The following is a 45332-nucleotide window of genomic DNA, read 5'->3' on the forward strand; positions in this document are numbered from 1 at the left end:
TATTCTTGCCGATGGGCGGAAAATATCAGGGAATGCACAATTTTCGACAAGGGGCAGGATGTTCAGCCATGGCACGCTGATGTTGAATTCAGAAATTGAGAATGTGGTATCCGCGTTAAGGGTCAAGAAGGACAAAATTGAATCCAAGGGCATTAAATCAATCCGCAGCCGGGTCGCGAACATTTCTGAGTTCCTGAAACAACCTTTGACAATTGAGCAATTTCGCACCTTGCTGCTGCAACACATTTTTGAAGGCAGCAAAGAAATTCCGGAATATGTGCTCAGTGAGCAGGATTGGGAAAATATTTATAAGCTATCGGAAGAAAGGTACCAAAATTGGGATTGGAACTATGGAAAATCGCCGAAGTTCAACTTGCAACATTCACATCGGTTTCCTGCGGGTTCCATTGACATCCGCTTGGAAGTGAACAAAGGAATCATAGAAAATTGTAAAATTTACGGCGATTTCTTTGGTGTCGGGGATGTTACTGACATTGAGGAAAAACTGGTGGGCTTGCATTATGAGAAGGAAACAATTGAAGCAGCCATTGCCGCTGTCGATGTGAAGCACTATTTTGGCAATGTAACACAAAAAGAGATTATCGGACTGATTTATTAAAAGGGGAAAAATGCCTCCTGTTGTCACATTTTAATGACAGGCGGTATTTTTTTTGCCTAAATATGAGTTTTTTCTACATAATCTACATAAAGAGTTGCTAGTACTATTTTCTTTTAATATAATATATTTTGAATATTGTAACATAAAAATGAATGACTATTCATTCATTCAACGACAAGGGGGAGGCAGAATTTTTATGAATTTAACTCAACAGCTTCATGAAACAGCTGCTAAGATGGCTGGAAAACCTGCTTATTACTTCATGGATCAGGAAACAACTTACGGAGAATTGGACGGAGCCGTCACTAAGTTTGCAGATGGGTTACATAAGCTGGGCATTTCAAAAGGGGATAATGTTGCCTTGCTTTTGGGCAATTCACCGCATTTTATCATTGGGATGTACGGCGCTTTGAGGGCTGGAGCTACGGTAATACCGGTCAACCCGATTTATACTCCGGATGAAATTGGCTTTATTTTAAATAATGGCGACGTAAAAGCAGTAGTTGCTCTGGACTTGTTGGTTCCACTCTTGGAAAAAATGAATCCGGCTTTGCCAAACGTCGAACATTTAATCATTTGTGAAACGCAGGAGGATCATGGCGGAATTGATATTAGCAAGCTTTCTATCTTCCCAAAAATGAAATCGTTTACAGACTTGGTGGCGACAGGTGACCTGTCCTTTGCCGGCCCAATCGTGGACGATGAGGATACGGCAGTAATCTTATACACGTCAGGAACGACAGGGAAACCAAAGGGAGCGATGCTGACACATAAAAATCTTTATTCCAATGCCAAAGATGTAAGCGATTACCTTAAAATCACCGGCGATGACCGTGTTATCACCGCTCTGCCTATGTTCCATGTATTCTGTTTGACTGTTGTACTCAATGCCCCACTCATGAATGGCGGCACCCTTCTCATCGTACCTAAGTTCAGCCCAAAAGAAGTCTTCAGGCTTGTGGAGAAATATGAAGCGACCGTATTCGCAGGCGTTCCGACCATGTATAATTTCCTTTACCAATATCCGGACGGAAACCCAGAAGACCTTAAATCACTCCGGCTAAGCATTTCAGGCGGGGCAGCATTGCCTGTGGCGCTATTGAAGGATTTTGAGAAAAAGTTCAATGTACGTGTTTCAGAAGGATACGGGTTATCGGAAGCTTCGCCTGTAACATGCTTCAACCCTCTTGACCGTCCGCGCAAGCCCGGTTCAATCGGGACAAGCATCCAGAATGTCGAAAATAAAGTCGTGAATGAAATAGGAGAAGAGGTCCCTGCCGGTGAGGTTGGCGAATTGATTGTCCGTGGCCCGAATGTTATGAAGGGGTACTACAAGCTGCCTGAAGAAACGGCGGCAGTCCTAAAGGATGGCTGGCTTTATACCGGGGATTTAGCTAGGATGGATGATGAAGGTTATTTTTACATTGTCGATCGCAAGAAGGAAATGATCATTGTAGGCGGGTACAATGTATATCCGCGCGAAGTGGAAGAAGTATTATTTGCCCACCCGGATGTAGTGGAAGCCGCTGTAATCGGGGTGCCTGATCCAAACCAGGGTGAAGTGGTACAATGCTTTGTCGTGAAGAAGAACGATGAACTTACGGAAAAAGCATTACTTACCTATTGCGCTGAGCATCTTGCGAAATATAAGGTGCCAAAGTCTGTTGAATTTTTGGAAGAACTGCCTAAGAATACTACAGGAAAAATCTTAAGGCGTTCATTGAAGACCCAGGTTCTGCAAAAATAAAAAAAGGAAGGCGGGAATATCACTCTCTCGCCTTTCCTTCCCTTACTAAATCTATGTCTTTTTGGTTGCTCCAGGTTCTTACCCCATCATCCTCATCAAATTCAATGGTTACTTCGGTAACACCCTTCTCAGCCATGATTCTCTGCTCGAGCCTGTCCTTTATATCATCCGCTTCTGCAATCGTCAGTGCAGGGTCAATTTCAATTTCCAGCTCTACATGAAGGTCCTCCCCTTCTTTTATGACTGTGACCTCTTGTATATCTTTCACTCCGGGATCCGCGATGGCCATTTCCCCGATTTTTTGTTCCATATATTCATCCGCTTCCCCTAACACGCCAGCCGCGTTATCCAGAAATACTTTCCCTACCACAAAAAACATCATGATGCCGATTATAATGGAGGCAATTCCTTCCGCTTGGTGAAAAGGGGTATATCGGGATATTATGACGGCTATCAGTGCTAAAAGCCCGCCCAATGTTGCTACAGTATCCTCCATGAATACCAATCTTGTTGCGGGTTTTCCGCTTTTGAAATTAGCAAGGCTTTTAGGGATGATGGCAAATCCTTTCGCCTCTATTCCGGCCTCGTGAACAAGTTCCTTCATCGCTTTATAAAGGACAAAAGCTTCCAGGACCACCGCTGCCCCTAAAACCATAATAACAAGAAGAAAGCCTTCTGATTTTACAGGGTCAATGATATGATGATAGCCTTCAATGATTGTTTCATAGGACATGATTCCGACAATCAGAACGGCACCGAGAAGAACTAAATGCACCAATCGGCCAAATCCTGAGGGGAAACGGTCAGTCGGCGATTTTTTGCTTAGGGCCGAGCCGATAAAAACGAAAAACTGGTTGGCTGCATCACCCAGGCTATGCATGGTTTCTGCAAACATTGCTACATTTCCTGTAAATAAATACGCCACACCCTTGATGATTGCAATAACCGTGTTTACGACTGCCGCCAAAAGTGCCGACTTATTTCCCTTTTTCAATAAGACTAATGTTTGGCTCAAGTAGAATCCCTCGCTTATCCTTGGATTTTCTGTATTATTCCCCTGATTCAACTAAAGGAAACCCTTATATATGGAAAAGATGTCATGGTTAGTGAGTGGCAAAAAATGATGTCAAAAAATTGGGGAAAGAATTGGAATTGATAATAACATTGTTGATTTTATTATCAATTGCATAAGCCGAGGAGAAATCGTGCTTTCTCTACTGCGTATCAGCAGCACCAACCTTTCAGCATAGCTAAAAGGGCATGGCCCTTGTTTCGAATGTGACAAAAATAAAACGTCAGGCAGCTTTACATTTATAAATTCAACTTATATAAAACGATAATTAGAAAAAAAATGTAGAAAATTTTAATCAGTACCTTGCAATATTCAGTAGATTTTTGTTGTTGGACCCGCTGCAGGAGTATTTAGTGCTTTTGCTGGATTATCCGCCGGGGCCCTGTCGCTTGCGCTAACACCGCTTGCTTTGATTGCTTCAGTCGCAATTTACGGGTTTGAAGGATTCTTTTTCCAATTTTCCGCTGTTTTGATGCTTTCCAGCCTGGGCATTCTATGGGGAATCGGCCTGATGCGTTTGGGGAAATTTTTATGGAATCTGTCAGGAAAATATATAAGATATAATATTTCAGTAGCGAGAGGCGGAAGGAATGTATGAAGAAAGCTGTAAATCTATTATTTGTGCTGTTCCTCGTAGGTTTTTTCGGTGTTCTGCTGACTGTGAAATCAGCAGGGGGAGCGTTTTCTTTTAAAAATGCCCCGGTTTTTGAGAAGAAGGTTATCGAGAATCCGGATATTAAAAGAATTTCTGCGAACGATATGGCCTTTGGGGATGTTAAACTTGTGCCGGATGATACAGATAAAATAACTGTTGTGCTTAAAGGGGAAGTCAGCGAGAGGTTAAAAGATGAAGTGCATATCCGTGTGAAGGAATCTAATGACGAACTACTTATAACGATGGAAGAGCTGGACCCAAAATTTTGGTTCGGATTTACAAATTTGGATGTAACAACCGAGATTATGATTCCCCAAAAATCATATGACCTTATATTTTTAGAAACAAGCTCCGGAGATATCGAGGCAAATGATTTTAATGCAAAACAGATAACGCTGAATGCGAGCTCTGGTGATATTAAGGCTCAAAATAGCAAGGCGAAGGAGTCCTATGAAGCGATAACTTCCAGCGGAGAAATCAACGTAAAAAGCATTGTTGCAGACGAAATTGTTTTTAATGCGAAAAGCGGTGATATCAATGGTGCAGGATTACATGCGAAAAATTCAACTATCGAGGCTTCATCAGGTGAAATTATCATCAAAGATGCCACCGGGGAAATTACAGCGGATGTTTCTTCAGGCAATATTACCATTGATAATGATAAAATTTCAGGAAACTTGACAGCAACTGCTTCAAGCGGAGACGTAATAGTCAACTATAAAGAGAACCCAGCTTCCCTCGCTGTCGATTACAGGGGAAGCTCCGGAGAAGGGAATGTCAATATAAAGGGATTCCTGTTCGAAGAGAAAACGGAAGACCGCATCCTGGGCAAGATCGGCGGCGGAACATACGAAGTAAAGGTTAGAACGTCATCGGGTGACTTTGAATTGAACTAAACGAAGAAAATCATCCTATGCAAGATAGTTTTCCTGGTCAAACTGAGGCCGGGATTTTTTTTGTACTATAAGAAAGTTCATCTTCGTTAACGGATTAATGAAAATGAATAAGAAAAGACATTAACTTTCGCTATTAAGGGAGAAAAGTTCTTGTTTTTCTAATCCGAAAAGTATGTACAAATCAAAGACACGGGCAGGAATTGATCATTTTTTTGCTTACATTTTACTGAAATTGGGAATAGGAACGAATAAAAAGACAACATGAAAAACGGAAGGAAGTGTTGCAAATGCCCTCGATTTTGTATGAAGTACGCGGCGAAATTGCGCATGTCACGCTGAATGGTGGGGAGGCATTAAACTTACTGAATACGGCCGTCATCCAAAGGTTGTTAAAAGTCGTCAATGATATTTCCGATAATCCTCAGGTTCGTGTGGTCATCATAAGCGGGGCTGGGAATAGGGCCTTTTGTGCAGGAGCCGATGTAAAGGAGGCCGCTTATCAGTCCCCGACAGAAATCGTACGGTTTAAAAATATGCTTGGTGAACTTTGTTATGGCATTGAAGCACTGCCCCAGCCGACCATAGCTGCAATTAATGGATTTGCCTTTGGTGCCGGTCTTGAATTGGCTTTGGCCTGTGACCTGAGGATCGCTGTCGACCAAACGCTGCTTGGCCTGCCTGAAACTAAGCTTGGATTGATCCCTGGCGCAGGCGGTACACAGAGGTTGCCTCGATTGATTGGTGAATCTAAGGCAATGGAATTGATACTGACAGCGAAAAGAATCACCTCGTTAGAGGCCTACCAATACGGCCTCGTTTCAAAGGTTGTATCTAATAACAAGCTTGAAGAAGAGGCGATTGATATCGCAAATGAAATATTGGGCAATGCCCCGACGGCTGTCTGCCAGGCGAAGTTTGCAGTAAAGAATGGACTTAAGACCGATCTCGAATCAGGGCTGAAGCTTGAAAAAATCGCGCTTTTAAAGACAGTGAATACGCATGACAGGGAAATCGGCCTACAGGCATTTTTAGAAAAAAAGCGCCCCCGCTTTACAGGTAAATAATCCGGGGTTTTCACTGGTACAATAGTGCGGATACATGAATATCTTGAGTAAAAGGACTCCGATGGCGGAGTCTTTTTGTTGAATTACGGTTGCAATATTGTTAGTATAGTTGTTAAAAAATTTTATGAAAGGGATGATATGATGAGAGATGTTAGCCTTTTGGATATTTTCAATCACCACATCACCCAAAAATATTTGAACCGTTCCGGTATGGCCCATGCCCTGGCAGTTTCTTATCATGCGTTCAACCTTGCGAAGGAGCAAAGCGAAGATACAGATATCGCCGCTAAAGCTGGCCTGCTTCATGATATGGGCCATTTCACCTGGTACCGGAACGGTAAATGGGATTACGAGCTGTATAAACAGAATGATATTCATGCAATCAAAGGAGCCGAAAGAGCCCACAAGCTGTTAATCCGCCTTGGCGAAAATCCAATCAAGGCAAAAGCGATTGCGCTGGCGATTTTGTTCCACACCGATTCTTTCCTTCCCACGAATGATATTATCCGCACACCGCTTCAGCAAATTGTCAAATTAGCCGATGAAAAGGACGAAGAAGCTGGCGGTATGCACCACTACCGCAAGATCGATTTTGAAAGGGCGAGAGACAGCATCATTCGCCTCGACAATATGATTGATGAACAATGCGAAAATAATCCGGCAACATAGCCAGGTTATTTTCCTATCCCCTTAAACTATTTCCTCATTAGTCTTTCGATTTCCGAAAAACAGGGACTTGAAAAACTGTCAGTATTTTAAGAGAATAAAAGGAGTGATGCGTAAAAAAGGGGGAAAGAGCATTGGCGGTTACAGCAGTTGAAGGGGAGGCTCCCCAATTCAAACAGGGGCTGCAGGCTGGAGTGAGCATAGCCATCGGATATGCGCCTATCGCTTTGACCTATGGGCTCCTGGCGAAGACGACAGGCCTGACAATGGCAGAAACCGTGATGATGAGCCTTGTGGTCTTTGCGGGGGCTTCCCAATACATAGCGTTGAATTTATTGGCTCTTGGAACGAGCACGTTTGAAATCATTCTTACAACATTCATCGTGAATATCCGCCATTTTCTAATGTCCACCGCCTTGAATGAAAAGAGCGATGAGGCTGACGGGTTGTTTAAAAAGTCGGCGTATGCATTCGGGATAACGGATGAAACGTTTTCTGTTGCGGCCACGAAGCCAGGGGTCGTGACTGCCGGTTATATGATAGGCCTAAATTTGATGGCCTACGCAAGCTGGGTGGTCTGTTCTGGGCTTGGGCACCTGTTCGGGGCAAGTTTGCCTGAGACCTTGCAGGAAAGCATGTCCGTTGCCTTGTACGCCATGTTTATCGGATTGCTCGTCCCTTCCATGAAGGGAGCAAAAAAAGTGATATACCTTGCGGTTGTCGCTGCATGCTTCAATAGTATATTTACCATTACGGAAGCATTGAGCAGCGGTTGGTCAATTGTGCTGTCTACCTTGATTTCATCATTTTTAATCGAATTTATCGAGTATGTGAAACTCGGAAAAAAAGGCGGCGGGAGCAATGAATAGCGAAGTATTCTGGATGATCATCGGCATGGGCATCGCAACGTATATTCCACGGCTGCTTCCATTTGTCTTGTTTAAAGGGAAGGAAATGCCCTCATTCTTGCAGGGAGTCTTAAAAAATATCCCTTTTGCAACTTTGGGTGCATTGATTTTCCCCGGTATATTATTCATTCAGGATGATATATCTTTTGGATTATTGGGAGCGGCTGCCGCTTTCCTGATTGCGTATCTCGGGGCGAATGTCATTGTTGTCGTCCTGGGCGCCATCGCTGTGTTAAGCGTTTATTCCGTGTTTATCTAGTTCCATAAGAGCAAAAAAAGCGTCCATGGCATGCATGGGCGCCTTTTGCCGGTTTATCATCTGATTTTATCCTATTCTACTTCATTCATGATCTTCTTATAAATTTTATCCTGGTCAAAGTTATCCCCACCCATTCCCATTACCTCGATCACCCTATTATCCCCATTAATCAGATAGGTTGCGTTTGTATGGACGAATTGCCCGGTACCCGGATCGCGGTACTGGAAATTGAACTGGTCGGCTAGCTTTTTCGTATCTTCCTTGCTGCCCCTAAGTAAATGCCACCCGCCTGACTTGTTCATTTCAAAGGTCTTCGCGTAATGGTCGAGCACTTTTTTCGTATCGGTTTCCGGATCGAAAGTGACGGTCAGAAACTCAACTTTACTTCCAAATACATTTTCTTTCTCCAATTGATCACGCAGTTTTTGCATTTTGAAAGTGGTGCTTGGGCAAACATCGGGACATTTTGTATACATGAACTCCAATAACCTGATTTTGGGTTCCATCTCATTAAAGCTGTAAGTATCGCCATTTTGGTTGACCATCGCCACATCCTTTGGGAAATCCATTTTTGATTCACGATATTCTGTAAAATACCAAATGCCTGTACTGATCCCCGCGATTAGCAGCAGGGAAAAAATAATATACATTTTTTTCATGGAGATTAGTCACCTCGAGATTTATTAAAAAACTTATGCAAATTGATTAGTTACATAGAACAGTTGTAAATATATCTAAACTATACAGCATGAAACGAATGAAAAAAAAAGTGAATTGGGAACAATCGTTGAAAGTTATTTGAACGTTTTTTAACAATTTGCAAATTTGCTTTTACACAGGTATTTCTGTTCTAACTTGTCTTTTTTTTACTAAAATAATAAGGAGGGTTGTCTAAGGAGGTTAGAATATGGCCAGAAAATGGGCAAGTACCGCCGTTATGTTGTATCTGTTAATTGTCGCTTTTATGTATTGGTATATATTCAGTTGGGCCGATCCTGCTATTCCCGCGGTATTCAAGGGGACAGCCGCTGATCCGTCAACTTTTTTAAATGCTAGGGAGCTGATGTTGAGCGAAGAGTATTCAGAAATAAGGAATTTTTTATTCTTTGCCTCCACTCCGTATGAATGGCTATTTTATTTTCTGATTTTATTACTCGGGCTGTCGAGGGCCTTTGAAAAATGGGCGGTGTCTGTATCAAAGTGGAGGGTTCTCCAAACGGCCATCTATCTATTTTGGCTGTCCGTGCTTTCTTTCGCTGCCGTTTTTCCGTTCAACTATGTAAGCTACAGTCTCGGGAAAAAATATAATATCAACACACAGGATTTTGCTTCTTGGATGGAGGATGAAGTGATTGATTTTTGGATCAGCTTCGGGGAGATGATTCTGATTGTCTCAGTGCTGTACTGGCTGATAAGAAAAAGGCCGAAAAAATGGTGGCTCCATGCATGGCTTCTTTCCGTGCCATTTTCACTGTTTATGATGTTCGTGCAGCCGGTATTGATAGATCCTTTGTATAATGATTTCTATCCGCTTAAAAACAAGGAATTGGAGCATAAAATACTCGAACTTGCCTCCAAGGCAGATATACCTGCCGACCATGTATATGAAGTGAACATGGCTCGAAAGACGAATGCTTTAAATGCCTATGTGACAGGGATCGGTTCCAATTCCCGGATCGTGCTATGGGATACCACCCTTAGAAAGCTTGCGGATAATGAAATCCTGTTCATCATGGCCCATGAAATGGCGCATTATGTGGAGAAGCATATTTATATAGGAATAGCCACCTACCTGCTGCTGACTTTGGCCGGCCTCCGGATCACGGCATGGATGATGGGTTATATCATCCGGAGATGGGGAAAGGTATTGAAGATTCCTGCTGTTGAAAGCATTAGCTCGCTTCCGCTTTTCCTGCTCATTTCTGCTGTGCTGCTTTTTGCATCAGAGCCGCTGTCGAACTATATTTCACGGTATGAGGAAACACGCGCCGACCGCTATGCGGTTGAAATGACAAAAGACAGCGGGGCCGCTGTAAGAACATTCCAGGAATTAACGAGGGCTGGCTTGAGTGAAGTCAATCCTCCGGCGTTAGTGAAATGGTTCAGGTATTCACATCCGACCATGCTGGAACGCATTTCGAGGCTTGAGAACTATAATTCTGAATCCCGCAATGATTGAGTGAGATTTTGTGCAACAATATTATTGGATATGGAATGATAAACGCTTGGCGGAACAGGGATCCAAGCGTTTTTTCGATTTTCCTGCGGTTATTATCTGAATAAACTTTTAAATACTCTGTCCCCGGATTCTTTACTATAATAAATTCAACCTATATAGTTCCGGCAAGGAGTTGGCCAAATGAACAGATTGCTAACAATTATTATCGGCTCTGTCATCGTGGGTGCGGCATACAATTTATTTCTTATCCCCCATCAGATTTTGAGCAGCGGGCTAAGCGGGATAGCCATCATGTTAGGGATCATTACTCCATTCAATACAGGCGTGTTGAATTTCGTCCTTAATCTCCCGCTTTTGATCGTTGGGGTATACAAGCTTGGGAAAAGGTTCATCAGCTATACGATTTTGTCTGTGCTTGTACTGTCGGCCAGCTTATATGTCATACCGGTACATGCCATTAGTTCGGAACCGATTTTGTCTTCCTTATTCGGCGGCGTTATTACCGGCATTGGAATCGGCTTTATCTTCCGGGCATCCGGTTCTTCAGGCGGATTTGATATCATTGCCATGCTGTTGACAAAGAAAAAGGATTTTCCATTGGGTGCCCTTATTTCGGCCATGAATGCGGTTGTCGTGATATTATCCGGCTTTGTGTTCAATTGGGATGCAGCATTAAATACGCTTGTTGCCATATATGCAACCGGAAAGGTGATAGATACCATCCATACGAACCATATTAAGCTGACTTTGATGATCGTCACGAAAAATGGAGAAGAAATGAAGTCTAAGCTGCTAGCCAATTTATACAGAGGAATTACCGTGATGGACGGGGAAGGGGCTTATTCAGGCGAAAGCCGGAAAATACTAATGACTGTAATCACCCGGTATCAGTTGACCGATGTCAAAACGATGATCAATGAAGTCGATCCGAATGCTTTTGTGAATATAACGGAAACGACGGAGGTAATGGGCTCCTTCCATAAGTCGTAATTGCCATACTCAGTCGAATATCCCGGTTGCAAGTGTTTGACGTTACGTGCGTGATGACTTGGGCGGTTGGCGGCAGATCCGTCCCATTTAAGAAAAAAACCTGCTACTTCAATAGTCAGCAGGTTTTTTTTAATCAAAAAGAAATACGTTGCTTTTATTTTGTCTAAGCGCAGAAAACAGTGATTCTAACCGGAACTTAAATTTACGTGCCAAACATTTTGTTGATTTCATTCCATTCATTGGATAAAAGGGCAAACAGCTTCCTGTCTTTTGTGTCCAGCGCCTCGTCAATCCTTTCAGCGAGCTTCTTCTTTTTGTAAGTTAGGATAGACTCGTGGATAATCATGTCAATCATCAGTTCCTTCATGTGGGCATCTTTCTTTTTCTTGTTCATCGCGTATGACTTGGCCATCTCCGAATACGATTTTCCATTGTTCACGAAGAACCACCCCTGACACCTTTTTAATAGTATATGGAATGTACCTGTATAAAATCAACAGAAAATTTAAAATATTCAATATTTAATTTACGACAGTTATTGCATATTCGGTTCAAAACCAACACATTAATTATAAATCTTACTATTTTGTGAATAGTGTATGTAATTATCATGGGTTATGGTAATATGAGGAAGAAATTTTTGGATTGTTAATTTGGATATTTTGAGAGGAGCCCTGCTTATGAAGGATGTGAAACCAGGATTAATAGAAGAATACGAAATCACCCCCTATACATTAATGGTCATGCCCACTACGTACGGCAGCAAAATATATTCGCATATTATCGAACTGGATGATGAATATATTTCCCCCTTCAGGCCAATCGACATCATAAAAAAGAGCTGCCACTACTTCGGAACGAGCTATGAAGGCAGGAAAGAAGGAACAAGACAGCTAATCGGCATTACACATAAAGCACCTATTGCAATCAACCCTACAAGCTCCATGTTTTTCTTTCCGACTACATCTCCTATGCGCCCTCAATGCATATGGGTTTCACTTGAGCATATTGATTCATACAGCCGAATAGACTTATCCCATACTTCGGTCACATTTAAAAATAACCAGCAAGCGGAATTGCCCATTTCAACCAGCTCATTTGAAAACCAATATATGAGAACGGTTTTCCTCAAAGATAAGCTCATCCAAAGAATAGAAGAAACAGATCGCAAGTATTTTTATTTGCATTCTGGTTCACATCATCTAAAAGCGTCAGAAATGGGATTAAAGTACACCAAATACAAAAAAATACATTGGGAAGAGGAATGATCCTTCCTCGAACAAAGATACTTTTTAGATGGATAGGAAAAGCCCAGCTCGGTAACGAGTGTGGGCTTATTTCTGTTCAAACACGCGATTCATCGGGAAGGAGCCTCTTAAATAAAAAATAGGCCAACAGCTCTTCCACCTTGTTCCTCAAGCGCGGATTGAAATAATTGTGATGTTCCTCATAGCCCCTGTAAATGAAACTATACATGGTAAATGCTTCATCACGCTTTAACTTGCTTACTTTAATATTCTCCTTCCTGAGATATTTCCTTACCCCTGCCAATTCCTTTTGGACTGTCTTAAGGGCTTCCTCGACCAAGTCGAGATAGGGCTTCGGCAATTTGAACGGACTTGCTTCGATGATCATCCTGTCCCGGTTTAATACGGTAATGACCATGGGAAGGTAAATTGCTTGCTCGATCATGTCTCGGTCATGTTCGGGAATGCGGGTCATGCTTATTGCTCCCTTCACAAAAAGTCAGGCGGCAGTGCAGCCATAGTGCGGAGTTGAACTTGCCTGTTCAGGCATCGCCTGTTTCAGTTTTCTTATATATCTTATGTATGTTTGGAGGAGAAAAATCAGAACACTTGTTCTCGTTTTATCGTAATCAAAAAAAAATTCTAATGCAAGCCTGTTTTAATGGAAAAGAGTTTTCGCGCTAAAATAGATTATGAATTCATATATGAGGGAAAGGTTTTACTATACTATCTTTTTTTAGAAGTATCGCCGACTGGCAGCTTTTTAAAGGCGAAGACAGAGCCATAGTTAGGCCCATAGGTTGTGGGTCACACAGGCGAAGACATAAGGCGGTGGCGCACTCAGTCTGTATTGTGCCTTATGCAGATAAGAAAGTTTAACACTTTCTTATTGTCAAAAAAGAATAATACTTGCATTTTCAAGATAACGTGATATATCTAAAGTTAGCAGTTGGGACAGGACTTGAACATTTAACATTTAAAGCCGCCATCGTTTAAGGCGGCGCGCCCAAGGAGATTCAATATGGATTTTGATGTTTTGCGAGAATGGTTCACTCTTGAGAATATATTGGATATTATCCAAAAATATAGATCTTTCGGCCCCATCCCGGGTCTGCTTCTGCCCTTGCTTGAAGCGTTTTTGCCTTTTTTGCCGCTTGTCGTCTTTGTTTTGGCGAATGCCAGCGCGTTCGGCCTCTGGCTTGGATTTTTGTTTTCCTGGCTGGGTTCTGTCACCGGTGCAATGCTCGTGTTTTTTATTTTCCGAAAGTATGGACAAAAACGGTTGCTAAGATTTTTACTAAAAAACAGACAGGTCCAGAGATTGATGAATTGGGTTGACCGCCATGGTTTTGGACCGTTGTTCCTATTGCTTTGCTTTCCTTTCACTCCGTCAGCGGTCATCAATGTTGTGGCGGGGCTTTCGAAAATAAGCCCGTTTCAATATGCTTTGGCGGTATTGGCCGGGAAAATGGTGATGATCTTTACAATCAGTTTTGTAGGCTACGATATTGTTTCGCTTATCCATAAGCCGGCGAGAACTGTAATTGTACTGTTGATTATCGTGATTCTCTGGTATGCCGGGAAACGAATGGAGATAAGATTAAATAAGGGCATCAAAAGTGAGAATGGAGGATAATTTCTATACATCAGGCTTTTAGTAATTGGGGGCCACATGAAATGTCAGCAAAGTGTAAAAAGTTTTTTCGCGAATGGGTTACAGCCGGTGTGATCGCTTTCGTTTTGTTCCTTCTAATCAGGGCCTTTTTCTTTTCCAGCTATGTAGTGGAAGGAGAGTCCATGCAGCCCACCTTGCAGGATGGAAATAAGCTTGTCGTAAGTAAAATCGGTTATCAAATTGAGGATATCCACCGCTTTGATGTCATTGTTTTTCATGCCAATGATAAAGAAGACTATGTGAAAAGAGTTATTGGCCTTCCAGGCGATACAATAACTTATAAGGATGATCATTTATACGTGGATGGCGTTAACTATCGCGAACCTTATCTTAAGCATTTCCCCCCACCGATCCCCGGCCGGAATCTTACCGGTGATTTTACCCTTGGCGAATTGACGGGCTCACGGAAGGTACCGAGCGGAAAGCTGTTCGTCCTCGGGGATAACCGGCTCGGAAGTATGGACAGCAGGCATTTCGGCTATGTTTCCATAGACCAGGTCGTGGGCAAGGTAAATATGCGGTATTGGCCTTTGGACAAATTAAATGTGGAGTTTTAAGTTGAATAGTATTCAAGGTTTGCTTATTTTAGGGGCTGACTCAGCAAAGGGGTCAGCCTTGTTCGTATCTAAAAAAGCGAACGTATGATTGTACTTTTTGCCGGGGAGTCGGTAAAATGGAGAAAAAGGTGCCAGTAATTTACACAGGTCTGCACGGAAAATTGACAGGCTTTTCTGGTATGATTGTACTAAAGAGATTGGTCCACCTATACCTGTGCAAACCGCCACGATGATAGTTGGCGGTTTTTGGACAGTGAAAAGGGGATGGAGGAGGAAATAGGATGTCTCTCCGTTTTATACTTGGAAGAACCGGGACGGGAAAAACGACAAATATACTTGATGAAATCCGCGGCAAGCTCCATGGAAATCCGTCAGGAAGCCCCATCATTTATCTGGTTCCCGATCAAATGACGTTTTTATCTGAATATAAATTGGCTACGACCCCCGGCCTTACGGGAATGATTCGCTCCCAGGTATACAGTTTTACCCGGCTTGCCTGGCGCGTGCTCCAGGAAACCGGCGGGATGACGAGGATCCATCTGGACAGTGTTGGAGCCAATATGCTCATCCGCAAGATCATTGAAGATAAAAAAGATGATTTGAAAATGTTCCGCCGCTCTGCCGACAAACAGGGATTCATCGCGCAGCTCGAGGACATGCTGACGGAATTCAAGCGGTACTGCATAAACCCTGAAGACATTAAGGAATTCGCTGAGAAAAAGGGGAGCAGCGGGGGGCTTGATGCAAAGCTTCATGATTTGGAAATGATCTACAGAGCTTTTGAGGATGAATTGGCCGGCAAGTATTTGGGCTCGGAGGATTATTTTAAATTGCTGGTGGAAAAGATGGCGTCTTCACCATATATCGCATCAGCGGAGATTTATATCGACGGCTTTTACAGCATGACACCCCAGGAGCTTCTTATTGTCAAAGAACTGATAAAGCTTAGCAAGGGCGTCACCATATCTTTGACACTTGACCAGCCCTACAAGCAAAATCCGCCCGGAGACCTGGATTTATTCAGGCAGACAGGTACACTTTACCATAGTATCTGCACAGAGGCCGCAAATCTCGGGATCATTCCTGAACCTGATATTGTTTTGTCCCGGGCGGAACGGTTTGCCGGCAGTCCAACACTTGCGCATCTTGAAGCCAATTTTAATGTCAGGCCGGCACGCACATTCTTGAACGGGCCGGATATCGCTGTGGCACAAGCGGTCAACCGCCGGTCAGAGGTTGAGGGAACTGCGCGGACAATTTTAAAGCTCGTCCGTGAAGAAAATTACCGCTGGAAGGATATTGCGATTTTACTTCGCAATGGCGATTCCTACCATGATCTGATCCACACGGTTTTCCGTGATTATCATATCCCCGTTTTCGTCGATGCCAAGCGTTCCATGCTAAATCACCCCTTGATCGAATTGATACGGTCAACCCTTGAAATCCTGCTTACGAATTGGAGGTATGAACCGGTTTTCCGCTCCATTAAAACCGAACTGCTGTACCCGATTGCCCGAAACCAGAATCGCATGAGGGAAAGGGTGGACAGTCTGGAAAATTTTGTGCTTTCCCATGGGGTCAAGGGCAATAAGTGGACTTCTAAGGAACGTTGGAAATACGTGCGGTTCCGCGGACTGGAACTTGAAGAACGCGCCCAGACTGAAAGCGAAAAGCGGATAGAGGATGATTTGAACGAGCTGAAACAGATGTTCACCGAGCCGATTCTCCGCTTGTCCCGCCGCTTCAAACGCGCAAAAAATGGACGTGAATTTTGTGAAGCCCTTTATTTATATCTTGAGGACTTGCATATCCCGGAAAAACTGGATAATTGGAAATTCGAAGCAGAAGATGAAGGGGATTTGCTTGCTGCACGCGAGCATGAGCAAGTATGGAACGCTGTCATGGAACTGCTTGATCAATTTGTGGAAATGCTCGGAAATGAAATGACTAGCTTAAAGCATTTTTCTGCCATTATAGAGACAGGCTTTGAAACAATGAAGTTCTCTCTCGTTCCTCCCGCCATTGATCAGGTCCTTGTCGCCAATCTGGATTTATCGCGTTTGGATGATGTGAAGGCGGCATTTGTTATTGGCCTTACAGAAGGTGTGCTGCCTGGTAAAGCGGGTGAAGAAGGTGTGTTTTCCGATAGCGACAGGGAGACGTTATCCGCCGAAGGGCTACCGATTGCCCCAGGTTCAAAAATCCGGCTGCTGGATGAGGAATTTACAGCCTATAAAGCATTTATGACTCCGTCGCAGAAGCTCTATCTGTCTTATCCTTTCGCAGATGAAGAAGGAAAAACGCTGTTGCCGTCTTCTTATATTAAGAGAGTAAGAGATGTGCTGCCTGACCTTGATGAAACACTTTATATGAATGACCCGTCAGACCTGCCTGCTTCTGCGCAAGCGGAATATGCGGCTAATTTCGATGTGGCTATATCATACTTAACCGCACAGCTGCAGCTGAAAATAAGAAATTATCCAATTGATCCGCTCTGGTGGGATGTGTACAATGCCTATATTGATGACAAAATCATGAAACCTGGAGCGGTCCGTGTCCTGTCCAGCCTGTTTTATGAGAACAGGGCAAAGCAATTATCAGCTGGTACGAGCAAGAAATTATATGGGGATACGATTACGGCGAGTGTTTCTCGGATGGAAATGTTCAACAGCTGCCCGTTTTCCCATTATGCGGCCCATGGGTTGAAACTGCGCGAACGAAAGATTTTCCGGCTGGATGCCCCTGATATAGGTGAAATGTTCCATGGTGCACTCAAGCTGATATCGGATTATTTGAGGGACCATGATATTTCGTGGGCATCCCTGACAAAGGAACAATGTCTAAGGCTGGCAAAAGAAGCGGTAGACCGGCTAGCCCCAAAGCTTCAAAACGAAATCCTTCTTAGCACGAACCGCCATCATTATTTGAAGAAAAAGCTCGAAAATGTAATTGGCCGTGCGTCGATGATCTTAAGCGAGCATGCAAAAGTCAGCGGATTTTCACCCATAGGCCTTGAACTCGGGTTCGGCAAGAACGGAGAATTGCCTCCGCTATCTTTTACTTTGAACAATGGGACAAAAATGGAACTGATCGGAAGAATAGACCGGGTGGATAAAGCGGAAGAAAACGAGGGCGTGTATTTGCGGGTCCTGGATTATAAGTCGAGCGAAAAGGATTTAAACATCAGCGAGGTCTACTATGGGCTTGCTTTACAAATGCTCACTTACCTGGATATCGTTATTACCCACTCGCAGTCCCTGATCGGGAAAGAAGCATTTCCTGCAGGCGTGCTTTACTTCCATGTCCACAATCCGGTGTTGAACACAAGCGGCATGGTCGGGATGGATGAAATAGAAAAAGGGATTTATAAGAGCTTCAAAATGAAGGGGCTGCTGCTCGGAGAACAAAATATCATCCGGCTGATGGACCGGTCGCTTGAAACGGACGGCCCAAAGTCTTCAGACGTGATTCCTGCCGGTTTTAAAAAAGATGGTTCTTTACAATCAGCATCAAGGATTGCAAGTACAGAAGAATTTTCGATCCTGAAAAAACACGTCCGCAAAGTCTATGAGGATGCAGGCAACTCCATCGTAGAAGGAAAGGTCGATATAACACCTTACAAATTGAAGGATCGGACTCCCTGCACGTTTTGTTCTTTTAAATCCGTCTGCCAATTCGACCAGTCGCTTGCGGAAAACCAGTTTAGGAATTTACTGCCCAAAAAGCAGGCCGATGTATTGGAAATGCTGAGGAAGGAGGCGGAAGATAATGAATAAAACTAAAATCCCGGTTAAGCCGGCTGAGGTTACCTGGACAGATGACCAGTGGAAAGCGATCTGGGCCAAGGACCAGGATATCCTGGTAGCGGCAGCGGCAGGCTCAGGCAAGACAGCTGTTTTGGTAAACCGCATAATCCAAAAAGTTCTCGCAGAAGAGAATCCCATAGATGTGGACGAACTGCTTGTTGTGACCTTTACCAATGCATCAGCGGCGGAAATGAGGCACCGGATCGGGGAAGCGCTTGAGAAGGCAATTGATGAAAACCCCCGTTCACAGCACCTTCGAAAGCAGCTGAGCCTGATTAACCGGGCCTCGATTTCTACGCTTCACTCCTTTTGCCTCGAGGTAATCAGGAAGTATTATTATCTTACTGAAATCGATCCCGGCTTCCGGATAGCAGATTCTACCGAAGCGGAACTGCTCCGTGATGAAGTCATGGAAGAACTGTTCGAGGAACAGTATGGCCAAAGCGATAATGACCGCTTTTTTAAGCTGGTTGATGCGTTTACCAGCGACAGGAATGATTCAGCCTTGCAAAACATGGTCCGCTCGCTGCATGACTTTTCAAGGTCGCATCCAGACCCGAATCTCTGGCTGGATCATCTTATCAAAATGTATGAAGTCGACGAAAATGCGCTTATCGAGGATCTCTACTTTATCGATGCTTTGAAATTCGATATCGGCTTACAGCTGCAAACGGCACATGATTTTCTGGAACAAGCGATGGAACTGGCTAAAGTTCCGGGTGGGCCTGCGCCGCGTGCTGAAAACTTTATCGATGATCTCAGGATTGTCGATCAATTATCCAGGGCCCACGAGGAGTCATGGAACCAGCTTTACGAGTCGATGCAGACCTGGAAATTCTCGACTGCAAAACGCTGCTCCGGTGATGAATATAATAAAGAACTGGTTGATTTAGCGACAAAGCACCGCAACAAAGCGAAAAAAATCCTTGAGAATTTGAAAAGCGAGTTGTTCTCGCGCAGGCCAGAGAGCTATATTCATGACATCCGTGAGCTGAAAGGTTATGCGGAAACGCTTGTCATGCTTGTCAAAGAGTTTGATACGCGTTTTTTTGCAGCAAAGGCGGATAAGAATCTGGTCGATTTCGCTGACCTGGAGCATTACTGTCTGGATATCCTCACCGAATCGTCTGCAGATTCCAACAGATTGCCCTCGCAGGCTGCATTGGAATACCGCAGCAAGTTTAAAGAGGTGCTTGTTGACGAATATCAGGATACGAATCTTGTCCAGGAATCCATCATCAAGCTTGTGACAGCTGATGGGGAGGAAAACGGCAATCTGTTTATGGTTGGAGACGTCAAGCAAAGCATTTACCGATTCCGCCTTGCTGAACCGAACCTTTTTCTTGGCAAGTACACACGTTTTACGCACGACGGTACCGAAACAGGCTTGAGAATTGACTTGAACCGAAACTTCCGCAGCCGCAAGGAAGTGCTGGATGGCACGAACTTTTTGTTTAAGCAGTTGATGGGTATCACTGTAGGAGAGATCGATTACGACCAGGACGCCGAGCTTAAAAAAGGCGCTGCTTATCCGGAAGATAAAAATTATCCGGTTGAAATGTATTTAATAGACGGCAGCAACAAGGATGAGGCAGAAATAACTTTCTCCAATCCGGAATCGGAGAGCGATTCGCAGGACGCGGTTTTCGATGCGGAAGAATTGGAAAATGCCCAGCTGGAAGCAAGGATGATGGCGAAACTCATTAGAAAGGCGATTGGTGAAAAACAGCAAATTTTTGATGCCAAAACGCAGAACTACCGCTCCATTACTTACCGGGACATTGTGATTCTGCTCCGTTCGATGCCATGGGCACCGCAAATCATGGAGGAATTTAAGAATCAAGGAATACCGGTTTATGCGAATTTGTCGACCGGCTATTTCGAAGCAACTGAAGTGGCAATCATGATTTCTTTGTTAAAAGTAATTGATAATCCACAGCAGGATATCCCGCTCGTTTCTGTTCTTCGTTCCCCGATTGTCGGCTTGGATGAAGAGGAATTGGCCAGGATCCGTTTATTCAATCCAGGAACATATTATGAGGCTATATCCGATTTTTTCAGGAAAGCAGATCCCGAAGAATTCGGCTTTCTCTATGAAAAGGTGTCATGGTTTACAGGGAAACTTGTCAAATGGAGAAAACTGGCGGCCCAGGAAGCTCTCTCCGATTTAATCTGGCTTTTGTACCGCGAAACGGGATTTTATGATTTTGCCGGCGGGATGCCAGGAGGAAAGCAACGGCAGGCCAACCTCCGTGCCTTGTATGACCGGGCACGGCAGTATGAGTCGAGTTCTTTTCGCGGATTGTTCCGTTTTTTGCGCTTCATTGAAAGAATGCAGGAGCGTGGAGACGATCTCGGGGCTGCAAGGGCCTTGGGTGAACAGGAGGATGTGGTCCGGCTGATGACCATCCATTCATCTAAAGGGCTGGAGTTTCCTGTTGTGTTCATCGCCGGGCTCTCCAAGCAATTCAATATGATGGATATCCGGAAGTCGTACTTGCTTGATAAAGATTATGGTTTTGCTTCAAAATACGTAAATCCGGAGCTGCGGATCACATATCCGTCCCTGCCGCAAATCGCCTTCAAAAAGAAAAAACAGCTGGAAATGATTGCAGAGGAAATGCGGGTTCTTTATGTCGCATTAACGAGGGCAAAGGAAAAGTTATACTTGATCGGAACAGTAAAAGATGCGGAAAAAAGCGTACGTGAATGGACAGCGGGCCGGGCGGATTCCGGCTGGCTACTGAAGGATTATGTAAGGGCAGGCGCTAAAACCTATATGGATTGGATTGGCCCTGCGATTATCCGGCATTGCGACAGCGATGCCTTACTGGCTGGAACAGGAATCAGCGCAACCCGCAATGAAGACATCTACCGCCATCCATCAAGCTGGAAGATCGAAATCGTTCCGGGCATGGATTTGCAAATATTTAATGAGGAAGAAGCAATCGAACAGGAAAAGCTTCTTGAATCTGTGAAAAACTTTGAACAAGCTGATGCACAGTCAGAATACAAGGAAAAGATTGATCGCCAATTGAATTGGAGTTATCCTTTTGCTGATGCATCCATCCATCGCTCTAAACAGTCAGTATCTGAGTTAAAGAGACAGGCTGAGCTGCGCGATGACGAAAGCTCGATGGAATTGCTCAGGAAATTTAAGCGGCCGATCCTAACACGCCCTTCCTTCATGCAGGAAAAGTCGCTGACCCCTGCTGAAAAAGGGACGGTTATGCATTTGATTATGCAGCATATTGATATGGGCAAACCGGTTACAGAACAAACCATAAATCAATTGGCCGAAGATTTGATCAACCGTGAGCTCATGACAGAGGAACAAAAAGCTGCTGTAGATCCTGCCGTTATAGTAAGCTTCTTTGACAGCGAAATCGGGGGGCGTTTAAAGCGCGCTGCCATCGTCCGCAGGGAAGTGCCGTTTACCATGGCACTGCCTGCCCGTGAGGCTTACAGCCATTGGGAAAACGGGGATGAACAAATCTTAGTCCAAGGAGTCATTGATTGTATTTTCGAGGATAAAAACGGGATCGTGCTCCTCGATTATAAAACAGATGCGATAACCGGGAAATTCGCAAGCGGATTCGAAGGGGCCAGGAACATTTTGGCTGATCGATACCGGGTTCAACTGAAACTCTATATCCGCGCGGTTGAAACCATCCTAACCAGGAAAGTGAACGAAAGTTATTTATTCTTTTTTGATGGCGCCCATTTACTAAACATGAAAGACGGGTAAGATAGGGAAAGCTGGTCAATCACCAAGAAACGGCAGCATTTTCGCTGCCGTTTCTTGCTTTTTTGATCCCTTCCTAATTATTTCCGGATACAGGCTGGTCAACGCCGCTTGCATTTATTACGTTGGTTCCGCTTATTCCGTTGGCTGTAAGAATGATTGCCCCTGTATTGGTCGCCCCGCTGCCTAAATGGGTTTTTGATGCGCTTTTAGGGGAAGTAGACAGGGAATCACCGAATTGGAGCGCTCCTCCGCTTACGTTAATAACTTGAACCGGTCCGACTATTGCTGGCATGGTATGCACCCCCTTTTCAGATGGATATAAGCATTTTTGGATAAGTTCATTTAGGAAGGCTGGCTTCCATTTGTTTGAATGCTTGTTGAATCTGGGCCATTTTTGATCGCACGCCTTCCATTTAAAAGTTGACGGATATGCTTTACCCTTGACTGCATGTATGCATGGCCTGTATTTCCCGCCGACACAACCGATGAAGCGGATACACCGATGATGTTGATACTCCTTACATCTATAAATGGTTGACTATTGATAAAGAATGTGGTGACTGGCTCGACAATCGGCAGAAAGACGGCAGGGGAGGAAAAAATCCGGTATGGTAAGACTTCAGCTTCTTTCCCCAAGTAAACGGGTACCTGCCGCTGAACGGCAAATACATCTGCATAGCTTTCGATGCAGGAGCTGTCCCCGATTTGAAGGGTTGAACTGAATATTAACGTTTTGATTGACAGGTTTTCTATTTTTGAAATTCTCGAAAACATATTATCCCTGTGGCACGAAAGGTACCAGAGCTCCGATGATCAAGGATTCAGGCGGGGTATCAAAAGCAGACGAAAGCTGTATCGTATCTGCGTCCCCAATCAGAAACAAAGCAGCGCTTGAAATACCGATAACATCTATACTGCCAACATTCAGGCCACAGTTCGTAACATTAAACACCATTTTCTTCATAGCCTCCTGGCTGCTTATTTGAATAAGCGGTAAAATTTTCAATGGCAAGGTGGATATCGTTTAGTATATTTTGGATAATTTTTTCTTTCATGTTATCGTGGTGTCCTGTTGTTCTTTCAGCAAGTGGAGTTTTGTTCAGGTACATTTCAATCCTTTGAGGAAGCTGCCTGAATACATCGCTTTTGATAAATTCACGATAAGAAGGATCAATTGGAATTGCTGTCTTTTTTTCGGTTTCAGCAATGATTTCATCCATTTGTGAGGATAGTGTTTGGGTTATTTGCTGGATCATGGCATCCCTCTCCGGAAAAAGGTATGGCATTCCCGCTGAGACTCCATTTACTGCGAATTCGTCAAGTCCGGCAAGATCGTTTGGATTCAGCCCGATATTTAATGTGCCTTCCAAAGATTCCACCTTCAGTTGGTCAAATTTATATTCAATTCTTCCTACATTTACAGGGGGCTTTTTCTTTAGTTCTTCTATTTCATCCCTTAATATCTGCAGGTGATTTTCCAATTGGGCAATCCGTTTTTCCTGGGCAGCCAAATATCTTTGCATCTGGATCGTGTAGGAATAAAATTCATGTTGCATAAGAACAATCACCTCACCTTTTACAAAAATACAGGCGCGCCTAGCCCATAATCCTGAAAACAGTATATGCAGCCTGCTTTATTTAGGTGAGGGTCTATATACTTAATCTCCGCCAGGATCCCGAAACTGCGCAAGTGTCCCAGTTTCAGGCGGGGTTGCCTCGGGTGCAGGCCCTGTAAATCCTCCAGTATTAGCCAGTGTTGAGAGGGGTTTTATCACTCCTGCACTGCCAATCTGAAAAACAGAGGAATTCGCGATGCTGTTTATTTTGATCATATTTATATGGATGGACTGCTGTATATGGAAAATCATCAGCGGGTCTCTCCTTTTCATCAAATTTGCATAACAAATTCTATACATTGAATGCCACTGGCTGGTCCACTCCGTCGCCGTCATACGTATTGGTCGCGCTTTGGTTATTATAAAGTGAAAGATTTCTCCCGGTGTTAAAGGATCCTGCGCCGGCAAAGGTTTTTGTGGTCGATGCAGGAGAGATTTTATAAACATCCCCAATATGGAAGACACCGCTGCTTCCGACGCTGACTACTTGAACTACTCCCACTATTGCTGGCATATCATCCCTCCATTTGTGTTTTTGGTTTGCTATATCCTATGTGTTTTTACAATTGATGTGATATTTGCCCTGTGAAAATTATGGCGAGCCGCAGGTGAATTTTCTAGAACGTTATGACAAAATGCTATATAACAGCAATAAAGGGTACTGTTCTTAGCAAAAAGATATGTTAATATTAAATTAATTTAGAATATTATAGTTATTTCTGGAGGGGTTAAGATGAATGTGCCATTAGTGCTGCCGCAATTCCTGGACAGAGCAGTTTCTTTATACGGAGAAAAAGAGGCGGTCTATTGCGATGAAAGAGTTTTTACATACGATGAATTAAATGGAAGAGTCAATCAGCTTTCTCATGGATTAAGGAATCTGGGAATAGCAAAAGGGGACCGGGTTGCCTATTTGGCGCCGAATACCGCTGAAATGCTGGAAGGGTTCTACGGGGTATTCCAGCTCGGGGCCGTTATGGTGCCGCTAAACACCAGGTTGACTCCTGACGATTATGTGTTTATTTTAAACCATAGCGAATCCAGGGTCCTTTTTGTTGACCAGAATTTATACCACTTGATACAGCCCGTTAAGGAACAGCTGAAAACAGTTGAACATATCATCGTCCACTATAAAGAACCGGACGTGAATGAAACCGGTTACAATGAATGGCTGGCCAGTTACTCATCAGAGCGTTTTAGCCGTGCCGAACTCCATGAAGACGATGTCTGCAGCCTGCTTTATACAAGCGGCACGACGGGAAATCCTAAAGGGGTCATGCTGACACACCGCAATAACTATCTTCATGCTTTAAGCACCATGCATCATTTACGGGTAAGCGATCGTGACGTTTACCTTCATGTACTGCCAATGTTCCATGTGAATGGCTGGGGCTCCCCTTTTTATTATACAGCAAACGGAGCGACCCACATTTGCCTGAAGAAAGCTACTCCACAGGCCATATTTCAAGCAATGAAGGACCATAAGGTGTCTGTCCTGCATATGGCTCCAACGGTTTTGAATTCTCTTTTGCAATATAATGAAGAACATGCACCAGCATTGGACCAGGAGGTTCGGGTGGTGATTGCAGGTTCTGCACCGCCGCCGGCTTTTGTGACAAGGGTGGAAAAAGAACTCGGCTGGGAATTCATCCAGGTATACGGAATGACTGAGTCCACGCCGTTGAGCCTGATTTCCACCATTCGGCCCCAGCTGGCCAATTTGCCGCTCAAGGAACAGTACAGAATCAAAGCGAAAGCAGGCTATTCAATGATTGGCTCCGATGTCAGGGTAATCAATGACAATGGGGAAGAAGTGGCCCACGATGGCAAAGAAATAGGAGAAGTGGTTACAAGAAGCCATGGCGTCATGAAAGGCTATTGGAAAAATGAAGAAGCGACTATGGAAGCAATCAGGAATGGCTGGCTCCATACCGGCGATATGGGGACAGTCGATGAATATGGGCATATCGATATTGTGGACCGGAAGAAGGATATCATTATCAGCGGCGGGGAAAATATTTCTTCCATTGAGGTGGAAGGGGTGTTATATGAGCATCCGGGAATCCTGGAAGCCGCCGTTATTGCTGTTCCCCATGAAAAATGGGGAGAAACGCCGCATGCCTATGTTGTTTTAAGAGAAAACCAGAATATCAGCGAACAGGATATCATTGCCTTTTCAAGAGAAAAGCTGGCGCATTTTAAAGCGGTGACAGGTGTAACGTTTGTCGGAGAGCTGCCGAAAACGGCTTCAGGAAAAATCCAGAAAGTGCATCTCCGCAATGAATACTGGGAATCCTTTGGAAAATCGGGACGATTTGTGAACTAATCCATCCCAAACAAAACTGCCTTTTTTGTATAAGGCAGTTTTTTTGGTTTATGCCGAATTTGTCGAAAGAACCAAAGTATGATAAAGATAAAGATATACCGCGTTGGAAATGAATGGAGTGATTCTGCGAATGCAAGAACCTGATAGAATTGTCAGCATAGATATCCTAAGGGGATTTTCAATCCTGGGTATCCTCCTTGTAAACATGCCATCCTTCCATGCGCCGCTGTTATATATCGATCCATTGGCGTGGTGGGAGGATAAGCACGATCAGTTTTGGTATATCATGACTGATATCTTTGCCCAGGCAAGCTTCTACCCGTTATTTGCGTTTTTATTCGGGTTCGGCGCCTTTCTATCTGCACGAAAGGCCGAACGTAAAGGCAAATCGTTTCCTCTTCTTTTTTCAAGAAGGTTATTTGTCTTGCTTTTAATAGGCTGCATTCATGCTTTCTTTATCTGGCACGGTGATATTTTAATTAATTATGCCTTGTTCGGTTTTGTTTTTATCCTATTTTATAGAATGAGCGGGACATCGCTGCTGATCATAGGTTCAGGCATTTATGTGATCCCTTTCCTGCTGTTGGCGTTTCTTATGTGGAAATCAGGATTGGGGGAAATTGGCATTCCGAACGATCTTGAAGGCGCCCGTCAATCTATGGAAGCATACAGGGCGGGTTCTTTTATGGAAATCGTGCAGCAGAGGTTCCAGGACTGGTATTTAGTGAATAACGCGGCTGCATCCATTTTTTTATTTTTATCTATTTTTCCATTGTTTTTGGTTGGCGCAGGTTTTGCGAAAATAGGCATTCTTGAAAAGCCGCTCCATTATAAAAAAATATTGATGATCATCCTTGCTGCATCCTTGGCGGCAGGGCTCTCATTAAAGCTGTTTCCTTATTACAGCTCACGCAATCCACTGGCTTCATTTATTCAGGACCAGTTCGGGGGGCCCATATTGTCGTTGTTTTATCTGTCTTCCATCACATTGTTGATTGAGAAGAAACGTTTTTATATGCTTTTAAAGCCATTTTCCTCTGTAGGAAGGCTCTCGATGAGCAATTACCTGCTTCAATCTGTTTTAGGAACTTTCCTATTTTACTCGTACGGATTAGGGTATTATGGGAATATTTCTTTTAGCACGGGAATGATGCTGGCAGTGGTTATTTTTATGATTCAAATGGCAGCCAGCAGGGTATGGCTACAATATTTCAGGATGGGACCAGTTGAGTATTTGTGGAGGCTTTTTACATATTTAGAGAAACCTGCTTTGGGAAGAATTCAGGGACAGCCAAGGGGGAAATCGTGAAAAGAATACTGGTTGTAGGATGCTCGGGTGCGGGAAAGTCGACATTGGCAAGACAATTATCACAGTTAGTGGGAATACCTGCTATCCAATTAGATGCACATTATTGGCAGGAATGCCGGTGGAAACACCAAGGGAAAGCACAGAAGCAGGTAAATAATCTTAAGGCTTGAGAGACTTGGTGTTCATGAGGTTTATACCAAACATTTGGAATTACAGTTCGCGAGGGTGGATACAATCATCTATCTGGATGCTCCTGCAACAGTTGCCTATACACATCAGGAGATTCCAATAGAGGGGGAAAACACGGCCTGATATGGCAGAGGGCTGTATTGAAAAGATAGACTGGGAGTTTTTCCGATATATAAGTCCTTTCACCCCAAAAAAGCCATGCGATTATAGGGCGCTCCAACACCTCACAGATAAAAAGGGTATACTAAAAAATAAGCGCAATATAGAAAATTAGCCTGAAACAAATCGGGCACGAAAAGGGGAGAAGTTTTAATGAAATTCTCAACAGCCAGGATCAAAGGTGAAAGCAAAATCCTCATGTCTAAAGAAAACGATCAGAATTATTTACTGCTCGGGGAAGCTGCGGCAAAAATGAATGACAGTGCCGTTTCCCTTCCAGCGACACTCCTGGAATGCATCCAGGAAGGAGAGGTTTTTGCGGAAAAGGCAAACAGGATTTATGAATGGAGCTATGCGGCGGACGATGCTTCTCTTTTTGCCGCCAATGAAGATTTGGAATGGGAGGCACCAATACCGCGTCCTGCCAAAAATATTTTTTGTGTAGGGAAAAACTATGCCGAGCATGCGATCGAGCTTGGCAGCGAAGCGGATATACCCGAGCATCTTATGCTTTTTTCGAAAACGCCTACCACAGTGATCGGTCATAAATCGGTCGTTCCGAATCACAATGGCGTGACAGCCCAATTGGATTATGAAGGAGAGCTTGCGATTATCATAGGCAAAAAAGGGCGTTCGATTACGCGCGAAGAAGCGTTGGATTATGTTTTTGGATATACGGTCATCAACGACGTTACAGCCCGGGACCTGCAGAGCAGGCACAAACAATTCCTGCTGGGTAAAAGCCTTGACGGAACATGTCCAATGGGTCCTTATATCGTTCATAAATCAATGATCAAGAACCCGAATCATCTTCACATCCAGACGAAGGTGAATGGGGAAGTACGGCAGGACGCCAATACGGAGCAATTCATTTTTCCGGTAGAGGAAATCATTTCGGTGGTTTCAAGGGGGATGACTCTGGAGCCTGGCGACATTATCGCTACCGGCACACCGGCAGGAGTCGGTAAAGGATTCAAGCCGCCAAGATTCCTTCAATCCGGTGATATTATTGAGATTACTGTCGAAAAAATTGGAACTCTCATAAACAAAATCGAATAGTGCTAGGTTAAACTTTGTGATTACGCATTTTTCTATGATATGATGAAGGTGATTATTTCTTAGGAGGATTTTTTAATATGACGCACATGCATATTACAACCTGGGTGGTCGCCCTAATTCTATTCTTTGTAGCAGTGTCCATGAACAAGGGTGATAATGCGAAAAGTTTTAAAATTGTACATATGATCCTGCGCCTTTTTTACGTGCTGATTATCCTTACTGGATTCGGCTTGATAGGTAGTGCTTTTGGCGTATACGCCCTGAAAGCCATTATCGGTATTATCGTGATCGGAATGATGGAAATGATTCTCGTCAGAGCTAAAAAAGGAAAAAGCACAGGAGCACTCTGGGCCGTATTTATCATTGCGTTCCTGGCAGTAGTTTATATGGGATTAGCCCTTCCGCAGGGATTCCAGCCATTTGCTTAAATCGTTTACACCGCCACAAATTTGGCGGTGTTTTTAATTTTCATTCTACAGGACAAAAAACATGGTATTTTATACTTAGATGGTATAAAAAATCCTAGTATTGGGTAACTGTTGGTGAGTGCAATGGCTCAAACGTTCAATTATGTATTCGAAGATCATGAAGCCTTGAAAGGTATCTTATATAGTCAAACATAATGGCAAGAGTCGGGGATGGGCCATTTCATAGTCTCAGTCAATGTTTCCGCATTTAATTCCAACAGGCTCAATTTCTGGACAAGGTAAAGAGGCTCTCACGGAATCCGGGCTTAGCCCCCGCTACCTGCACTTGGAATTGACGGAGAGTCTCATTCTCGGAAAATATCAGCTATAGCATAGAGGTCATGCAGGAGCTTAGGAAGGCTTGGCGTCAAGGTTTCCATTGATGATTTCGGCACGGCTATTGTTCGCTCAGCTATTTGAAAAGCTTGCCGATTAACACGTTAAAAATAGACCGCTCATTCATCAATAACTTGAAAGATTCTTCCGACATTGCCATTGTGAAAGCAATTATTACCATGGGAAATGGCCTTGATTTGAAAATCGTTCAAAAAGGAACAGATCGAACTGCTTAAAGCTTTGAATTGCCATTATGCACAAGGGTTTTATATCCATAGGCCGTTAACAATCGAGCAGTTGGTGAGGTATCGGAATCACATAATTACAGTCTAATTTTACTCAAAAAGCCTGGCTTTGTGCGCCAGGCTTTTTTTTCGCAGGTAAAAAATCATAAAACATTCTTACTTGCATTAAGCAGAACATTGACTAAGTACGGCATATTCTATGGCAATGACTCTGCGCGCACATCCTGTGAGCCTAACTGCGACTCTGTCTTCCTGCTTTAAAAAGGTTCGCCGACCGGCGATTTATTAACCAGCAACTACCGGTTTTTTTGCTGGATTTTAACGTTGCTAAGCATTGATTTTTTCGATGATGATCCGTTTCCCTGTATTGAGGGTGAACTCAAATCGATCATGTTCTTTTACAGAGTAAAAAAAATGATGCTGGACAGAACATAGCAGGGTGCCGTTATCAAAAATAAAAAAATTGACCCCCGACTGTGTCGTTGCTGTTCTAAGGAAAGTGAGCTGGTTATAACTGTATATACAATCATACACGGAAAAATCAAGCGAATTCAAAGTGGTTACAAACTGAAAAAAAGAATCATCGTTGAGTTCATCCAGCAGTCTCTCAAACGAGTAGATAAGCTGCTTACGGATCCGGATTGATTCATCATGCTCTAAATCAAACACCTGGCCGTTATGTGTGACAGTGCCATTTTCCCCAATGGTCCCTTTACACCAGCGGCCGCTGCGAAAAATCTCGATATCATGATTTAAGTACTCATCGAGCGAAGAGGCCTCATCCGTTTCTCCGTCAAAGAATATCCATTGATGATTGATGTATTCCACTGTACCTTCTGAAAATGCCCTGGATTGGCGGTTGAAAAGCTTAAATCTCTGCTGTTGGCTCATACAATACCCTCCAAAAAAATGGGACCTCACCTACTTTTCGGCAAAAAAGGATAGGATATAACGTTCCTTTCCACCTAAAGATGAACACAGAATAAGTGCGCCACTTCCTGTGGCAACGCCTGTGTGGCCCACATCCACACAAATCTTCAGCTTTGTTTCGTGCGATGTAACGCTGCCGAAGCCTTCCTTGTCCTGTGGGCCTGAACTAAGCCTCTGACTTAGCCTTTTACAAGACTCGCCAATCTGTGAGTTTTCTAAACAAACGGGATAAAAAATATAACTCCTTTTTAATATCGGGACAAATAACCATCCATCCTCTATTTACATAGGTTATTAAATACAACTGATCGTGAGGTTAGTCCCCACCGCTTCACCGCGGCAGCGCGCCGGGGGACTGACCCCATAAAAAGAGGAAGGGTGATGAAACATGTGTGGGATTACCGGGTGGATCGATTACAGGAGAAATCTTGGTAAAGAGACTGGAATAGTTGGGCGAATGACCGAAACATTATCAAAACGCGGACCTGATCAAAGCAATTTATGGGCAGACACACATGCAGCGTTTGGCCATAAGCGCCTTACTGTTGTAGATCCGGAAGGCGGCTGCCAGCCGATGCTGAAACAGCATCGGGAACGAACATACATTTTGTGCTATAATGGCGAGCTGTATAACACGGAAGACATTCGAAAACAACTGTTATTAAAAGGATATTCCTTTAAAGGCCATAGTGATACAGAAGTTTTGCTAACTTCATATATAGAATGGAAAGAAAAATGCGTGGATTTATTCAACGGGATTTTTGCCTTTGCGGTGTGGGATATGGAGGAGCAAAAATTGTTCATGGCCAGGGACCGGTTAGGCGTCAAACCACTATTTTATGCGGAGAAAGGCGGAGGATTCCTTTTTGGTTCGGAGATTAAGGCGATTTTGGCCCATCCTGATATGAAGCCTCAAATAGACAGGGAAGGGCTTGCGGAGGTTTTTGGACTTGGTCCGTCACGCACACCGGGCTCAGGAGTGTTCCGCGGCATCCAGGAATTGCGTCCCGCCCACGCGTTAACACTATCTGCCGGCCAGGGATTAAGGATATGGCGCTACTGGAATGTGAAGAGTGAAGAGCACACCGACTCGTTGGAAGAAACCACGGAGAAAGTGCGCTTCCTTGTGAATGACGCGGTTACAAGGCAGCTTGTCTCGGATGTGCCACTTTGTACATTTTTATCTGGAGGAGTTGATTCCAGTGCGATAACAGCCATTGCCGCCAAAGCATACCAGCAAGAAGGAAAAGGCAGGCTTCATACTTATTCCATCGATTATCAAGACAATGACTTGTTTTTTAAGGAAAATGAATTCCAGCCGGATTCGGATGGACCGTGGATTAAAAGGATGTCGGAAGCTTTTGATACCGTGCACCACAGCTCGGTGATTTCACAGGAATCTCTTGCTGATTACTTAACGGAGGCTGTCCATGTCAGGGATTTGCCGGGAATGGCGGATATAGATTCATCACTTCTCTGGTTTTGCAAGGAAATCAAGAACGATTTTACTGTAGGGCTTTCAGGGGAATGTGCAGATGAAATTTTTGGCGGCTATCCATGGTTTCACCGGGAGGATGATTTAAATCGGAATGGTTTTCCATGGATGCGATCGACAAAAGCGAGGGTGTCATTACTGACAGAAAACTGGAAGCGGAAATTAAAGCTGGAAGACTATGTACAGAATAAGTATGCACAGACTATTGCGGAAGTCCCGAGACTGGATGGGGAAACCGGGGAAGCTGCCAAACGCAGGGAATTATTTTATTTGAATATCCTTTGGTTTATGACAACGCTGTTGGATCGAAAAGACAGGATGAGCATGGGCGCAAGCCTTGAGGTGAGGGTTCCGTTTGCTGACCATCGCCTGGTTGAATATGTATGGAACATCCCGTGGGAAATGAAGACGGTTGGGAACAGGGAAAAGGGCATTTTGCGAAAAGCACTTGAAGGGCTTTTGCCGGAAGAAGTCCTCTACCGCAAGAAAAGTCCATATCCGAAAACACATAACCCGGCATACACGAATAAAATCCAATTCTGGTTGAACGACATTCTGGCAGACCGGAATTCGATCCTGCATGAGTTCTTTAACACAGAAAAACTGAGTGAAATTGTGGAATCAAAAGGAGCGGCTTTCCACGTTCCCTGGTTCGGCCAGCTTATGTCAGGCCCGCAGCTTTTGGCACACCTTGCTCAGATACATGTCTGGTTTAAGGACTATAATATTGAATTGATTGAATCGTGAAGATCTGCCTGGGAAATAAGAGTAAATAGAGAAAATCATAAAAGTAGGTATATGCCCGAATATTAAGGCATGGAAAAAAGTCGGTTCAAATGCTGCTAATAGAAAAGGCGCAACGGTTTCCTTCTCAACTGTTGCGCCTTTTCTTTTCCTTTATTTAACCTTGACTGGCGGTTACAAATCCTTTCTTCATCCAGATGCGTGTCCTCTATCTCCAAAGTATGGAAAGCCCACGGAACCATTCGCAGTCGCAGCAAAGGCAATCCAAATTCGGGTCAGCCCTAGGCCGCATTTAATTCCAAGTTGATACGCCGTGTCACACTGATTCCCCACATCGACAGAACTCAGATTAAGATTGGAAGCGAACATCGCCGGCCGCCCTAATGGAATTGATAATGGCTAAGTTAAAAGCTCGGCCAGGTTCACGGATCACGGGGAGCCAGACCAAAATGCTAATCCCGGAATTGCTTGTGAAAATCGACAACAATTGTTTAAAAAATAAAGAAAATACGACTGCAAAAATAGTGGCCAGCATGATAGCTTGCATTTTTTAAAATTCTAAAGCTCCCTGATTTCAAAATATGATTTTCCTTCAAATATTGTAAACAGATTGCATAATGAAATTTAGGTTTGCGCTAATGGTATCACAACCATTCTTTTAGAGTGAAAAATTAATAAACCTGTCTGAATCTACGATTTTATCGGTCCTGGGCCCTCCGTTTTCACATTCATGTTTGACGGCAAGGGGACAAAAAGCTAATCTTATAGTCGTAGAGAAGCATAATAGGGGGAGCAGGTATGGGAAAAAGAGTGCTGCCACTCGTTTTGATTCCGTTTCTTTTTTTATACGGCGTTAAAGCAGGCGCGGTTGAAAAAGAAGAGCGAACATGGCAAGACGAATTGATTTATTCTTTGATGGTGGACCGGTTTAATGATGGAAATGAAAAGAATGCAAAGGATATCGACGTAAACGACCCCAAGGCATACAATGGTGGGGATTTCAGGGGGATTCAAGAACAGCTTGATTACATAAAAGATATGGGTTTTACAGCGATTTCGCTTAGTCCGGTATTTGATAATGAAGACCGCGGCTATCATGGATATTGGATTCGGGATTATTATAAGACTGAAGAACATTTCGGAACGATGGAAGACTTTAAAAAGCTGGTCAAGGAAGCACATAAACGGGATATGAAAATACTGGCGGAATTTCCCGTGAATCATGTCGGGCCAAACCATCCTTGGCTAAAGGATTCTGGCAAACAGGACTGGTTCCTGGAAAAAGGGACAAGTGATAGCGAAAATGACAATGTGGAGCAGGAGGCTTCATGGTCAGAGAATTTGCCGGAATTGAATCTGGGTAACCCGGAAACAAGGGGATATTTGCTTGACGCAGCTAAATGGTGGGTACGTGAGACAGGAATTGACGGCTTTAGCCTCGGCAGCCTTCAGAAGGCTCCAATGGACTTTTGGAGCGATTTTTCAAGGGCCGTGAAAGAGGAGAAACAGGATTTCTTCTTGGCGGGACAGATACCAGAGAATGACCCAAAGGCAATAGAAGAACTTAAGAAAAACGGAATAGACGCATTCATGGATTATAAAAAAGCCCGGCAATTACGGACAGCTTTCAGCGGGACTGATACATCCCTTGAAGATGTTTTTCCCGCCTTTGAAAAAAGCGGATCCTCCATGAACATGGGTAACTTTTTAGATAATCATGAAATGTCCCGCTTTACCAATGAAGCCGTTGCGAAGAAACAGCATCCGGGCACGCGATGGAAAATGGCATTGTCGTACCTGTACACCGTCCCTGGCATGCCGGTTGTATATTATGGCTCTGAAATTGCCATGAACGGCGGCGAGGTGCCTGATAATCACCAATTAATGGCATTTAAGGCGGAGAAGGAGCTAATTGATTATATAACCAAGCTTGGAGAACTTCGCAAACAGCTGCCTTCGTTGTCTAAAGGCAATTCCCGGCTTCTTTATGAAAAAGGAGGCATGGCAATTTTCCAGCGGACGTATGGGGATGAAACGGTGTTCATAGCGATTAACAACACTTCCAAGACCCAAACGGTAACCCTGGACAAGGGCATAATAGAAGAAGGCAAAGAGTTAAGAGGATTGCTTACAGGAGACTTAGTACGGAGCAAGGGTGACAAATATACGATCGTTCTTGACCGTGAAATTGCCGAAGTGTATGCGCTTGCTGATAAATCAGGGTTAAATGTCCCGTATTTGGTGATTATGGGGGCTGTCTATACAGCGTTTGCGGTTTTCATTATCTTAATTTGGAAAAGGGCCCGGCGGAATAGGGCATAAAACATAATTGCCGGTTTCTGCCATAAAAAATAGATGAAGCAGTTTGTTGCGCTTCATCTATTTTTTATTTCCCTATCTGCAAAATAACTATCCATTGACCACTTTGCCGCCATTGACATGGATCATTTGGCCGCTGATATAGGATGAATCATCGCTTCCCAGGAAGACATATGCGGGTGCAAGCTCTTCCGGCTGGCCTGCCCGTCCCATTGGAGTGTCGCTTCCGAATTTGGCTACCTGGTCCTCGGTGAAAGTGGAAGGGATAAGCGGTGTCCAAATTGGTCCCGGTGCAACGCCATTGACTCGTATCCCTTCCTTTGAAACAGAATTGGACAGCGCCCTGGTAAACGAGACAATGGCGCCTTTTGTAGCTGAATAATCAATAAGCTCCGGGTGCCCCTGGTAGGCTGTAATAGAAGCGGTATTGATGATGCTGCTGCCTTTTTTCAAATGCGGGAGTACCGCTTTGGTAAGGTGGAACATCGCAAAAATATTCGTTTTGAAGGTTCTTTCAAGCTGTTCTGCCGAAATATCCAGAAGGCTCTTTTGCGGATGCTGCTCACCGGCATTGTTAACCAGGATATCCACCGAACCGAATTCACCCACCGTTTTCTCGACAACATCCTTGCAAAAAGCCTCATCACCTATATCACCGGGAAGTAGAAGGCATCTTTGGCCAGTCTGTTCGATCAGTTCCTTGGTGGCACTAGCATCATCGTGCTCGTCCAGGTACACTACCGCAACGTTCGCCCCTTCTTTCGCGTAATAAATGGCCACGGATTTCCCGATTCCGCTGTCCCCTCCGGTAATGATAGCCGTTTTTCCTTTTAATTTGCCGCTTCCTTTATAATCCGATTTGACGGACTCTGGATTAGGGTCCATTTCCGTTTCGACTCCAGGTTGGCGTTCCTGGTGCTGTGGCGGAAATGTTTGTTTAATTTTTTCCTCACTGCTCAAAATAAATCCCTCCAATGGCTATTTTCTTTTTACTTATTCCATTGATATGGCAGGAGAAAACATGGAAAAAAATAACACATTGCATGCAGGGGTTAACCAGAAGGCTGTAAGAAGGGAAACAAAAAAGCTGCGTAGGCTAGCTGCAGCTTTTTTTGATATTATCTGTAGTTAATAAATTGAACATCGATCTGCAAATCCGCACCGCGAATCGCAGAAATGATGCCCTGGAGATCGTCTCGACTTTTGCCGGTTACCCTGATCTGGTCGTCCTGGACCTGGCTTTTCACCTTCAAGCCTGAATTCTTGATGATGGTGTTGATTTTCTTTGCCTGCTCTTTATCTATGCCTTGGATAAGCTTGGCGCGCTGGCGGACGGTCCCGCCTGAAGCGCCTTCAATTTTCCCGTAATCTAGGTTTTTGATGGGAACACCACGCTTCACAAGCTTGCTTAGTAGTACATCTTTCAACTGGTCCAGCTTAAATTCGTCATCGGACACTAATACGAGCTCCTCTTTGTCAAGGGTGATGTCACTTTTGCTGCCCTTGAAGTCATAGCGGGTTTTGATTTCTTTAAGTGCCATGGTCACGGCATTCGTGACTTCCGAAAAATCAACCTGTGAGACAATATCAAATGAACTTTCTTTTGCCATGCTCTACCTCCAAGTACGCTTTTTATCCTTTCTTTAATTATAGTTAAACACTATCGGAATGACAACTGATGCAACCACCGCAGAAAATGAAAAAATAGCAGGGGAGAATCCCTGCTATTTATGGTCTGTTTTTTTGGAATATGAAAATCTTCCCGCCTGCCTGTTTTTTTCATGGAGAATGTTTTTTTGTTCATTCAGCGCCTGATTATCTCTAGGCAATTTATCGTCATCCTTTGTGTTAGGCATATACTCCGCTCCCTTCATTTATAATGCCCTTATAGTGTTCGTTTGAAGGAGGGGGAGTATGTATTATTTGCGTGGCGGAAGTCCGTTTAAGAAATAGACGGCCATGGTTCCCGGGCCAACATGCGCTCCAATGGCAGAGCCTATGGTATTGATGACAAATTCGGTTGTGCCAAATTCATCCTGGATGGCTTGTTTCCATTCAAGTGCCGTCTCCTCGTCATCTCCATGGCTTATTCCCACGGTTTGGGCCTGTACATCGACACCGCGTTCATGCATCAGCTCAAGCACTCGTTTCAATAATTTCTTCTTGCCGCGTATTTTTTCAACAGGTATTAATTTACCCTCCTCTACATGCAGCAGGGGCTTAATATTCAGCAGGCCGCCGAAAAAAGCGGATGCTTTCGATACCCGGCCTCCCCTTGCAAGATATTCGAGGTTATCGACCGTGAAAAGATGTTCCATATGTTTGGCCCGGAAAGAAACATCATCAAGGATAGATTCCTTTGAGGCTCCGGCATTTGCCAGATGGGCGGCCTTATAAACCACAAGGCCATAGCCGACAGAAGCGCATTTCGCGTCGATCACTTCAATGTCGGCGTCCGGATACTCTTCTTTTACCTGGTTTCGGACCATCACCGCTGTTTGGTATGTACCTGACAATTCGGAAGAAAATGCGATATACACTGCTTGTTTCTTTTCCTGGGCCAGGGCAGTGAAAACCTTCAGGAATCTTTCCGGTGAAACCTGGGAAGTTGTCGGGGATTTGCCTTCCCTCATCGCGTCGTATACTTCCTTTGGTGCGATCGTTTCCAAATCTTCGTATGTGTTACCCTCTAAAAGCACCTGTAAAGGAACCAAGGTGACATTATTCTCTTTATAAAATGACAATGGCAGGTCGCAGGCACTATCTGCAATGATCTGTACAGTCATTTATCCACCAGCTTTCTTGGCAAAATTTTTCTTGTATTTTATATAAACAGTGTAGCATTTCATTGGAAAATTACAATCAATTCAGACGAAGAAACGTGATAGGGAATTTGTGAATAGAATAACAGCGCCAGGGTAAAAGGATACTATTCATATGTGTTTTTAGGAGGGACAAAGATGTATATGGCAGAGGTAAAAAAAATCATAGTGGTTATTATTGGGGCATTTTTGAACGGGATTGCGATGAATTTATTTTTAATTCCCGCAGGTATCTATGCCAGCGGGTTTACCGGTGCGGCACAATTGCTTTCACGATTGTTCGGCACTTATACGCCAATAAATATTTCAACAGGGATTTTACTGTTTTTATTAAATGTTCCGGTTACCATCCTGGCATGGAAAAAGGTTGGGAAATCCTTTACGTTTTACAGTTTTCTAAGTGTGGTGCTTATGTCCCTATTCCTTGAGATTATCCCAATCAAGCATGTTTCCCCTGATATTTTGCTAAATGCAGTTTTCGGAGGGGTAATTGCAGCTGTAGGCGTGGGGATAACACTAAAGTACGGTGCGTCCACAGGAGGCATGGATATTATCGCCATGCTGCTTTCCCGGATGAAGGACAGGCCCGTAGGTACATATTTTTTTATACTGAATGCAGTGATCATCGTCACCGCAGGCAGCCTTTATGGATGGGAAAAAGCATTATACACGCTGGTAACACTTTACACATCAACCCGTGTTATAGATGCCATTCATACCCGCCATGAAAAATTGACTGCCATGATCATCACCAAAAAAAGCAAAGAACTGAAAGAAGCGATACATGGCAAATTGGTCCGCGGCATTACAATGCTTCCGGCAAAAGGAGCCTTCACCAACGAGAGTAAAGATTTGTTGATGATTGTCATCACAAGGTATGAACTATATGATCTGGAACGGACGATCCGGGAGGTAGATCCTAAGGCTTTTACCAACATCATTGAGACATCCGCGATATTTGGCTTTTTCAGAAAAGATTAAAATAGCATAGGTGTATTACAGAAATTTTACATTTTTTAGAAATTTAAAAATAATTGTTTAACGCACGTTCAAAACGGCTATTCCTGTATTGTACAGCAAGTACAAAAAAATCTTTAGAGGAGTGATTGCAAGTGGCTAGAAATAACGACGATAACAAAATGAGCAGGGAAGAAGCAGGACGTATGGGCGGAGAGGCGACTGCAAAGAATCACGATAAAGATTTTTACCAGGAAATAGGCCGAAAAGGCGGCGAAGCGACCGCCGAGAACCATGATAAGGAATTTTACCAGGAAATAGGCCGAAAAGGTGGCGAAGCCACTGCCGAGAACCATGATAAGGATTTCTACCAGGAGATTGGAAAAAAGGGCGGCGAAACCACTTCCGAAAACCATGATAAAGAATTCTACCAGGAAATAGGCCGAAAAGGCGGCGAAGCCACTTCCGAAAACCATGACCGCGAATTCTATGAAGAAATCGGGGAAAAGGGCGGCAATGCGCGTTCAAGAAACAACAATAACGACTAATACACATACAATGGCAAATTTAAAAGCCTCCTTCTCAAAAGAGATAGGAGGCTTTCGTTTATCTTACATTTTCATCTTCAAGCTGTTGCTGGAATTCGCGTAACTGTTCTTGCTCAGCAGGAGTCGAATTGGCATACGCTGAGGAAAGCGCGTTTTTGGCGATCGAGACCTTATCCTCTGTTTCGGCCTTGTTGTTTGCATGTAATACGTTCTTCACGGCTGTTCTCGCTTGTTGAAATAATTTATTGCCCATTAGAAGCCACCATAGCTTTGTTCTGACATGGTTTGAAGCTTCCGGGTTTCCGCTTCAGCGTATGTGGAACGATATGGGATCCGTTCGGCATGCCTTGTTACAGAATCTCTTCCGTGTTGTACAAACCGTCGCGATTTACTGCTTTTGCCCATTCTTATCCCCTCCGCATGAGAAGCTTGTGGCGCAGCGAACTGCGTCACTATTATCATGCCATTTTCAAAAGGATTTAAAAGTTTAAATTTATGGAAGTTCGCAGCCGTTATTAAATGAAGGAATTTTTCCTTGATTGATTCCGAATTTTGTCCATCATATCTCCGAGCAAGGATATTTCCCTTGGTTGATTTCCGGACTTTGTCCCTCATATTTCCGATGAAGGACAGTTTACTTAGCTAATCATGGATTTTGTCCTTCACCGCTCCTAAGCTGTCTTGATATTGAACTTTTCCTCTAGGAATACGGCGATTCCATCTTCCTGGTTAGTTAACGTGGTGGTATTCGCGACATTTTTTAATTGGGAAATCGCATTTCCCATTGCTACGCCGGTACCGGCATAATCCAGCATTTCTAAATCATTATCCTCATCGCCGAATGCGATTATCCGCTCCCTTGGGATACCAAGGGAGGCCGCAACCCTCTTGATGCCAACCGCTTTGTTCAATCCTGATTTAACTATTTCGATAACATGGAATGGATCTGCCCAGCGGCGGTGGTCGATTACCTCGGCATGAACATCCGAGAGATGCCTGCGGATTTGGGCTACATATTGTTCATCTGTATGGATAAGCATGCTTGTAGGGGAATCCTCAAGGAAGTCCCGTAAATCTCCGGTAGTTACCCTCGGATTGCCCATTTTAAAGATGTCGATCAGTTTTTCATCATGGTAATGGAAGTATATATCATCCCGGACCTCTGCAATAATATTGTGGTATCGAAATTTGTCACAGGCCTCAACGATTTCTTTCGCAACGGAAATATCCAATGGCGTATGGAATACTCCCCAGCTGTTATTACGCGGGTGATGTACAAAAGCGCCATTAAAGTTTACGATAGGTGTCTTTAAACTGAGTTCATGATAATAAATTTCACTGGACCGGTACGGACGGCCGGTAGCGATCATCACTTCATGGCCTTCGTTTTTCAATCGCGTTAAAATTGCCTTTGAACGCGGGGAAATTTGCTTTTCATCCGTTAGCAAGGTTCCATCAAGATCCAGGCAGATTAAATGTTTTTCTCTCATATAGTCACCTTCATTTAGTTATTTAGATCGCTGTTTCCTAAATTTTCGCTTTTCTTTTATTATATTCCTTTAATGTTACCCTGTTTTTAACACAAAATTAAATCTTTTTCATTCTATTCCCTTAAGTTGTATAGTACAACTATAAGATTTTTTAAAAAGTTCAGGAGGCAGGGCTTTGGTAATAATAGAAAACGAGCGTATACAAGATATACCCGTCCTTCATTTGGCGAAACGGGAGATATGGGATACAGAACTTCCCCTGATTATTTTCATTCATGGTTTCAACAGCGCTAAGGAACATAATTTGCATTATGCCTATCTTATGGCTGAGAAGGGCTTTCGTGTAGTCCTTCCTGATGCCCCGTACCATGGGGAACGATCAAAGGGCCATGATCAACAAAAACTAATGGGGAACTTTTGGAAAATCGTTTTGGGGAGCATCAAAGAAGTCGATCTAATTAAAAATAATTTTACCGATAGAAATGTAATTATGCCTGATAAAATCGGATTGGCAGGTACCTCCATGGGTGGAATCGTCACATTGGGCGCGCTTGCCGCATATGATTGGATCGGCACAGGGGTCAGCTTAATGGGGAATCCTGCTTATGTGTCGTATGCCAAATTACAAATCCAAACGCTAAAAAAACATGGAATCGACATCAACTTATCCGATCAAGAAATAGAAAAGACAATGAGCCGCCTTGCTAAATATGATTTAAGCCTTCAACAGGAGAAATTGGCAGGACGTCCGCTCATGTTCTGGCACGGAGCAAAAGACAGAGTCGTACCATACCGGAATGCCTGGGAGTTGTATGAAGCATTGCTGCCTGATTACAAACATTCTAATGAAAAGCTACTCTTTATGTTGGATGAAAGGGCCGAGCATAAGGTAAGCAGGGAAGGCGTTTTAAAAACAGTGGAATGGTTTGGGACGCATTTGGCACCGGCCGGGCAAAATGCTTAATCCATCTTTGCCTATCTGTTATGATATAGGAAACATTAGAAAATCCGCCGACCGATTGGCTAGCCTTTGTGAAAGAAATGGCAGAGGCATAGCCAGGGGCACAGCGTGTGTGCAGGCACGGACGTGGCACTGTCTGTGTTCTATTTAGCAGATAAGAAAGCCTTATAATTTCTTATCTCACAACTATTAAGGAGTGATAAGGATGGATCAGGACCTAAAAGAAAATCTTATGGGTGCTCTTGAACAGGTAATTGACCCGGAACTCGGGATTGATATCGTAAATCTGGGCCTTGTGTATGATGTGGAAATGGATGATGAAGGCCTTACAACCGTCACTATGACATTGACGGCAATGGGATGCCCGTTGGCAGGAACGATTGTCGACCAGGTCAAAACGGCGCTTGAGGATATCCCGGAAGTGAAGGAAACGGAAGTAAATATCGTGTGGAATCCGCCATGGTCGAAGGACCGCATGTCCCGATATGCAAAAATTGCACTGGGAATCAAATAAGCGGTAAATATGCAAAAGACTCGCCAGCCGGCGAGTTTTTTTATTTAATGCTGCAGAGCACGCCGGGACAATTTTCACAGCTGATCGCATTTTTTTGAATTGAAGGTTATGGAGGATAAACTTTCCTTTACTGACTGAAAGGATTGATTCCTTTTTTAATTGAGCGATAAGGTAACGGAAACAAGTGAATTATCTTTTTCTGCCATGGTGCGATTTATCGGGAATCTTATATAATTCGGTTATCTTAACAGAATGAGTTTGTTTAACAAGCATGATCCCATCCCCCCTGTATTATGAAACTTGTTGCTTTGGGATATGAAAAAATTATTCACATTTGCACTGTCTTTTAAGTAAAAAAACGAAACCATTGGATATTTCCAATTATATAGAATAACCTTGTAAGGGAAGATTAAATTATAAGGCTATATTTGTAATTTTTCTTGAACAATTGATGAAAAGGTGATGAAATTCACTGTTTTTATAAAAATACGACCATGAAGGATGAACAAGGTTTCCAAACTTGTGAATAAAGGGAAGGAGTATTTGAAGGGATGCTGAAGTGTAACAGTATCAAAACGATATAAAACATGTTAAAATCACTAAATGTGGTTATTTTGATATGTTTTGTCAAACGATCAATACTGATCCTAAGGGAGTGAAAAAATGAACATCAACAAAGTCAACGATGCTTTGGATAGACCCTTAAGAGATTTACGGATTTCTGTTATAGATCGCTGTAATTTTAGATGCCAGTATTGCATGCCTGCCGAGATTTTCAATGAAAGCTTTAAATTTCTCCCGAAAAGCGAGCTTTTATCCTATGAAGAAATAGAAAGAGTCTCGAAGATTTTTGCGAGTCTTGGGGTAGAAAAGTTGAGGATAACCGGCGGCGAGCCGCTGCTTCGGAAGAATCTTCCTCATCTGATCCGTAATCTTTCAAAGATAGAAGGAATCCATGATATCGGCTTGACGACGAACGGTGTTTTTTTGAAAAGATATGCCGTTGAATTGAAAGAGGCCGGGCTTCATCGGGTAAATGTCAGCCTTGACAGCATGAACGATGATCTTTTTAAACAGATTAACGGAAGAAATGTCGGTACCGGACCTGTGATTGAAGGCATATTGGCTGCAAGGGATGCGGGCCTCGGAGTCAAAGTGAACATGGTCGTTAAAAAAGGCCTGAATGAATCAGAGATTTTGCCGATGGCCCGATTCTGCAAGGAAGAGGGGCTGCAGCTGAGGTATATTGAATTCATGGATGTCGGCCACACGAATGGGTGGAAGATGGATCATGTCGTTACCAAAAAAGAGATTTTGGAAATGCTCTCCTCTGAATTTCAACTGGAACCGGCAGACCCGGATTATTATGGGGAAGTTGCCAAAAGGTATCGCTACAAAGGAACCGACACCCAGGTCGGGTTTATTACTTCTGTTTCGGAATCCTTCTGCGGCAGCTGTACGCGCGCCCGTATATCCGCCAAGGGTGAAATTTATACCTGCTTATTCAACGGAAACGGACATGATATTAAAGCGCTGCTCCGATCCGATCTGGATGACAACGAGGTCACCGAGCAAATCGCCTCCATTTGGAATCATCGACGGGACCGTTACTCGGATGAAAGGGCAGAAGGCAAGAACAAAGGACAGGATAAAATCGAGATGTCTTATATAGGCGGGTAACCTCTGCATTTTTTGCGGAGGTTTTTTTATTAAGCTATATTTGCCTGAGACTCCGGTATTGCTGGAAGATATCGATTGCTCAGGAAACAGTAACACCTTTTCCTAATATTTCTTCGCTAAAGGAAGGTTCATGTACTTCATAACCTCCTTAAACCAAGTGAATATAAACAAAAACTTCTCATTTCATGAATTGAATGATTATCCTTAATTATATAATTCGGGAAGGGGGCAGCCAGATAGGGATTTAATCAAGCACCTTGTCCATTCTTTCCCGTGTGTCCTTCTCTACATACTAAATGCAACCCTATTCTTTATAGGCATTGGAAAAAGTATAAAGGGGTCAGTCCCCCGCTGTGTTAAAGCATTACAGTGGTGGGGGACTGACTCCATTTAATTGTCCAATGAAAATTCTACAGAATAATGTGTTTTTTACACTAGTGCCCTGTATTTTGAATAGTGTTTATCATTATGCATAAACATTTGTCATTTTCTTGTAATGTTTATATCGTTAGTAAACCAAACAAAGGAATGGAGATCACAAAAGGAACAGTCTGCCTTAGTGAAAGGCAGACCTTCAAGAGAGGAAACAACATGTCACTCGAGTTATACTTTCTAATACTATGTGTTTTTATTCAGCATGTTCATTTATAAATTTATCGTTTGCTTTAAAATTTTGGAGTATTGGTGCGGAAATATAAATAAAAGTCATCGCGAAACGTTTGTTGGAAACATAAAACAAATTAAATCGTAAAGATCAAGGAACATCAAAATTTTCTTTAAAAAATAAACGACAATTAATATCCTTCAAGTTTTCGGACATTCTAAAAACGTTTCAATTCTAATAAAGGAGGACTCCAAATGACACAATCAATGAACCAAGGCCAATTCGGCCAGCAGGCAATGCAGAGTGGAGCAAGTGGAATGATGGCAGGCAGCAGCATGCAAGATGGATCATCAATGAGACGCGGCATGATGGGGACGCCGCAGCAGGCTCAAAATGCCCAAGCAGCCCTACAGCCAAATTTCGGGACCAATCCGCAGCAGGTAAGACAAGACATTGCTCGTGATTTATCGTATG

General features: G+C 43.6%; 47 protein-coding genes (1 of these 47 only partly in view). 29 read left to right on the plus strand and 18 right to left on the minus strand.

All coding sequences use genetic code 11. The annotated features are described in order from the left end of the window. On the plus strand, positions 1–619 hold the 3' portion of the coding sequence (locus tag D0466_RS16250; protein ID WP_117323589.1) for a lipoate--protein ligase. It extends 371 nt beyond the left edge of the window; only the last 619 of its 990 coding nucleotides appear in the window; the start codon falls outside the window, past its left edge; it ends in the stop codon at positions 617–619. Between the two features lie 196 nt (positions 620–815). After that, on the plus strand, positions 816–2366 hold the full coding sequence (locus D0466_RS16255) for a fatty acid--CoA ligase family protein (RefSeq protein WP_117323590.1): 1551 nt from the start codon (positions 816–818) through the stop codon (positions 2364–2366). 19 nt (positions 2367–2385) lie between these two features. Here D0466_RS16255 and D0466_RS16260 read toward each other — a convergent pair whose 3' ends face one another. After that, a complete protein-coding gene (locus D0466_RS16260; protein ID WP_117323645.1) occupies positions 2386–3381 on the minus strand; it encodes a cation diffusion facilitator family transporter in 996 nt (331 codons plus the stop codon). 651 nt (positions 3382–4032) lie between these two features. On the opposite strand from D0466_RS16260, the gene D0466_RS16270 reads away from it, so the two are divergent. The 5 genes from D0466_RS16270 (at position 4033) to D0466_RS16290 (ending at position 7886) form a co-directional block, all read left to right on the plus strand. Further along, positions 4033–4989 (plus strand): DUF4097 family beta strand repeat-containing protein, encoded by a 957-nt coding sequence (locus tag D0466_RS16270; RefSeq protein ID WP_117323592.1) that lies wholly within the window; start codon positions 4033–4035, stop codon positions 4987–4989. Between the two features lie 287 nt (positions 4990–5276). Continuing rightward, complete coding sequence (locus tag D0466_RS16275; RefSeq protein WP_117323593.1) at positions 5277–6053, plus strand: enoyl-CoA hydratase-related protein; 777 nt, start codon at positions 5277–5279, stop codon at positions 6051–6053. 141 nt (positions 6054–6194) lie between these two features. After that, entirely contained in the window at positions 6195–6722 is a 528-nt protein-coding gene (locus D0466_RS16280) for an HD domain-containing protein (RefSeq protein ID WP_117323646.1), read from the plus strand. A gap of 131 nt (positions 6723–6853) precedes the next feature. After that, positions 6854–7588 carry an AzlC family ABC transporter permease gene (locus tag D0466_RS16285; protein ID WP_117323594.1) on the plus strand — a complete coding sequence of 245 codons (735 nt, stop codon included), beginning with the start codon at positions 6854–6856 and terminating at the stop codon, positions 7586–7588. Further along, a complete protein-coding gene (locus D0466_RS16290) occupies positions 7581–7886 on the plus strand; it encodes an AzlD domain-containing protein (RefSeq protein ID WP_117323595.1) in 306 nt (101 codons plus the stop codon). Before D0466_RS16285 ends, D0466_RS16290 begins: the two co-directional genes overlap by 8 nt. A gap of 71 nt (positions 7887–7957) precedes the next feature. Here the strand turns inward: D0466_RS16290 and D0466_RS16295 are convergent, their stop codons facing one another. Then, the gene (locus D0466_RS16295) at positions 7958–8545 is read right to left on the minus strand and encodes an SCO family protein (protein ID WP_117323596.1); all 588 of its coding nucleotides are present in this window, start codon (positions 8543–8545) and stop codon (positions 7958–7960) included. A 248-nt stretch (positions 8546–8793) separates the two neighbouring features. On the opposite strand from D0466_RS16295, the gene D0466_RS16300 reads away from it, so the two are divergent. Further along, positions 8794–10065, plus strand: coding sequence for a M48 family metallopeptidase (locus tag D0466_RS16300; RefSeq protein ID WP_117323597.1), 1272 nt, complete (start codon positions 8794–8796; stop codon positions 10063–10065). Between the two features lie 180 nt (positions 10066–10245). Next, the gene (locus tag D0466_RS16305) at positions 10246–11055 is read left to right on the plus strand and encodes a YitT family protein (protein WP_117323598.1); all 810 of its coding nucleotides are present in this window, start codon (positions 10246–10248) and stop codon (positions 11053–11055) included. Positions 11056–11257: 202 nt separating this feature from the next. On the opposite strand, the gene D0466_RS16310 is transcribed toward D0466_RS16305, so the two are convergent. Then, positions 11258–11494 (minus strand): IDEAL domain-containing protein, encoded by a 237-nt coding sequence (locus D0466_RS16310; protein ID WP_117323599.1) that lies wholly within the window; start codon positions 11492–11494, stop codon positions 11258–11260. 241 nt (positions 11495–11735) lie between these two features. Here D0466_RS16310 and D0466_RS16315 point away from each other — a divergent pair, with 241 nt between their 5' ends. Beyond that, on the plus strand, positions 11736–12323 hold the full coding sequence (locus D0466_RS16315) for a competence protein ComK (protein ID WP_117323600.1): 588 nt from the start codon (positions 11736–11738) through the stop codon (positions 12321–12323). 76 nt (positions 12324–12399) lie between these two features. Here the strand turns inward: D0466_RS16315 and D0466_RS16320 are convergent, their stop codons facing one another. Then, positions 12400–12777, minus strand: coding sequence for a hypothetical protein (locus tag D0466_RS16320; protein WP_117323601.1), 378 nt, complete (start codon positions 12775–12777; stop codon positions 12400–12402). Positions 12778–13323: 546 nt separating this feature from the next. On the opposite strand from D0466_RS16320, the gene D0466_RS16325 reads away from it, so the two are divergent. The 4 genes from D0466_RS16325 (at position 13324) to addA (ending at position 22088) form a co-directional block, all read left to right on the plus strand. Beyond that, positions 13324–13938: a TVP38/TMEM64 family protein gene (locus tag D0466_RS16325; protein ID WP_117323602.1), complete on the plus strand. Its 615-nt coding sequence runs from the start codon at positions 13324–13326 to the stop codon at positions 13936–13938. A 41-nt stretch (positions 13939–13979) separates the two neighbouring features. Continuing rightward, positions 13980–14534: a signal peptidase I gene (gene lepB, locus D0466_RS16330; RefSeq protein ID WP_117323603.1), complete on the plus strand. Its 555-nt coding sequence runs from the start codon at positions 13980–13982 to the stop codon at positions 14532–14534. A gap of 281 nt (positions 14535–14815) precedes the next feature. Further along, entirely contained in the window at positions 14816–18310 is a 3495-nt protein-coding gene (gene addB / locus D0466_RS16335; protein WP_117323604.1) for a helicase-exonuclease AddAB subunit AddB, read from the plus strand. Further along, positions 18303–22088, plus strand: a complete 3786-nt coding sequence (addA, locus tag D0466_RS16340) for a helicase-exonuclease AddAB subunit AddA (protein ID WP_117323605.1) — start codon at positions 18303–18305, stop codon at positions 22086–22088. The genes addB and addA overlap by 8 nt, the downstream gene beginning before the upstream one ends. A gap of 73 nt (positions 22089–22161) precedes the next feature. Here addA and D0466_RS16345 read toward each other — a convergent pair whose 3' ends face one another. The 6 genes from D0466_RS16345 to D0466_RS16370 form a co-directional block, all read right to left on the minus strand. After that, positions 22162–22380 (minus strand): spore germination protein, encoded by a 219-nt coding sequence (locus tag D0466_RS16345; RefSeq protein ID WP_117323606.1) that lies wholly within the window; start codon positions 22378–22380, stop codon positions 22162–22164. 50 nt (positions 22381–22430) lie between these two features. Continuing rightward, complete coding sequence (locus D0466_RS16350; RefSeq protein WP_117323607.1) at positions 22431–22862, minus strand: spore germination protein GerPE; 432 nt, start codon at positions 22860–22862, stop codon at positions 22431–22433. 1 nt (position 22863) lies between these two features. Further along, a complete protein-coding gene (locus D0466_RS16355; protein WP_117323608.1) occupies positions 22864–23043 on the minus strand; it encodes a spore gernimation protein GerPD in 180 nt (59 codons plus the stop codon). Next, on the minus strand, positions 23033–23644 hold the full coding sequence (gerPC, locus tag D0466_RS16360) for a spore germination protein GerPC (RefSeq protein WP_117323609.1): 612 nt from the start codon (positions 23642–23644) through the stop codon (positions 23033–23035). The genes D0466_RS16355 and gerPC overlap by 11 nt, the downstream gene beginning before the upstream one ends. Before the next feature lie 102 nt (positions 23645–23746). After that, a complete protein-coding gene (locus D0466_RS16365; protein ID WP_117323610.1) occupies positions 23747–23956 on the minus strand; it encodes a spore germination protein GerPB in 210 nt (69 codons plus the stop codon). A gap of 40 nt (positions 23957–23996) precedes the next feature. After that, positions 23997–24218, minus strand: coding sequence for a spore germination protein (locus D0466_RS16370; protein WP_117323611.1), 222 nt, complete (start codon positions 24216–24218; stop codon positions 23997–23999). A 219-nt stretch (positions 24219–24437) separates the two neighbouring features. On the opposite strand from D0466_RS16370, the gene D0466_RS16375 reads away from it, so the two are divergent. The 6 genes from D0466_RS16375 to D0466_RS23650 all read left to right on the plus strand — a co-directional run bounded on the left by D0466_RS16375 (position 24438) and on the right by D0466_RS23650 (position 29785). Beyond that, the gene (locus tag D0466_RS16375) at positions 24438–26030 is read left to right on the plus strand and encodes a long-chain-fatty-acid--CoA ligase (RefSeq protein WP_117323612.1); all 1593 of its coding nucleotides are present in this window, start codon (positions 24438–24440) and stop codon (positions 26028–26030) included. Positions 26031–26160: 130 nt separating this feature from the next. Then, positions 26161–27339 (plus strand): DUF418 domain-containing protein, encoded by a 1179-nt coding sequence (locus D0466_RS16380; RefSeq protein WP_233522676.1) that lies wholly within the window; start codon positions 26161–26163, stop codon positions 27337–27339. Further along, on the plus strand, positions 27336–27509 hold the full coding sequence (locus D0466_RS22280) for a P-loop NTPase family protein (protein WP_158555926.1): 174 nt from the start codon (positions 27336–27338) through the stop codon (positions 27507–27509). Before D0466_RS16380 ends, D0466_RS22280 begins: the two co-directional genes overlap by 4 nt. Before the next feature lie 331 nt (positions 27510–27840). After that, positions 27841–28746, plus strand: coding sequence for a fumarylacetoacetate hydrolase family protein (locus tag D0466_RS16385; RefSeq protein ID WP_117323613.1), 906 nt, complete (start codon positions 27841–27843; stop codon positions 28744–28746). A 77-nt stretch (positions 28747–28823) separates the two neighbouring features. Continuing rightward, positions 28824–29174, plus strand: coding sequence for a YisL family protein (locus D0466_RS16390; RefSeq protein ID WP_117323614.1), 351 nt, complete (start codon positions 28824–28826; stop codon positions 29172–29174). 455 nt (positions 29175–29629) lie between these two features. After that, positions 29630–29785, plus strand: coding sequence for a hypothetical protein (locus tag D0466_RS23650; protein WP_407675642.1), 156 nt, complete (start codon positions 29630–29632; stop codon positions 29783–29785). Between the two features lie 336 nt (positions 29786–30121). On the opposite strand, the gene D0466_RS16400 is transcribed toward D0466_RS23650, so the two are convergent. Then, the gene (locus D0466_RS16400) at positions 30122–30685 is read right to left on the minus strand and encodes a DUF2777 domain-containing protein (RefSeq protein ID WP_117323615.1); all 564 of its coding nucleotides are present in this window, start codon (positions 30683–30685) and stop codon (positions 30122–30124) included. Positions 30686–31112: 427 nt separating this feature from the next. On the opposite strand from D0466_RS16400, the gene asnB reads away from it, so the two are divergent. The 3 genes from asnB to D0466_RS16415 all read left to right on the plus strand — a co-directional run bounded on the left by asnB (position 31113) and on the right by D0466_RS16415 (position 35285). Next, complete coding sequence (asnB, locus tag D0466_RS16405) at positions 31113–32966, plus strand: asparagine synthase (glutamine-hydrolyzing) (RefSeq protein WP_117323616.1); 1854 nt, start codon at positions 31113–31115, stop codon at positions 32964–32966. A gap of 392 nt (positions 32967–33358) precedes the next feature. Continuing rightward, positions 33359–33517 (plus strand): hypothetical protein, encoded by a 159-nt coding sequence (locus tag D0466_RS22285; protein WP_158555927.1) that lies wholly within the window; start codon positions 33359–33361, stop codon positions 33515–33517. A gap of 244 nt (positions 33518–33761) precedes the next feature. Continuing rightward, positions 33762–35285, plus strand: coding sequence for an alpha-amylase family glycosyl hydrolase (locus D0466_RS16415; protein ID WP_117323618.1), 1524 nt, complete (start codon positions 33762–33764; stop codon positions 35283–35285). An 87-nt stretch (positions 35286–35372) separates the two neighbouring features. On the opposite strand, the gene D0466_RS16420 is transcribed toward D0466_RS16415, so the two are convergent. From D0466_RS16420 to D0466_RS16435, 4 genes are all read right to left on the minus strand, one after another. Beyond that, on the minus strand, positions 35373–36242 hold the full coding sequence (locus D0466_RS16420; RefSeq protein ID WP_117323619.1) for an SDR family oxidoreductase: 870 nt from the start codon (positions 36240–36242) through the stop codon (positions 35373–35375). Positions 36243–36400: 158 nt separating this feature from the next. Continuing rightward, a complete protein-coding gene (locus D0466_RS16425) occupies positions 36401–36892 on the minus strand; it encodes a YajQ family cyclic di-GMP-binding protein (protein WP_117323620.1) in 492 nt (163 codons plus the stop codon). 114 nt (positions 36893–37006) lie between these two features. Beyond that, entirely contained in the window at positions 37007–37138 is a 132-nt protein-coding gene (locus tag D0466_RS16430) for a DUF3941 domain-containing protein (RefSeq protein WP_117323621.1), read from the minus strand. Between the two features lie 63 nt (positions 37139–37201). After that, a complete protein-coding gene (locus D0466_RS16435) occupies positions 37202–38068 on the minus strand; it encodes a DegV family protein (protein ID WP_117323622.1) in 867 nt (288 codons plus the stop codon). Positions 38069–38242: 174 nt separating this feature from the next. Between D0466_RS16435 and D0466_RS16440 the strand changes: the two genes are divergently transcribed. After that, positions 38243–39085: a YitT family protein gene (locus D0466_RS16440; protein ID WP_117323623.1), complete on the plus strand. Its 843-nt coding sequence runs from the start codon at positions 38243–38245 to the stop codon at positions 39083–39085. A gap of 158 nt (positions 39086–39243) precedes the next feature. Then, positions 39244–39609 carry a glucose starvation-inducible protein GsiB gene (gene gsiB / locus D0466_RS16445; RefSeq protein WP_117323648.1) on the plus strand — a complete coding sequence of 122 codons (366 nt, stop codon included), beginning with the start codon at positions 39244–39246 and terminating at the stop codon, positions 39607–39609. A 58-nt stretch (positions 39610–39667) separates the two neighbouring features. Here the strand turns inward: gsiB and D0466_RS16450 are convergent, their stop codons facing one another. The 3 genes from D0466_RS16450 to D0466_RS16460 form a co-directional block, all read right to left on the minus strand. Beyond that, positions 39668–39862, minus strand: coding sequence for a DUF3813 domain-containing protein (locus D0466_RS16450; RefSeq protein WP_117323624.1), 195 nt, complete (start codon positions 39860–39862; stop codon positions 39668–39670). Continuing rightward, positions 39862–40014 (minus strand): hypothetical protein, encoded by a 153-nt coding sequence (locus D0466_RS22605; RefSeq protein ID WP_199484578.1) that lies wholly within the window; start codon positions 40012–40014, stop codon positions 39862–39864. Before D0466_RS22605 ends, D0466_RS16450 begins: the two co-directional genes overlap by 1 nt. 266 nt (positions 40015–40280) lie before the next feature. After that, on the minus strand, positions 40281–41099 hold the full coding sequence (locus D0466_RS16460; protein WP_117323626.1) for a Cof-type HAD-IIB family hydrolase: 819 nt from the start codon (positions 41097–41099) through the stop codon (positions 40281–40283). Positions 41100–41274: 175 nt separating this feature from the next. Between D0466_RS16460 and D0466_RS16465 the strand changes: the two genes are divergently transcribed. The 4 genes from D0466_RS16465 to D0466_RS16480 form a co-directional block, all read left to right on the plus strand. Beyond that, entirely contained in the window at positions 41275–42063 is a 789-nt protein-coding gene (locus D0466_RS16465) for a prolyl oligopeptidase family serine peptidase (protein ID WP_117323627.1), read from the plus strand. Positions 42064–42265: 202 nt separating this feature from the next. Beyond that, positions 42266–42574, plus strand: coding sequence for a metal-sulfur cluster assembly factor (locus tag D0466_RS16470; RefSeq protein ID WP_117323628.1), 309 nt, complete (start codon positions 42266–42268; stop codon positions 42572–42574). Between the two features lie 663 nt (positions 42575–43237). After that, positions 43238–44254, plus strand: coding sequence for a GTP 3',8-cyclase MoaA (moaA, locus tag D0466_RS16475; RefSeq protein WP_117323629.1), 1017 nt, complete (start codon positions 43238–43240; stop codon positions 44252–44254). Positions 44255–45112: 858 nt separating this feature from the next. Beyond that, positions 45113–45332: hypothetical protein (locus tag D0466_RS16480; RefSeq protein WP_142919940.1), on the plus strand; the 220-nt coding region annotated here is incomplete at its 3' end.

This window comes from Peribacillus glennii, from assembly GCF_003429105.1.
GTDB classification, from domain to species: domain Bacteria; phylum Bacillota; class Bacilli; order Bacillales; family DSM-1321; genus Peribacillus; species Peribacillus glennii.

What these genes read in the sequence shown, in the direction of transcription:
- D0466_RS16415 (WP_117323618.1), top strand. Translation starts at nt 33,762, where the DNA reads ATGGGAAAAAGAGTGCTGCCACTCGTTTTGATTCCGTTTCTTTTTTTA.
- D0466_RS16385 (WP_117323613.1), top strand. Translation starts at nt 27,841, where the DNA reads ATGAAATTCTCAACAGCCAGGATCAAAGGTGAAAGCAAAATCCTCATG.
- D0466_RS16440 (WP_117323623.1), top strand. Translation starts at nt 38,243, where the DNA reads ATGTATATGGCAGAGGTAAAAAAAATCATAGTGGTTATTATTGGGGCA.
- D0466_RS16470 (WP_117323628.1), top strand. Translation starts at nt 42,266, where the DNA reads ATGGATCAGGACCTAAAAGAAAATCTTATGGGTGCTCTTGAACAGGTA.
- D0466_RS16305 (WP_117323598.1), top strand. Translation starts at nt 10,246, where the DNA reads ATGAACAGATTGCTAACAATTATTATCGGCTCTGTCATCGTGGGTGCG.
- D0466_RS16255 (WP_117323590.1), top strand. Translation starts at nt 816, where the DNA reads ATGAATTTAACTCAACAGCTTCATGAAACAGCTGCTAAGATGGCTGGA.
- moaA (WP_117323629.1), top strand. Translation starts at nt 43,238, where the DNA reads ATGAACATCAACAAAGTCAACGATGCTTTGGATAGACCCTTAAGAGAT.
- D0466_RS16400 (WP_117323615.1), bottom strand. Translation starts at nt 30,685, where the DNA reads ATGAGCCAACAGCAGAGATTTAAGCTTTTCAACCGCCAATCCAGGGCA.
- D0466_RS16325 (WP_117323602.1), top strand. Translation starts at nt 13,324, where the DNA reads ATGGATTTTGATGTTTTGCGAGAATGGTTCACTCTTGAGAATATATTG.
- D0466_RS16280 (WP_117323646.1), top strand. Translation starts at nt 6,195, where the DNA reads ATGAGAGATGTTAGCCTTTTGGATATTTTCAATCACCACATCACCCAA.
- D0466_RS16450 (WP_117323624.1), bottom strand. Translation starts at nt 39,862, where the DNA reads ATGGGCAATAAATTATTTCAACAAGCGAGAACAGCCGTGAAGAACGTA.
- D0466_RS16425 (WP_117323620.1), bottom strand. Translation starts at nt 36,892, where the DNA reads ATGGCAAAAGAAAGTTCATTTGATATTGTCTCACAGGTTGATTTTTCG.
- D0466_RS16380 (WP_233522676.1), top strand. Translation starts at nt 26,161, where the DNA reads ATGCAAGAACCTGATAGAATTGTCAGCATAGATATCCTAAGGGGATTT.
- D0466_RS16295 (WP_117323596.1), bottom strand. Translation starts at nt 8,545, where the DNA reads ATGAAAAAAATGTATATTATTTTTTCCCTGCTGCTAATCGCGGGGATC.
- D0466_RS22605 (WP_199484578.1), bottom strand. Translation starts at nt 40,014, where the DNA reads ATGGGCAAAAGCAGTAAATCGCGACGGTTTGTACAACACGGAAGAGAT.
- asnB (WP_117323616.1), top strand. Translation starts at nt 31,113, where the DNA reads ATGTGTGGGATTACCGGGTGGATCGATTACAGGAGAAATCTTGGTAAA.
- D0466_RS16320 (WP_117323601.1), bottom strand. Translation starts at nt 12,777, where the DNA reads ATGACCCGCATTCCCGAACATGACCGAGACATGATCGAGCAAGCAATT.
- addA (WP_117323605.1), top strand. Translation starts at nt 18,303, where the DNA reads ATGAATAAAACTAAAATCCCGGTTAAGCCGGCTGAGGTTACCTGGACA.
- gsiB (WP_117323648.1), top strand. Translation starts at nt 39,244, where the DNA reads ATGAGCAGGGAAGAAGCAGGACGTATGGGCGGAGAGGCGACTGCAAAG.
- D0466_RS16300 (WP_117323597.1), top strand. Translation starts at nt 8,794, where the DNA reads ATGGCCAGAAAATGGGCAAGTACCGCCGTTATGTTGTATCTGTTAATT.
- D0466_RS16270 (WP_117323592.1), top strand. Translation starts at nt 4,033, where the DNA reads ATGAAGAAAGCTGTAAATCTATTATTTGTGCTGTTCCTCGTAGGTTTT.
- D0466_RS16390 (WP_117323614.1), top strand. Translation starts at nt 28,824, where the DNA reads ATGACGCACATGCATATTACAACCTGGGTGGTCGCCCTAATTCTATTC.
- D0466_RS16370 (WP_117323611.1), bottom strand. Translation starts at nt 24,218, where the DNA reads ATGCCAGCAATAGTGGGAGTAGTTCAAGTAGTCAGCGTCGGAAGCAGC.
- D0466_RS16435 (WP_117323622.1), bottom strand. Translation starts at nt 38,068, where the DNA reads ATGACTGTACAGATCATTGCAGATAGTGCCTGCGACCTGCCATTGTCA.
- D0466_RS22285 (WP_158555927.1), top strand. Translation starts at nt 33,359, where the DNA reads ATGGCTAAGTTAAAAGCTCGGCCAGGTTCACGGATCACGGGGAGCCAG.
- lepB (WP_117323603.1), top strand. Translation starts at nt 13,980, where the DNA reads ATGTCAGCAAAGTGTAAAAAGTTTTTTCGCGAATGGGTTACAGCCGGT.
- D0466_RS16365 (WP_117323610.1), bottom strand. Translation starts at nt 23,956, where the DNA reads ATGATTTTCCATATACAGCAGTCCATCCATATAAATATGATCAAAATA.
- D0466_RS16275 (WP_117323593.1), top strand. Translation starts at nt 5,277, where the DNA reads ATGCCCTCGATTTTGTATGAAGTACGCGGCGAAATTGCGCATGTCACG.
- addB (WP_117323604.1), top strand. Translation starts at nt 14,816, where the DNA reads ATGTCTCTCCGTTTTATACTTGGAAGAACCGGGACGGGAAAAACGACA.
- D0466_RS16345 (WP_117323606.1), bottom strand. Translation starts at nt 22,380, where the DNA reads ATGCCAGCAATAGTCGGACCGGTTCAAGTTATTAACGTAAGCGGAGGA.
- D0466_RS16430 (WP_117323621.1), bottom strand. Translation starts at nt 37,138, where the DNA reads ATGCCTAACACAAAGGATGACGATAAATTGCCTAGAGATAATCAGGCG.
- D0466_RS16290 (WP_117323595.1), top strand. Translation starts at nt 7,581, where the DNA reads ATGAATAGCGAAGTATTCTGGATGATCATCGGCATGGGCATCGCAACG.
- D0466_RS16460 (WP_117323626.1), bottom strand. Translation starts at nt 41,099, where the DNA reads ATGAGAGAAAAACATTTAATCTGCCTGGATCTTGATGGAACCTTGCTA.
- D0466_RS16350 (WP_117323607.1), bottom strand. Translation starts at nt 22,862, where the DNA reads ATGTTTTCGAGAATTTCAAAAATAGAAAACCTGTCAATCAAAACGTTA.
- gerPC (WP_117323609.1), bottom strand. Translation starts at nt 23,644, where the DNA reads ATGCAACATGAATTTTATTCCTACACGATCCAGATGCAAAGATATTTG.
- D0466_RS16315 (WP_117323600.1), top strand. Translation starts at nt 11,736, where the DNA reads ATGAAGGATGTGAAACCAGGATTAATAGAAGAATACGAAATCACCCCC.
- D0466_RS16375 (WP_117323612.1), top strand. Translation starts at nt 24,438, where the DNA reads ATGAATGTGCCATTAGTGCTGCCGCAATTCCTGGACAGAGCAGTTTCT.
- D0466_RS16355 (WP_117323608.1), bottom strand. Translation starts at nt 23,043, where the DNA reads ATGGTGTTTAATGTTACGAACTGTGGCCTGAATGTTGGCAGTATAGAT.